Below are 57,671 nucleotides of genomic sequence, written 5' to 3'. Positions count from 1 at the left end.
CATCGGCCGAAATAGGGGGAGTTGTCCCCAGCGAACGCAGAATGCGGCTGTGGTTGGCAATCAATGTGAGGACCTTCCATGGCTGTCGTGCTACGCTTCCCGACTTGCGATAGCGGAGCGGATGACATTGGATCGATCTGGCGGACCGGGCGGAGTAAGTCGACCGCCAGCGCAGATCGGTGCACGCGAAAGCCATACTGGCGAACAGCTCGGCTCTTTGGCTCACAGGAAAGTACGAGGATGTACAATTGCGATGGATGCGGTGCCGCAATTCCGCTTCGCCGACTGTCCTGTGAGATCACTCTTACAGCGAAACGCGCGGCGGTTCCGCGTCGACAGTGGCGTCCAAGCCGTTCCCGCCAGGCGATAACAAGACAAAATAGGCTTTTCCGGTTCGCCGTCTGACAGATATGCCGAGGCTTGCGATTGGAAATTTTGCCGAGTCGCAATGCGGCGTTGCTTGAACCGAATGATCTTGTGCGTGCGAGGCACGTTGCCATTGGACATCGGCAGTCAGGGATTTTTCCGTCGACGAGGCGATTGTCTCGGCTCGCGCATGCTGTTGATGCTCGATTGCGGCGTCGCACGGAGCCGACGTCGCTACCGCGATCAACATGAGAAAAATCAATCTGACCAGCAATTTCATGTCGCGTTCGATAAAGGAGAGCGTCCAGCTATCCATCCGGTTTTCTGAGAGATAGCGAAATCAAATTGTCTCTACGGGCATAAATTCGAAGATTTTAGGGCAGGAATATGTATTTTGGGACAATCCCCAACTATATTTGCCCCACGATCCAGAGGTGTTGATTAAAGCGTGGCTCGGTTGAGCTAGCCCGACGACAGTGCATGAGCGCTGAATTAGTTATATAATCGCATCGGGCAGCCGCTGCGGGAACTGCAAGAATCCGGACGGAAAAGGAACGACGGGAGTAATGGTTTTTTCGGCCCTCACGGGTTTATTTTTGATCGCATTCGCGGCAGCCACGATCTTTCCGATGCAATCGGAAGCCGCATTGGTTGGTTTGATCCTTACCCAGAAATTTTCTCTGTTCACGCTTGTGGCCGTCGCCTCTATCGGCAACACGCTCGGAAGTATCACAAATTGGTTTCTCGGTCGGGGGATCGAGCACTTCCGAGATAGGCCCTGGTTTCCTGTCAGCGCTAAGGCGCTGGATCGATCATCCCGCTGGTACCTTAAATACGGCAAATGGTCGCTTCTTCTGTCATGGATGCCGCTCTTCGGTGACGGACTGACGGTGGCTGCCGGCGTTCTGCGGGAGCCTTTGCTGCCCTTCGTCGTCCTCGTGTTTGTCGCCAAGACGGGACGCTACATTGTCCTGGTGCTCGCAACACTAGGGATTGTCGGATGACTGCCGTGTTTGCGCAAAGATCATCCGGTCTACGGTATCGTCGCGCAGGACGAGCGTGTGCCAGGCGGCGGCCGCCAGGTGGAGCCCCACCATCCCCAGGATAATCCTGGATCCGATGACGTGATAGGGAGCAATGCCGAACCAGAAATAGCTTGCCACGAATCCCATCGTCGCCTGTCCGATGATTGCGGCGTAGAAGGCGTGATGCATCACCTTGGAGAGCGCCTTAACCGGCGAAGTAGCACGTCTGTCCGGCAGGGGAGGCCACAGGAGACGGACGGCTAGCCGCGCACCCATCAGCATGCCGATGGCGATTCCGAGGTAATTGTGGAGATGGTGCTGGACGATATCCCAGGGGTCGGGCGTCATTCCCATATGAACCGCGTGGTGCGTCCGCTCGATGCTTCCACCCGTCAGGTACTGTAGCGGGATAAATACGGCGATGAGCCAATGAAGCCCAATCTGGATGCGGGAATATCCTGGTTTCATGGTTTTGTCCGGCCATGTGGTTGGGGTGGTCAGCAGATCTACCAGAAGCCAGTTAAGACATCGCTGTCGGGCCGCTGAGAATTTGAGCGATTGTTGCGGCGGGATCGGGCGGCGCCGTTGGAACAATCATGGGGGTAAATGGTTCAGGAGTGGAAGGGAAAGCCAGCCCAATGTCGCTTCGAAGAATTTTTGACTTTGTAAGGATCCTCGCGATTGTATCCGCCGTGTTCGTCGACATGACGGTGATGAAGGACGCCTTGGGCGCGGCTGGCCATAGCTGTTCGATCGAACGGCAGGGCATGCACGAACCGTGGCCGGGCAACGTACCGCAGTCCTGCTGTGGAGCGATCGGCCATTGCTGTCCGCTGCTTCTCGACTTCGTCGTTGATGGGCCGCTCGTACTCAAAACGGAGAATCTGTTCGCTAGAATTCTCACGGGTGACGCGCTTCTACTCGTCAGGCCGATAGACCCGCCCCCACGATTTTCCTTTGCTTGAGCTTCGTTCGAACTCAAACTCGAAAGGAAATCGAAATGAATATTTTAAACAGGATCACAACGATCGCGGTGACCATCGCGGCTCTTGGGCCCACAGCGGCATACGCGCAGACGGTATATCCAGAGAAATGTAGGTCTGCGGACATGCAGATGTCCTCGGGCGGAATGCAGATGCCTGGTGAGATGGCCGACTACCAGAAGGCCGCCGTGGACGGCATGAAGGAGATGGACGCCAACATGATGCAGGGCATGATGAAGAAGGACGCCGACCTGTCCTTCATCTGCGGCATGATCGCCCACCACATGGGCGCGATCTCCATGTCACAGGTCGAATTGAAGTATGGCAACAACAAATGGGCCAAGGAAAAGGCCAGCAAGATCATCGATGACCAGACGAAGGAAATCAAGGAGATGACTGGCTGGCTCGACAAGGAAGCCAAGTAAAGGAGGCATTCCAATGCATCACATTTCAGCCCAAATGAAGACGTGCATCGACAACTGTCTGGCGTGCTACGGCGAATGCCTGTCGACTGCGATGGGTCATTGTCTTGAGGCGGGCGGGGAACATACCAGGCCACCGCACTTCACGCTGATGGTGGCGTGCGCCGAAATCTGTCGAACGTCGGCGCATTTCATGTTGATCGGCAGTGATCATCATAAGCACGTTTGCCGTGAGTGTGCAGAAATCTGCCGACAGTGTGCTGCCGACTGCGAGCGGCTCGGCGATATGCAAGCCTGTGTTCTAGCTTGCCGCCGTTGTGCGGAAAGCTGCGAAAAGATGGCGGCCTGACGCAGATCGCATGGGAGGGTGTTCGCGCCCTCCCATGCGACTTTTCAATCAAAGGAAATTGGGAACCGACTGCAAGGTTCGGCAGATGAGCTCTGGGCTGGATAGCCCCCAGCGGCGGTTGCCGCCAATCAATCTCGGTCATATGTCCCGTTCATTGCGCTTACGACTATCGCGGGGCGGCTGTATTTCGCCACGTCGCCGAATATTTCGGCGTATGACAGCGCATGAATTCTAGTAAAACGGGCCTTCGGAGCAGAACGTTGGTCGTCATTGTCGATGTTGCCGTAATGAGATACGTGAAATGAAATATGCCCTCCCAATTCGCGCGGTGCTGTCCTGCCTTGCTTTCGCGTCGGCAGTTGCCGCCGCGCAGGACATTGTTGCGCTGAGACAAGCGGACATGAAGGCGATAGCCGCCGCCGCCAAGACGATTTCGGGAATGTTCAAGGAACCGACGACCTATTCGTCATTAGAGTTCAAGCAGGCAGCGGACACAATTCGCGACAAATCCGGCGAGGTCTTGATCGGTCATTTTTCAGAAATAACCGCCGATCCCCGATCTAGGGCGACCCCGGATATCGTCGAAGAGCGCGATCGCTTTGACCGTCTGGCGAACGACCTCACAGCTTATGCATCGGCGCTGAGCACCGCCGCGGTAGAGAACCCGCAGGCGATGTCCGACAGCATGCGCATGAAGCCGGGCGAGCCGATGGGCGGAGGTCCCTTGGGAATTCATGTCCGGAGCGAAGCGACGTTGTCCTCCATTCCCGCCGAGCACGTCTTCCACTTGATGCTTCAGACCTGCGCGACTTGCCATTCTCGCTTCCGGATGGATTAAACCGACCCGGCCAGAAGCCAGACAGCTTCTCGACACTTGCGTTTCGCGGGTGGCGCTACCGTGTGCTATACTCGCTTCTCATGCCGTTTATCCCAAACGGCGCGCTGACCGCAGGGAGATGACTTGCCGCATCGGGATTGGCAAACTCCTCGATGATCGGGCAGTCCGGCCGTTCGTCACCATGGCAATGTTTGGCGAGATGCTTCAACGTTTCCGTCATCGCCTGGATTGCAGCGGCTTTGCGTTCAAGTTCTACGATATGCTCCAGGGCGATGCTTTTGACGTCGGCGCTTGCGCGCGAACGATCGCGCCAGAGTGCAAGTAGCGTCTTCATCTGTTCGACCGAAAAACCGAGATCGCGTGCGCGGCGTATGAAGCGAAGCGTATGGATGTCGTTCTCATTATAGGTTCGATAGCTCGACTCGGTGCGATGAGCCGGGGTGATCAGTTTGATCTGCTCATAGTACCGGATCATTTTCGCCGAAACGCCGCTTGCCTTGCCTGCTTGTCCAATATTCATCGATTTCTTCCTTCTATGCGGAGAGGCGCGCCGTATCGGTCCAGCGCACCTCAACAATTAGTTGGTCTCGAAATGCCGCAGACGAAGTGCGTTTCCCAGAACAAAAACACTGGACATCGCCATAGCGCCCGCTGCAAAGACGGGCGACAGCATGGTACCGTTGATGGGATACAAGACACCGGCTGCGATCGGCACCAGGCTGACATTGTAGGCGAAGGCCCAGAACAGGTTTTGCTTGATGTTCTTAATGGTGGCCCTGCTCAAGGCGATGGCACGAGCCACACCGGTCAGATCGCCAGACATAAGGACGACATCAGCGCTTTCGATAGCAATGTCGCTGCCAGTGCCGACGGCTAGGCCGACATCTGCTTCCGCCAGGGCGGGAGCATCGTTGATGCCATCACCGATGAAGGCAACCTTCTGTCCGTGCTTGCGGAGCTGCTTCACAGCCTCGACCTTGCCATCGGGAAGCACCTCCGCCACGACGTGATCGATGCCAAGCCGCACAGCGATTGCTTCCGCTGTCCTTCGATTGTCGCCTGTAATCATCGCGATCTTCAAGCCTTGGGCATGAAGCGCCTTGATTGCGGCAGGCGTCGTTTCTTTTATTGGATCAGCCACCGCGATGATCGCCGCCAGCCGTCCATCAATGGCTGCATAAAGCGGCGACTTGCCTTCTCGGCCAAGATCAGCCGCGTGAGTGGCGAAGTCTGTGACGTCGATACCTTCCCGAGTCAAAGCGCGATCGGCGCCAACCAGAATCCGGTGCCCGGCGACTGTACCCTTCACGCCAAAGCCTGGCGAAGCTTCAAAGTTTGAGGCCGGCAGTATAGGAAGGCCGTTCTCGCGTGCCCCGGACACGATTGCCTCGGCAATCGGGTGCTCGGACAGAGTTTCAAGGCTGGCGATCCAGGTCAGCACGTCGTTGCGATCAAAGCCGGGTGGCACCTGGAAGTCCGTGAGCTCCGGCTTGCCCTTGGTAAGGGTGCCGGTCTTGTCGATGGCAATGATTTCGGTGTCCCTGAGGCTTTGCAAGGCCTCTCCTTTCCGGAACAGGATTCCAAGCTCGGCGGCACGTCCGGTGCCGACCATGATGGACGTCGGCGTTGCCAGGCCCATTGCACAGGGGCAAGCGATGATCAGCACTGCGACAGCATTCACCAGGGCAAAGCTCAGTGCAGGCGATGGTCCGAAGAGCATCCAGGCACCGAACGTGAGGGCGGCGGCAAGGATAACGGCCGGGACGAACCAGCCGGTCACCTTGTCGACAAGGGCCTGGATCGGTAGCTTCGAACCCTGGGCGGCTTCAACCATCTTGATGATCTGGGCCAGCAATGTGTCGCTTCCGATCTTGGTTGCCCGGAACGTGAACGAACCCGTCTTGTTGATCGTGCCGCCGACGACTTCGCTGTCCGCCGATTTGAGGACCGGTATCGGTTCGCCCGTGATCATCGCCTCGTCGACATAGGATTCGCCCGAGACGACGATACCGTCGACCGGCACCTTTTCGCCCGGGCGGATTCTGACGACGTCACAGACGATCACATCGCTGATCTGAACTTCCACGAAATCGTCGCCGCGATCGACGAAGGCCGTCTTCGGCTGAAGTCCGAGCAGTCTCTTGATCGCCTGACTCGTCTTTCCTTTCGCGCGGGCCTCCAGGAAACGGCCGAGAAGGATCAGCGTTACAATGACGGCCGCGGCCTCATAATAGACGTTGATGGTTCCGGCGGGCAGGGCAGTCGGCGCGAAGGTTGCGACGACTGAATAAGCCCACGCAGCTGTGGTACCGAGAACCACCAAGCTGTTCATGTCGGGTGTCCGGCGGAGCAGATTCGGCACGCCTTTGCGGAAAAATGTGAAACCCGGCCCGAAGAGGACGACGGTTGCCAGTATGAACTGGAGATAAAGACTTTCACGCATCCCCAAAGTGTTCATAACGAACTCGTGGACGCCAGGGATGAAATGCGATCCCATCTCCACAATGAACAGCGGTAACGTCAGGACGACCGACAGTGTCAGCTTTATAGCGAGCGAACGGATTTCGACATCGCGCCGATCTTCCTGTTCCGCCGGCTCGACATTGGCGGAAGCCTTTGTTTCGTATCCAGCGTTTCGGATTGCGGAAGACAACGCTGCGGCTGTCGTCGCGCCCGAGACATAGCGGACCGTTGCCTTCTCCGTGGCGAGATTGACCGTGGCATCTGTAACACCGGAACCAGCCTTGAGCGCACGCTCGACACGCGACACGCACGATGCGCAGGTCATGCCTTCGACGAGCAATTCGTGCGTATCGATCTTTGCCTCATATCCCGCCCCTTCGATGGCATGCAGGACGGCCGCAGTATTGACCGCATCCCTGAAAGTGACGGTTGCTCGCTCAGTTGCAAGATTGACCGACGCAGACTCAACTCCGGCGACCGCCTTGATGGCCTTCTCGACGCGAACGACGCACGATGCACATGACATGCCCTCGATTCCGAACTCGGTCGGAATAGGTAAAGCCGTGGTCTTTTCGATTTGGGGTAATGCACTCATGGGATAACGCCTCGTTGAACTGCATAAATAGATAATCCTTCCCATCATGGGAAGGTAAAGGGGTGTTCGAGTTTAATAGTTGAGATGCCGCGCCCCGGTTAGGACGCGTGATCCGAAATCGCTGGATCCGGCTTGACAGAGATCAAACTCCGATAAAGAAAACGTGATTACTGATGTTCCGCGTCCTATATAGGATGGTGACATGTCGATGAATTGGAACGAAGCTTGGGCGCGATTGCTTGTGATGGTCATATTGACCGTCGCCGTTGCCCTTATGCCGCTTTCGGCATCTCATGCCTCGTCGATCACCTGTAGCAACGTTTCGAGCGCTCGTCACATAGCGTCTGTTGGCCATGGCGACGCGGAGGCAAGCCACGACCATTCAGCTTTGCCCCGTCTGGCGGTTGGCTTATGTTGCTTGTCGACATGCTCGACCTGTGCGGCAAACCCTCTTCCACACCTATCCGCCATTCGGCTCCATTTCCGATTTGTGAGCTACATCGCCAGCTCGACCATCCTGACCGGTCTATCGGTTCCGCCCGCACTCGATCCACCACGTCTTTCCGTCTGATGTTTCTTACCGGCGTTTCCCGCCCAGCCCATGTAACCGGCTTCATGCCGACCTAGAAACAGGACTACATAGATGTATCGTCGCGAATTCCTTATCCGAATGATGACCGGCGCCGCCGCATTTGGCGCTCTCGCAACAATCGATCCCAAGCTGACGCACGCGGCCACAAATGCCTCTGCGCATGCCGCGGGCTCTCCGCAAAAGCTCAACATCGTCAAACGAACGATTGAGGTGAATGGTAGGTCCGCGAGCGTTCTTGGGCTGACGCGTCCCGATGGCCAGCCCGGTCTCATCCTCGACGCAGACACTCCTTTTGATGTCGAGCTGGCGAGCCAGATCGACGCGCCAACGCTCATCCATTGGCATGGGCTGACCCCGCCCTGGGAAATGGACGGCGTTCCCGACAACCCGGCAGCACCGATCAAACCGGGCGAGATGCGCCGGTATAATTTTCAGCTTGGAGCGGGCGGGACGCATTGGATGCATGCACATACGCTGCAGGAGCAAAGCCTCCTGGCCGCTCCCTTGATCGTTCATACCGCAGAAGACCGGCAGCGCGACGAACAGGAAGTGGTCGTCCTGCTGCATGATTTCTCGTTCAAGTCGCCCGAGGAACTGCTGGCTAGCCTGAAGAAAAGCAACGGCGGCGATGGCATGTCCGGCCACGATATGGGCGGCATGAAAATGGATATGAGCGGCGGTTCCATGAAGATGGACATGAACAGCGGCACGTCCATGCAGCAAGGGATGTCGATGGCTGGTATGGACATCAACGATATCGACTACGACGCTTACCTTGCGAACGACCGCACGCTTGATGATCCGGAGGTCTTCAAGGTCGAGAAGGGCGGACGCGTCCGCTTACGGCTGATCAACGGCGCGACGGCAACCGCGTTCACCGTCGATACGGGCAAGATCGAAGCTTCGTTGATCGCCGTAGACGGCCAGGACATCGAGCTGGTGAAAGGCACGAGGTTCCCGGTTTCCATGGGGCAACGTCTCGATCTCAGACTGGAAATTCCAAAGGGCGGCGGGGTATTCCCTATACTCGCCCTTCGCGAGGGTGCGGCGCAGCGGACTGGGATCGTCCTTGCCACCGAGGGCGCGGCAATCTCAAAAATCGCAGCGGTCGGCGATGCTGATGGTCCTGTGCTAAGGCTTGATCTCGAACAGCGGCTGCGTCCGCTGAAGCAAAGCGCGGATCGATTCGTCGACAAAGCTTTCAAAGTGACTCTTTCCGGCGATATGGCTACCTATAGCTGGCGCATCGATGGCGATCCGCTCAACGTGTTCCCCGGGGATCATGTTGAGATCGCCATCAACAACATGTCGATGATGTCCCATCCGATGCACTTGCACGGGCATCATTTCCAGGTGGTTGCTATCAACGGCCAGAAGATCGACGGAGCATTTCGAGACACCGTGCTGCTTCCCATGATGTCGCAGGTGACGATCGCCTTCGACGCGCATAACCCAGGTCACTGGCCGTTCCATTGCCATCATCTCTACCATATGGCGAGCGGAATGATGACTTACGTAGGCTACGAAGCCTGATGGGCGGAGATGTGTCTCGTTTATTCTTCGAGGCGCATCTGCCGCGTCCGGCGATTAGCGAGTCAACGAACTCGCGATCGCTCGGATCGCTTTGAGACCCGAGCCAAAGCGTGCGATCGGTTCGCGGTTCTTTTCCAATTCGCTGTACGGCAGATAAGAGATGTCGAGATCGGAAATGCGACTGAAAGCCGGGCGGCGAAGCTGTGCTCGCACATCGGCCTCCCGAGCGTCGGGAGCCACAAGGAAGAGGCCGGCTGTCGTATGGAGGTCGCCCGTGGACAAGGCCAGATCAAGCATTCGGACAACGCCGGAGTAGATCGAGGTCGAATGCTCGACTTCAAACGCGGCCGTCACCTTGTCCTGATCCCTCTCCAACCAAAGCACATCGATAAGCCGGATCGATTCCGAACCTGCGGCGGTGTTGAGAGAGGAGGGTAATGTTTCCAGACATCCTCTTCCCAAGGCAGCTCCTTTGTACAATCGGCCACGGTCGTTTGCCGCGATCCAGACGTCATAGCCAAGTGCATTCCCAAGATCCCGCAGCCACGCCTGGATTTCCGTGTGCGTGCGGTCGCTTTCGTTCTGGGCGGCCGCTGTTTTGTTCAGCTCCTGGGCTTCTGTGCGGGCCGTCTCCAAACGAACGGACCATTCGCTGACGGCGGTATCATTTTCCTCCAGGGGAGGCGCGGGATAGCGCCCTGAACCGATATCGAAAAGCAAGCCGCCTATCGCGCCCAGATCATTTGATAGCAGTTCCCGATACCGTTCGTTCAGCTCGAGGATGCCGGTCCGCATGGCCAGGAAGTTCTCCCACGATCCCAATTTGACATTGGAGCCGGTCAGCTCGTTATAGCCTCTTACGATTGCGGTATTGAAAGGCGGCACATGTGTGGGATGCAAAAAATAGAGGAGGTTTGCCACAGCCGGGCCGAGACCTTTGATTTTCCGCCTGTCGATGGCATGGATATGGCCGATGATTTCGCCGGCGGTGTTGCAGCATGAACAGTTGTGAAGCAACTGCGCGAAGGCACGCTGGTTCTCGGGATTCTCATAGATGTCCGGGATGCGCAGCTTCGGCTTCCAGAGAAATGCATGGTCGGCACCTTTAAATATCTGCCGTTGCTCCGCTACGGAATGGACTACCGTTTCGAGAGATGATCCGCGATACGCGGCGCCAAATTTGCCCGCGTCGATCTCGGCGACGACCTGCCCTATGCCTCGACGGATCGAACGGAAGTTTTTGATACGCTCCTCCCACAAAAACCATGAGCGATATGTGCCCGACGGATCATCCCGCCAGCGTTCGATCAGGCTTCTGACAAGCTGAATACGGGATGGTGATTCGATAGTGGCGGAATTGGCGTGATCCATCGAGTGATTCCCAGCAACGGCGGCTTCATCAGCTTTAGAAGAATTTTGGCTGGAAGCAATCGGCTGGGTTGCCAATCACAACGGAAGATTGCGCAGTGGGTTTTCGTTGCTGTCTTGCTGAGTTGCCGCGTATCACATCGAAATGCTTACGACAGAATTGCAAACGTGCCTTGTCGCGGCTGCAGATTACAAAACGATCTTGTGCGTATCGCAAGGATGGCTGCGAGCTCGAAAGGGTGTCGGGTCCTATGATGTCGAAGGCACTCAGCGAACCAGACAAAGGGATGGCCCGCACTTGGTACGCACTCCAAGGCAGGTAGGCGCAGGGCCTGAGCCAAGCTCTGGAAAGTGTCCGTATCGGTGGGTTTGCTGATCCTCGACGCACCAGATGGATAAGCCGTCCTGTTTGATCGAATATTCAGGGTCTCAGACGGAGCGCCCTGAGGCGCTCCGTCACGCCATTCAAATTTGCTTGAAGCTGGAGGGGTAGCCGGCATTCTCGATTGCGGCATTGATCGTCGCTGGATCGACCCGGGTCTCGACCTTCGCGGTTTTGGCGCCGAGATCAATCGTGGCTGAGGCGTCCGGGTCGGCGGCTTTGATCGCCTTTTCGACCGTGCTTGCGCAGTGACCGCAGGTCATGTTCTGGATGTCGAATTTGTACATGATAGTCTCCTTAATTCGTGACTATTCCTATGTGGGGCTTCCTACGATGGGAAGGTCAAGAGGGCGATCGAACCAGTCGAGTGGAACAGATCCGAAACCATCACTTTGCTTCGCGTGCACCTGCGTCTGCCGCAAAGCAAACGGGAGGCGGAGCTCCAAGATGATGCCGACCATGTCCTCGATGGCACCGAGAACAAGTTTTGCCGCCCGCGTCGTTTCGTTCCGGTCACCATCCGTGCTGCCATTTGTCCCTGGCTTTGTCTCTTATGTCTGCAGTTGCTCACTGAGAGACTCCCGGACACGAGGTATTTGATCGGGATTGTCGCAGCAAATGGCTTCTGGTCTTCTTCGGAGGCGCCCATTGTACTGACATTTGCCCGATCAGCCTTGGCAAAATCGCCGAAAGCCATGACGAGCTTGGACCGCTCGCCGACAGATTTAGTCGCTCTTCACTACACCTGAAATTCCCGACCGAGAGGGAGCGCAATTTGCCCCTTTCGATTTCTGCCTGCACTTCTGACATTGGTGCCTCACTGATTCCCAAATCAATCTTGACAACTCTGGGAGCAGTCGAGGCGGAACGATCAACGTCTCCTGTTAGAGATATTTATGTTCGGCCGAACCCGATTAACGTTTTTTTGAGCATGTTCGTTAATAAAGGAAGCCTGTTTCAACGTGTTCCGTCGCGCCGATTTCCAAGGAGTTGCTGCGCCGGGGATCGGGATGCCCCTTGAAAACCAAGTCAGCCATCAAAGCAGCTCGGCCCGCGACTATTTCATTCAACTGTTTCGCACCATTGGCCCTGCGCTTCTGCCTCGTGCTGGGCTGCGTAGCGCCGGCCTGGGGCTTATCTGCGGCAAGCGCAGATGCTGAAGACCGATCTCTAAAACTGTATTTCGGCCACACTGGCGAGCGAGCGGTCATCACCTTTAAGAAAGATGGCGCCTACGATCAGAAAGGGTTGAACGAACTCAATTACTTTCTGCGCGACTGGCGTCGGAACGAGACTATCAAGATGGACCCGCTCCTTTTTGACATTGTCTGGGAGATGTATAGGCGGAGCGGAGCCACGGCTTATATTGACGTCGTCTCCGGATATCGTTCTCCAAACACAAATGCGATGCTACGCTCCCGGTCCTCCGGCGTCGCCAAGGAAAGTCAGCATACACGCGGGAAGGCTATCGACTTCTTCATTCCAGGCGTGAATCTGGCAACGCTACGGGGCGTCGGGATGCAGATGCAGGGCGGGGGCGTAGGATACTACCCAACGTCAGGCTCCCCTTTCGTGCACATCGATGTCGGTCGCGTTCGCGCGTGGCCGCGTATGAGCCGCCAAGAACTTGTTCGGCTTTTCCCAAACGGCCGGACACTGCATATTCCCAGTGACGGCAGACCTCTGCCAGGATACGAGTTCGCCGTCGCCGAGCATAAGCGTCGCGGTTCAGTATCAACTGTTGAGGTTGCTAGCGCCTCTCAGTCTGTGAGAAAATCGAAAGGAAGCTTGTTAGGCAACCTGTTCAAGAGCGGCGATCGGGAAGAGGATGACGATGTAGCTGAAGGTATCCTGACGTCAGCTAAAGCGCCACCTTCGGCTGGGGTGAAGGCGGATGAGACTGTCATGACGGCCTCAGTAAGCAAATTGACTGGGATCAGCGCTCCAATCCCGGCCAAACGTCCTGCCGATAGCGCCCTGCTGACGAGTCTCTTGCCGACAGAAACTCATCCAGCGTATCAGGCGCTGGAGGCCTTGGCGTCCAATGACACGGCCAACACGAATGGAGACGTTTCACCTTCGCAAGGAGCGGTCGCCGACAAAATCCCTCTGCCCACGTTCGCTCCTCGCAGTGCGATCAGCGAGCAAACGGATGAGTTTTACACCGCATCGATCAACCCACTGCCAGAGGCAATCGCCGCGTTGTCGGAGGTTCCGTCGCCTCTGGCAAGCGGAGAAGCTGCTCTGCTCACGCCGGCCGGTTCGACAGATCACCAGCCGTCAACTAGCTTCAACGTGAATTACAAAGCGAAGACTTTCTGGACCGCGAGCTTCACCCCCACCGCGATATTCAATAGCCACCGTTATGGTGACGACCCTTGTCCACCGATGACGGCATCGAAATTGACGGTGGCCAAAGATCAGCCCTGCTAATCTGTTCAGGCGACCGCTAGCTCTGGCCCGACCGCCGCCAGCTGACGCTCTTCATCTTCGTGAAAGGGCTCAATTCCATGGAGTAGGTGCAACCGCCAGGTGGCGTCTCTTGAAGCGCCTCTGGTAAATCTGACCTATCTCGCAGATTTGATGAGCACAAATCCCACCCTGGAGGCGATCGTGTCATCGCTGCTGAAAGCGCGGATACATTGGCAAGCGAGTTCACGGGCGTTGATGGCGGGCTCCGTTCAATGGTGCGGCAGAATGTCGAGGGCGGCGATTTATGAGTACACTTGGCGTCGGCGTGCTTGTGGTGATCACCTTCGTCGCGGCCGTTGATGCTCCTGAGCGAGCGATGCTGGTCTTGACGAGATGTTGGCCCGCATTTCAGACTAACATCGACGAAGTATCAATCCGGGGAAACCTGCGCCGTTGTCGACGACCACCCGACGGCGCCCTTAAACTCATCGCTTCCATGCGCCGCGAAAGGTTCGATGGCAGTCAATCCATCGCGGCAGGTGCAGGGCTATATTCCGCCGGAGCAAGAGTGTCCGGCACCACAAATCCAGGTCCCGGCTGGCTCCTCGCCTCCGTGCAAGCCTTGTCGGACACGATGCCCCAGCGGTTCAACAGAGAGCGACTGCAATCATAATGGTTCGCCGTAGCTGAGGTTCGGCCTTTCCCTGCAAAGCTTTCTGCTACTATTCTCAGCTTCTCATCCCCATAAAACGCTGGCCGCACTCGGTTTTGATCACCTCAAGCCGGTTGATCTGCGGGAAAGTCTCCGTCAACAACGTCCACGTCCGTTCCTGTCTTTATGCCTGGGAGTAAGGGCAGTTCTGTATCACCCGGATACACCTTTAAAAGGTAGCTCTCAGCGTATGGATACGATATAGGTCATTCGATTTTGGACAGGGGTTAATGATCAGGTTTTTCGCCAGCGTCATTCTGTCGATGCTGCTTGTGTTCGGCGGACATGTTGTCTGCCCGGACGAGGCGGAGCATTCGCGGGAGACGGCTTTGGCCTGGATGCAAGCGAAAGCCCCCAATCAACAAGATTCTCAAACGACAAAATCGGACGAGCATTGCGTGTCTATTCGTCTCCAGGCTGACACGCCGGCGTTGACTATGACGCGCCTTGAGCATCCGGCTACCTACTCGCCATTTGAGCAGATAAGCCTCGGCATCGATACGCTGCCGCTGCAGCGGCCGCCGATCCATCAAGCCTGATCTCAAGTACCCAATCGTAATCTTACGCCGAGCGCTGTGACAGCAGCTCGGATGGGCAGGCTATCATGATGACCTACTTTCTGTGCTCGACGCGCTATGCGTTCGAGAAACACACCTTTAGCTGCGCAAGGGGAGGATGAGATGACCTTGCTCTCCCAACTCATTGCCCGCAAACGCAAAGTTCATTTCCGCGCGAGCGTTCTCCCTGGCAATCTTGTCTTACGAGCAGACAAAGGCGGCGGGCAGCAACGCCGCCAGGCGAGAAGCCGCACCCGGATCATAATTGGCGTCTTTCTGGTACTTTACGCCATCATCGGCGGTCGTTTGGTGCAGTATGCCCTAAGCCGCAACGAAGCGGTCTCGGCCATCCTTCAGTCGGACCGGTTGATGGCTTCGAGGCCTGACATCGTCGATAGGAATGGCGAGCTTCTTGCTACCGACATCAACACGGTGTCTCTCTTCGCCGAGCCCAATCGCATCATCGATCCGGATGAGGCAATCGAGAAACTGGCAACGGTCATTCCGGATCTTGATCGGCGGGACACATATCACAAACTTTCCGCAAAAGGTGGGCGTTTCGCGTGGCTGCGTCGCCAATTAACGCCACGTCAGCAGAGTGATATCCTGGCACTCGGGGTTCCTGGTATCGGGTTTCGACCGGAGAAGAAGCGCTTCTATCCAGGCGGCCCCACTGCGTCTCATATCCTAGGTTACGTCGACATCGACAATCGTGGCGTTTCTGGTATGGAACGCTACATCGACGAGCAGGGCTTCGCTGATCTGAAATCGGCGGGCCTCACGAACAACCAGCCGTTGGAGTCTCTGAAGCTTTCTATCGACAATCGTGTTCAGAACATTGTTCGCGACGTCGTCGTGAATGCTGTTGCCAACTATCAGGCAAAGGCTGCCGGAGCTGTGATCCTCGATGTGAACACGGGAGAGGTGCTTGCCATGGCGTCTGCCCCCGACTTCGATCCGAACAATCCGCTGGGCGGCGCGAAAGACGGTTGGCTGAACCGCATGTCGAACGGCACCTTCGAGATGGGATCGACGTTCAAGACGTTCTCGCTCGCACTTGCGCTCGATACCGGCAAGGTCAAGTTGACCGATAGCTTCGATGCGACGCAGCCTTTGCGGATCGGCGGCTTCACCATCAACGACTTCCACGGTCAACGGCGCTGGCTGACGCTTCCCGAGGTGTTCGAGTTTTCGTCGAATATCGGGACCGCGAGGATCGTTGACGTCGTCGGCATGGAAACGCAGCGGAAGTACATGACCGATTTCGGGTTGCTGACCAGGCTTCAGACGGAGCTTCCCGAGGTGAAATCGCCGTCTCAGCCGAAGGAATGGAAGAAGATCAATTCAATCACAATCTCCTTTGGGCATGGCGTGGCAACCACGCCATTGCAAACAGCCGTTGCAGGTGCTGCGCTCGTCAACGGCGGCAGGTTAATGAATCCAACATTCTTGCTGCACCGCCGCGAGCAAGCCGCCGCGGCTAGGTTAGTCGTTAAGCCATCGACGAGCGACGATGTCCGATACCTGTTTAAGTTGAATGGTGTCAAAGGTTCTGGCCGCAATGCCGATGTCGCGGGGTTCAATGTCGGCGGCAAGACCGGCACCGCCGACAAGGTCGTCAACGGGCGCTATGCCAACAACCTGAACTTCAACGCTTTTCTTGCGGCCTTTCCCATTGAGAAGCCGCAATTCGTCGTCTTAACCTTTTGCGATGAGCCAAAGAATGGCGAGCAAGGCCAAAACATCGCTGCCTATACGGCAGCACCGATGGTGCGGGATATCGTCAGCAGAGCCGCCCCCTTGCTCGGTGTCGAACCTAGCTTCGGAGAGGGAGGCGCAGCGATGCTGCAATCCTATTGATCGGGTGATCCGGAAACCACGGCAAGCCTCCAGCAAGTCGTGGCTTCCGGATCGCGCGTTCGCCCGCGTCCCTTGCCGGCCAACGAAGCCCTCCCCATTTCGCACCTGACCTTGATGAAATGTGAAATGGACGACCGAATACTTGCATTCCGCGCTTCGCTATCGATCACTAGAGGAATTTGAAACCCAACTTGCCCAGCGGGCGGCTTAGTTTGAAGCGTTGTGATGGGTCTAGCCCGAGGGGTTTACACCAACGTGGGGTCAGTGTTCGCCGCGGATTCACAGCCGGCTCTTAGATAAGCCGATGGACTTCCTGAAGAAAGTCATTCGGCGGCCCCGTCATCGACTGTTAAATAGTGGCGGCTCCATTCGGCCTTCGGAATCTCGGCTCCTACCGTAAACTCGAATGCTGCGACCCTCTTTAAATCGACTGTGGTGTCGCATTTGAATTTGATCCCATACCAGCGCTTCTTTGCACGAAACGCTCCGCCATCCGCTGTGATGCCGTGCGTCGACACCTTTGGATCAGCCAATGCATAGGCAACCAAATTGTCAGGCTGGAGGCTGGCTTTCCATTTATGAACCTGCGCCATCGCCTCGATATTGCAGAGTTGGATGATACGTTCATCGGGAGCGAGGTGCGCAAGTGCTGTCCTGACGCCTTTGCTACGTGGATTGGCAAGGACGTTGTCCGAAAAGAATTGCGTTGCGTGAATGGTCAGGTCGCCTGGCTGGACCGGGTCCGCTGCAACGGGCGTGGGAACGGCTGCCGTTTCGCTTTTGAGGGGAACAGCGGCTACTTGCACCGGTACTGATGGTACCGTCTTCTCCACGTTTGTGGACTCGACCGGATGCGCAGGTGGTGGCATCGTTACAATCTCAACGGCCACTGATTCTTCTGGTGGGGAGGGCGGTAAACTTACAGCAGGTGCCCAAAGCAGCGCCGCGACAAGGACAATGTGAAATACGAGGGAGGCCGCCAGGCCCCACTGCGTAATTCGGTTCTGTGAATTCCGAGCGGCTTGCATCGGCTAAAGGCAACCAAACGAGATGTTCTGCTGTGGTTGGTACAATGGGTCCATCAGTTTATTATTACATCGCTTGCGGCAAGATGTGATATTTCGGATACCGAAGTTGATGTCATTGTCGCTGCTGCTACCTCCCGCCACAATCAAACCGCCTTTCGTTGCGCTGGTGCTTTGTCTAAGGCGCGGAGTCATAATGAAACTGCTTTTAATTCTTTAGCTGATATCGCCAGCAGCCGCCGACCGATACGATGGAATATATCGTCGCCTTGTGCTCGCATCCTATCGCCATATGGAGGCGGCCTATAGATGTCGTAGGTTGATCGGCGTGTCTCGCTATCGGGATGCCCGAGTGACGACTGAAAATAACTTGTGGCTGAGTGGCATGCCAACCGATATCGCTCTTCTTGCTGTCGCGAAAATGGTCGTGAGGATGCAAAAGGTTTGGCCTGAGCGATCAGAAACTCCCTCTTTTCGGAGTGCCTAACGAAGATGCGGCTCACACAATTTAAACTCAGGCAGTGGCGGATCAAGCTTCGATCATATTGGCGATAGCATTGCTTTGGCCCGGCAACACGAATGAAAGCAAATGCAGCGGAGAACGCCGCCAGTTTTGTAGAAACCGGGAACACAGCCGTCGCCGTCGTCCGGTGATGAGGATAACCTTGCGCCGCGCTTGTATCGACAAAGAGCTTGAACCCGCCGCTTGACCAGACATCAGACCATGGACTACGAAAAGATATGACCGAATCCGACGATGGCCACACCATCCATCATCATCATGAAGCAATCGCCAAGCGATTGAAGCGCGCCGAGGGACACCTTCGGAGCGTCGTGCAGATGATTGAAAACGGTCGGGATTGTGTCGATATCGCCCAGCAGCTTTCTGCGGTCGAAAAGGCCATTACGCAGGCCAAGAAGACGCTCATCCAGGATCATCTCGATCACTGCCTCGAGGATGTCGTTGGTTCTCTTTCTCGCAAAGAGCGCCAGTCGATCGACGAGTTCAAGGCGATCACCAAATACCTTTAGTCTCCCATTTGCATTTTTTGGAGAGCGGTGATGCGTGGACGCTACGCCGATCATTCTTGGTTCTTTTGTATGCATGATTATCCTATCCATGAGGATAGGTTTTATTCCGGTTTGTCGCCGGCATAGTTTGAACCGCCGTCAGTCGGCACAACCTCGAAAGGGAAGCATGAGATGTCCGAACAGCCTTCCATCCATATGGGCCACGGCCAAATGGTCGATATAGTTGGCAAGACCTCTGAAAAATGGGAGATCATCTTCAGTGAGGCGGGCGTAACCGACTACCAAGCGCCGCCGCCGAACGAGATCGAGGCGGATGCCATCGACGTTTCCGGCAAGATCCATCCGCTTGCGATCGCGGCTGGTGCGAGTGGATCCACGGTCGTCGCAAGCGGTCAGGTCGATGGTGCCTATCGCGTCCGCGTCCGTGTCTGGCATGGGACCCATTTCCATACCTGCGAAGCATCCTGCCTGGCGCGGCTCCGATCGAAGCCGTTATGGGGCCGAACGGCGGATCCCTTGCGGCTTTCGACGGGAGCCTGCAAGTGGAGATCAAGCCTGTCGACGCCACCACTTGGGAACTCTTCTTTTTGAAGAACGCGACACCGATCGAACCGCTCGCCGTCGAAGCTGTTGTCGTGCAAGCCATCGGTCCGAAGGCGGAAGATTATCAGATCCGCAATCTCAAGACTGAAAACCCTGGCAACGGGAAAACCTTGATCGTCGAAGGTAAGATCAAGGATGCGGTCTATGCCCGTATTTCGATCGCAAAGGATGGCGGCGAAGTCGTTCGCAGTATCCCGATTTTCCTGGCGAATTGAAAAATCGATCGGGCGTCAATTTAGCGTCCATCTTTCCGTAGCAAGGCCGGGGTCGCGATCCGAGTGGTCGCAATCCCGGTGCTTCTTTGATTGCCTGCCGGATGCGACCAGGGATCTGGATGCCAGAGGACATTCCGGATTCAGTGTGCTCCGCCTCTCGGGCTTGTCGTATTGTTGGCGCGATCCTGCTGCGGCCTCAGCTCGGTGCGAGGAAGCGTGCGACGATAGGAGCTACCCTGTCGGGAAATTCCTCGTGAATGGATAGCTTGCCGAACTCCAGCCGCTCCGATTCCACATTAGGCAGATCAGCCAAAGCCTCCATTTCGGCGCGTGACCTGCGAGGGGTCTCAGCTCCGTAGATCATGAGGATCGGACAGGAAATGGCGCGAATATCCTCAAGGAAGGCCTCGCGATCGGGGAAACGATCAAGCGCGCCTGTCACGAACCGCACGGAGGCGTGTCGGGCTCCCTTGCCGCGTGCAACTGCCATCTTCTCGCGAAGTCGCTCATCAGAAAGCCACGACGCATCACTGTAGACATGCTCACGCACCATTCTCTTGACCACGAACGAGCTCACATTGGCGGCATAGAGCATCGGGCCCATGATCGGACTGTCCACCGCGGCTCTGATGCGCCCGAACCAGGCTCTTTGACCTCCCATCATGGTCGGCAACGGTCCCCGCCATGTCGGCGCGATAAGCACTAAGCCCTGCAAAGCTTCCTGATGGCGGGCAAGGTGGTAGACCGCATAGCTGGCGGCATGCCCTGCAGCGACGACCACCTGTGGCCGCAGTTCGTTCATGATCCTGCCGAAGAAAGCCGACAAAATATCGGATGTCCATTCGGCGCGCGGCCGAGGAACCGTTCCAAAACCAGGCCAATCCACGGTGTGGACACGGAAGTCCTGCGCCAGGTGCTGCGCCAGGCCCGCCATTTCTTCGCGAGTCGAAATCGAACTGAGCGCCGGCAGCAGCAGGATTGATGGTCCAGAGCCTGTGACGGTCATGGCCACGTCAACTGAAAGCCCATCATGGGTGAAGCGGATGATGTTTTGACCGGTCATGGCGTTCTCGCTACTTCAGATAGGCGCGCACGACGTCGATCAGTTCGGCAGCCCCTTCGCCACGTTCCTTATGGCCCAGCTCAGCATCTGCGACGTGGTGGAGGATGTGGTCTTCGATGACCTCGGACATGAGGCCGTTGATTGCGCCACGAACCCCGGCGATGAGCTGCAGGACTTCGGCGCAGCTTTTTTCGTCCTCCAGCATCCGCTCAACGCCCTCAATCTGGCCGCGGATCCGGCGGACTCGATTGATCAATTTGGTCTTCTCGCGAGTGGTGTGCGACATCTGGTCTCCCTATCGATCGAGATCATGCTGCAAGGAACCGATCATAGCCGCTCGGGCACTTATAGAATAGGCGGGTAGGGTATTTAATGTGCCTTCAGTTCGTAGCGGCGCTTGACTATATCCCCTCCTGGGGGATAGGGAAGGCATCGCCTTTCCCCGCGCCACCGTACGTTGGTGGCCGCAAAACACGCCAGCGAGGACTTCATGTTCGCGACTATCAAGGAATGGTTCGGTTTCGGAACCACCGATCAGGGCCATGGTCACGGTTCGCATGGGCACTCGCACGACGAAGCGGGCGGCCACGGCCATACGCACGGCGTCGTCGACCCGAGCATCGCCTCGTCCGAGCGCGGGATCTGGGCCATCAAGTGGTCCTTCGTTATCCTGGCGATCACCGCGATCCTGCAGTTGATCGTGGTTTTCACGTCCGGCTCAGTGGCATTGCTGGCCGACACTATACACAATGTCGGCGATGCCACCACGGCGATACCGCTCTGGATCGCCTTCGTATTGGTGCGGCGTCCAGCGACCAAGGTGTTCCACTACGGTCTCGGCCGGGTCGAAGATCTCGCGGGCATGCTGATTGTTCTGATCATCCTCTTTAGCGCGATCATCGCCGGCTATGAAGCGATCAATCGCCTGATCCACCCGCAGCCGATCACGCAGCTCGGCTGGGTAACGGCGGCGGGCATCATCGGCTTCATCGGCAACGAGGTAGTCGCCGTCTTCCGCATCAAGGTTGGTCGCGAGATGAACAGCGCGGCGCTGATCGCCGACGGCTATCATGCCCGCACCGACGGCCTGACGAGCTTGGCGGTTGTCCTCGGCGCGTTCGGCGTTTGGTTGGGTTTCCCGCTCGCCGACCCGATCATCGGTCTGCTGATCACCATCACCATCTTCGGCATCGTCTGGCAGTCGGCGCGTGCCGTAATCACGCGCAGCCTCGACGGCATCGAGCCGAGCGTCACAGACGAAATCCATCACGCCGCCGAACATGTCTCCGGCATCGAGCGGATCACCGACGTCAAGGCCCGCTGGCTCGGCCACAGGCTGCATGCCGATGTTACGATCGCCGTCGACAGCGGCAAGTCGGTCGCCGAGGCAAACGGCATCGCGCTCGCTCTCAGAAACGAATTGCATGCTCATCTTGCACCACTCGGAACTGCGACCATCCAGTTCGACACTGCCGGCGCGTCGCCTGCTGAAGCTACAAACCATGGTGGGCAAGGACATCACCACGCTCCCGATCCATTCACGGTGAACTCTCCGCTGGCGACCGGCCGCTGGAGATCGTCGATACCGCCGACGGCGAACGGATGCGGCTGACGATCTCGAGCCATGCCCATGACCTTCAGGCCGTGGTCAGTATCAAGCGACCTGGCAACGTAATCGAAACGCTTCGGCTGCTTCCGTCTGCGACTGACCACCACGCGATGCAAAGCGCAGAAGCTCCGGCCGAACCGCATGAATTCGACGCCGAACTGAGACTGACGGCAGGTGATAAACAGGATGTCCTGCCGTTCCGCATGGAAGAGCCCGAAGGACATCACCACTGAATCCTGGCCTGCCGAAAGCCAGGCCCGAGCTCGCAGGAAAATCCCGGTCGCTGACGGGGATTTTCCGTCTTCGAGTTCTGGCGGTCGAACGCATGGGACTGTCCGGTTATGGTCAAGATAGCTATTTCTTAACCATTGTGCGTTCGGCGAAGGCTGTGCTCAGGCCCGCAGAGTTTGTTCAGCATCGTGAACTGGCATCACTTGCCCCGTGAGGAGACGATGGTGCTCGGCGTGCCGCGTGGCCCGCGAACCGGCATTCGTATGTCCCCTGAAACCGTCAGTGATGTTATCGAACCGGAAGGCTTTCGAATGGTGCGGATCATCGACTTTCCTCCGTGTCAATATGGGATCGTATTCTCGGCACGCATTCGACGCGGATGATTTGCTGAGCAAGGTATCGGTGTCGGGTCGCCCTGGGAGGAGTAAGCTGCATGCCTGGGCCAAGCATGATGTGCCGAAAATGTGAACTCGGCTGTCTTTTCCCGCAACGCACAATATGCCATGTCTATCGGCCATGAGACTGTTGCCCCTCATTTCTCGTCTGCTCTCGATCCTGGCGATCTTGGGCCTTGTGACCGCTCCGATGGCAACTCCATCGGCAGGCGAGGCAATGGTGGCTGAGCCAATGGCGGCGATGACGGATATTGGCGCAATGGCGGTCGGCATGTCTTGCTGTCCTGATCAGAAACAGTCTCTGCCGGATTGCCAGAAATCCTGCCCGCTTGCGACCATCTGCATGGCCAAGTGCGTTCCAGGCGTCGCACAGCGGGTATTCGCTTTGTTTCATCTCGATAGGCTTGTTATTGTCGGCCTTATTGACGATCAAATGCGGAATCCAACAACCGGCCCACCGCCAGACCGGCCTCCGAGAACCTGAATTCATCGCGGCCTTTCCAGGCCTTTTGAGCCGTTCGGCTAGCGTCGGGCGGTGAATGCGTGGCTTTGCGCCATAGCCATTCCGTGCATCCGCACGAACCAATGATGAATACAGGAAAACAACAATGACGCTTTTCGCTCTGAAGCGCGCGGCTGCCGCGGCGCTGATCGGCCTGACCTTCACGGGCCTCTCCTCCAATGCCTGGGCCGGGATCCAGGACTACGAATTCCAACTCGTTCAAAACGAGATCAGGCAAAGCGGTGATGGGATAATTGCCGTCCGCCTTTTCGACAAACGCTCCAGCAAGGTCGTGCCAGACGCTGTGATCATAGCGCAGCGCGTCGACATGGCGCCTGACGGCATGGAGATGATGGCAGCGCCGATCGAGACCCTGCCTTCGGTTGAGCCCGGCATCTACCGCTTCAAGGCACAGATTTCCGCGGCTGGTGGCTGGCGTCTGTCGCTCGGCGCCAAGCTCCAGGGCGAGCCAGACACGCTGGAAAGCAAGCTCGTGTTCAAGGCTGTTCCATGAAAAACGGGGGTCGAACCGGCCTCACCCTCGCCGCCCTTGTGGCGGTGGGGGCTGGAGGCCTTTGGGCCGGCCAACGTGGTGTCGCGCTGTCTGACCTACCATGGCTCCGCTCCATTATTGGTGTTGAAAGCGTAGCGGCAGCTACCGTAGCCGTCAGCGCCTCGGGATCCGGGCCGATCATTTACTATCGGGATCCCAATGGCCGTCCGGCTTATTCGGCGGGACCGAGGAGGACGGCGGACGGTCGCGATTTCCTGGCCGTGCATGCGAGCGAGGATGTGAGTTTTGACGCCGCCGCGCCAAAGCCGGTCGAAACGACAACGACCGCAGCGTCGTCCGACCCCGCGCCGGCGAAAGGAAAACTGCTCTACTACCGCAACCCAATGGGCCTACCGGACACCTCCAAGGCGCCGAAGAAGGACTCGATGGGCATGGACTACATTCCGGTCTTCGAGGGCGATCAAAGCGATGCCTCGACGGTCAAGGTCTCGCTCGGGAAACTGCAGCGGACGGGCGTCAAGACCGCCACCGCGGAGATGGCCAGCATAAGCCGGAAAATCCAGGTGCCCGGCACCGTTACCCTCGATGAGCGCCTCGTCAGCGTCATCGCGATGCGGACGGATTCTTTCGTCGACGACGTTGCCAACGTCACGACGGGTGACCGCATCAACAAAGGCGAGAAGCTCTTCAGCTTCTACTCGAAAGACATCGCCAGCGCTGCTTCCGAATACGCAGCTGGGAGAAACGATGGCCGCGGGAACGGAGACGCAGGCTCCGCTCTGCGCCTGAAAAATCTCGGCGTTCCGCCAGAAGCGATCGATGCGATAGCGCGTACCCGTCAGGTGCCGACGAGCATCGGTTATGTCGCGCCGCGCGACGGCATCATCCTTGAGCGCGCGGCGACCACAGGCATGATGGCCAAACCCGGTGATATCCTCTTCCGCATCGCCGATATCTCCAACGTCTGGGTGATGGCCGACGTGCCGGAATACAATCTTGGTTCGGTACGCAGCGGAGCCGAGGTCAAGGTAACCGTTCGGAGCCTTCCCGGCAAGACGTTCAAGGGCGTCGTGGATCTGATCTATCCGCAGGTCGATATGCAGACGCGCACGACGAAAGTGCGTATCGAGCTTCCTAATCCTGATGGCGTGCTGTTGGCTAATATGTACGCCGACGTGGAGATCGAGGCCGCGCGCCGAAGCCCGTGGTCGCCGTGCCTAACAGTGCCGTGATCGACACCGGCGACCGCCAAGTCGTGTTCCTCGACAAGGGCGACGGACAGTTCGAGCCGAAGGATGTCAAGCTCGGCGTTCGGGGCGAGGACCAGACGGAGATCACCAAAGGCGTCGCCGCCGGCGACAAGGTGGTGGTTGCCGCCAACTTCCTCCTCGACGCCGAAAGCAATCTGAACTCGGCGCTCAGCGCCATGACATCAGAGGAGGCTAAGCCATGATCTCTCGCGTCATCTCGTGGTCCGCCCACAATCTCGTCCTGATCTTCGTCGGCGCGGCGCTTGCCGTCGCAGGCGGGGTTTACGCGCTGCGGTCCCTGCCGCTCGACGCCATTCCCGATCTCTCCGACATCCAGGTGATCGTCTACACCGAATATCCGGGCCAGGCCCCGCAAGTCGTTGAGGACCAGGTCACCTATCCGCTGACGACCTCGATGCTGACGGTGCCGAAGTCGAAGGTCGTGCGCGGCTTCTCGTTCTTTGGCGTCTCCTTCGTCTACGTGATCTTCGACGATGGCACCGATCCCTATTGGGCGCGCAGCCGGGTGCTGGAATATCTGAATGCCGCCCAGAGCCGCCTGCCGCAGGGCGTCACGCCGACGCTCGGTCCTGATGCCACAGGTGTCGGCTGGGTCTATCAGTACGCGGTTGTCGCCAAGCAATTGTCGCTCGCCGAGTTGCGATCCCTACAGGATTGGGTGGTGCGCTTCGCTGTCTCGAAGTCCGAAGGCGTATCCGAGGTCGCGAGTGTCGGTGGCTTCGTCAAGCAGTATTCCATCGTCGTCGATCCGGCTCGACTGAAGGCGCAGGGCGTCACACTCAATGACGTCGCCAATGCGGTGCGCGCCAGCAATACCGACGTCGGCGGCCGCACGGTCGAACTCTCCGAATTCGAGTTCATGGTGCGCGGGCGCGGCTATCTCAAAGGCATCCCCGACATTGAGAGTATCGTCCTGAAGAGCCAGAACGGTGTTCCGCTCAAGCTCAGCGACGTCGCCAGAGTAGAACTTGTGCCCGATGAACGGCGCGGCATCACTGAATTGAATGGCGAAGGGGAGGTCGCAAGCGGCATCGTGCTGCAACGGTTCGGGGCCAACGCACTGACGGTCATCGACAATGCGAAGAAGAGCCTCGACGCCATCAAAGGCAGCCTTCCGGCAGGCACCGAGGTCGTCCCAGTCTATGATCGTTCGACGCTGATTGAATCCGCTATCGAGACCCTGAAAGGCACGCTAGTCGAGGAATCCATCGTCGTCGCCCTGGTGACGATTGCCTTCCTACTCCATGTCCGCAGCGCTCTTGTCGCCATTATCATGCTCCCCGTCGGCATCCTGATGGCCTTCATCGCCATGAAGCTCTTGGGCATTGGCGCAAATATCATGAGCCTCGGCGGTATCGCCATCGCCATCGGCGCGATGATCGACGCTGCCATCGTCATGATCGAGAATGCTCACAAACATCTCGAACGCGCTCCACCGGACAAACCCCGGATCGACATCTTGGTCGAGGCCGCCAGCGAGGTTGGCCCCGCTCTCTTCTTCAGCCTGCTGATCATCACGGTGTCATTCCTGCCGATCTTCACGCTGGAATCGCAAGAAGGCCGTCTGTTTGGCCCACTCGCCTTCACCAAAACCTTCTCGATGGCGGCCGCCGCTCTGCTGTCGGTAACGCTGGTGCCTGCGCTGATGATCCTCTTCGTTCGGGGGTACATTGTTCCCGAACACAAGAATCCGTTGAACCGATTTCTGATCTGGGTCTATCGCCCGGTCATATCCGGCGTCCTGAAGGCGAAGTCACTGACGATCCTGGCCGCCATCGCGATCCTCGGCGTCACGGTCTGGCCCGTCCAACATATCGGCAGCGAGTTCATGCCCAATCTCGACGAGGGCACGCTGATGTACATGCCGACCACCTTGCCCGGCATATCCATCACCAAGGCCGCCGAACTGATGCAGACGCAGGACCGCATCATCAAATCTTTCCCCGAGGTCCAGAGCGTCTTCGGCAAAGCCGGGCGCGCGCTCACCGCCACCGATCCTGCTCCAACGGAAATGTTCGAGACGATCATCACGTTGAAGCCGAAATCGGAATGGCGGCCAGGGGTGACGACCGACAGTTTGAAACAGGAAATGGACGCGGCCCTTCAGTTCCCCGGTGTCTCCAATGCCTGGACCATGCCGATCCGCGCCCGCATCGACATGCTGTCGACCGGCATCAGGACGCCCGTCGGCGTCAAGGTCTACGGCACCGATCTCGGCGAGATGGAGAAGATCGCTCGCCAGATCGAGACCGTGCTGAAGACGGTTCCCGGAACGTCGAGCGCCTATGCGGAACGGGTGATCGGCGGCTATTATCTCGATATCGTTCCGGATCGGACGGCGCTCGGGCGTTATGGTCTTACCATCAATGACGTCCAGGATGTCGTCGGCATGGCGCTCGGCTCCGAGGTCGTCACCTCGACGGTCGAAGGCCGGGAACGTTATGGTGTGGCGATTAGGTACCCAAGAGCCTCGAGGAGCGATCCGCAATCGATCGCCAGGGAGGTACAGATCTCGCTGCCGGGCGGTGGAACGGTACCTCTCGGCGAGGTGGCGGACGTCAAGCTGACCCGCGGCGCCACCACGATCCGCACAGAGAACGGCCAGCTCGCCGTCTACATCTATGTCGACATCGCCAACCGCGATCTCGGCGGTTACGTTGCGGAAGCACAGCAGGCGGTGGCAAAGAGCGTGATGATGCCACCTGGCTATTCCGTCGCCTGGAGCGGCCAGTTCGAATATCTCGAACGGGCCGAGGCGCGGCTCGCCGTCGTCATCCCCTTGACGCTGGCGCTGATCTTCCTGCTGCTCTACCTCAACTTCAAGGCGCTGACAGAGACGATGATCGTCATGCTGTCACTACCATTCGCGTTGGTCGGCGGCATCTGGCTGATGTGGTGGATGGGCTTCAACGCCTCGGTTGCCGTCGCCGTCGGCTTCATCGCACTCGCGGGTGTCGCGGCTGAGACCGGGGTGATCATGCTGATCTACCTCGACCATGCTTTGAAGGAACAGCGCGAAGTCTGTGAAAAGGAAGGCCGTTCCTTCTCGATGCTGGATCTCAGCAGGGCGATCATGGTCGGCGCGGTCGAGCGCGTCCGCCCGAAGATGATGACGGTCGTCGCCATCATGGCGGGTCTCGTTCCGATCCTCTGGAGGACGGGCACCGGGTCGGAGATCATGCAGCGTATCGCCGTGCCAATGATCGGCGGCATGGTGTCGTCGACACTGCTGACGCTGATTGTCATTCCGGCGGTCTATGGGCTGGTCAAGGGATGGCGGTTGCAGGCCGCGTCCCTGTCCGATCAATCCAGCGAAGAGAGTGAAGGCAGGCTCGAGGCAGCGGAATGACACCGGAGCGGGCTTCGAGACGAAGCCCGCTCTCCCCCGGATGATGGCGTTGATCGGCGCAACATCAACAGATGAGAAAAGCTTCTATATTCAACGTCGCTGATGAACAATGGGAGACCGCACTTGATGAACGGCATGATGGGCAGCGGCATGATGTGGGGCATGGGTCTCGCGGGTCTTCTCGGGCTGGTCCTGGTCGTCCTCGTGATCGCCGCCCTCATCAAATACATTTTCTACCGATGAGGTCTGTGGATCGTCCGAAATCACCGTCATCGACCTGGAGATGGTCAGTTCGGTTCGCGCGGCAAGCATTCGAGCGAAGTTGTGACCTCGAAAACAACAGGGAGGTTTTGCACATGAAGAAGATCATTCGTCTTGTGGGTCTTGTCGCCCTGATATCGGCGGCACCGCCGGCGCTTGCCGCGCCGATCCACGCGGTTCTCTACAAGAATCCGCAATGCAGTTGCTGCGAGGCCTATGCCGCCTATTTGCAGAAAAATGGCTTTGACATCGACTTCAAACCCACCGATGACCTGACGCGGATCAGTGCGAAAGCCGGTGTTCCGCCCGATCTCGAAGGCTGCCACACCATGTTCGTCGATGGTTACGTGGTCGATGGGCTCGTTCCAGTGGAGATCGTCAAGAAGCTGCTGTCCGAGCATCCCGCCATCGTCGGCATCGCGCTTCCCGGAATGCCGCAGGGTGCTCCCGGCATGAGCGGCAATAAAGCGGGACCGCTGAAGGGGAGGCAATATTGAGGAGGGGTCAATGTTCGGGTCTGATTGCCGTCTTCGTGGTGTCGGCGTCATCGAGAGTGAGAGGTCGGACCGGATTTTCATGACGGGTTAAGGGCTGGGAGAGAGGCTTCCGGCGCCCGTCATGGAGACATCTCATGACCGATATGAAAGCCCTGGACCCCGGTTGCGATCTCGTTGGCGGCTACAAGGTGGATGTGAACCGCGGCAAAAGAATTAGTCGTGTATCTTCGGAGTGGTTCTCACGGCCAGCGGACGAGCGTTACCTATCCCTGTCCGACCTCTACGCCGCTGTGCGCGGCCGGACCGAGCGCAGCCGGACCCGGACGGTGGAAAGCGCGGCGATCCGCGTGGAGGCCAGCCGCGATGACGCGGAGCGCCTTGGCGCTGGTACTGCCTGGCACCAATGCGCTGATCGCGCCGACACATTGGAGCTTCGGCCAGCTCGCGAGCCTAGTCGGGGCACCGGCCGCCTACCTCCGCCAGCTCCCGCCGCCGCTCGCCGGCATCAATCTCCAGTACGGCCTGAGCTCGCATCGAGCCGAACAGGTGAAGACGCTGGAGACAGAAGACGGCCGGGTTGAGCTGCGCGCCGTCACCGGCCCCGACTATGGCCGCATCTTCGACCATGAGCTGGTCGTCGGCGGTGCAGCGCATCGCCGGCAACGGCACGGGCGACACGCGCTGGAAGCTGCCGGGCGTGCTCGACTGGTCGACGGGCATCTACAACCCACGCGTCGACATCACCCAGGACACGACGACGCTCTACGCCTCCGATCGGGACGTCTTCCTCTTCCTGGTCGACGACCTCAACCCGATCGAGGCCGGCCGGCTGCTCGACGGCTCGCCCGACCTCTATTTCCGGGGCTTCTACTGCTGGAACTCCGAGGTCGGGGCTAAAACGCTCGGCATGGCGAGCTTCTATCTCCGTGCCGTGTGCCAGAACCGCAATCTCTGGGGCGTCGAGGATTTCGAGGAAATCACCATCCGCCACTCAAAATACGCAGCCTCTCGCTTTGCGCATGAAGCGGCGCCGGCACTGACCCGCTTCGCCAACTCCTCACCCATGCCCTTCGTCAACGGCATCAAGGCAGCGCAGAAGAAGATCGTTGCCCGCACCGACGACGATCGCAGCGAATTCCTTCGCAAGCGCGGCTTCTCCAAGACCGAGACCACGAAGATCATCGAGACGGTGCTGGCCGAGGAAGGCCGCAAGCCCGAGAGCGTCTTCGATTTCGTGCAGGGCATCACGGCGGTCGCGCGGGACAAGACCCATCAGGACGCGCGTCTCGACCTCGAGGCGCGGGCGAAGAAGCTGCTCGATCGGGCAGCCTGACTCCCGGGAAGCCGGAGACGCGGATCGGCGCGTCTCCGGCTGCGTGCCTTTCCGTCTTTCCTGATCGTCGGGTTTGCGGCGCTGCCCTCCAGAGTGAGAGGGCGGCGCTCTTGCTTCGTGACGGGTTGGAGGCCGAGAGAGAGGCTTTCGGCCGCCCGTCGCGGAGTATATCCCTATGGCTATTGCCAGGAAGAAGATCACCCTGTCGCCCTCGCGCGACATTCCGTTCAATCAACTGGTGCTCAGCCAATCGAATGTCCGGCGCGTCAAGGCCGGCGTTTCGGTTGAAGAGCTTGCCGAGGACATCGCCCGTCGCGGCCTGCTGCAGGGCCTCAGCGTCCGGCCCATCATCGACCAGACCGGCGTCGAGACCGGCATGTTCGAGATCCCGGCCGGCGGCCGACGCTACCGGGCACTGGAATTGCTGGTAAAGCAGAAGAGTCTTGCCAAGACGGCTCCGGTTCCTTGCGTCGTACGCGAGGGCGGCATCGCGGAGGAGGACTCGCTTGCTGAGAACGTCCAGCGCGCGCCTCTCCATCCACTCGATCAGTTCCGGGCTTTCCTGGCGCTACGCGAGAAAGGTCAGTCCGAGGAAGAAATCGCCGCCGCCTTCTTCGTCTCAGTCAACGTGGTGAAGCAGCGGCTGAAGCTTGCCTCGGTCTCGCCGCCGCTGCTCGACGTTTATGCCGAGGATGGCATGACCCTTGATCAGCTCATGGCCTTTACCGTCTCCGGTGACCATGAGCGGCAGGAGCAGGTCTTCGACCGGTTGAAGTCATCCTACGACAAGCAGCCTTACACCATCCGCCGCATGCTGACCGAAGGTGCCGTCCGCGCCTCCGACAAGCGGGCGCAGTTCATCGGCACCGACGCCTATGTGGCTGCAGGCGGCATGGTGCTGCGTGATCTGTTCCAAGGCGATGACGGTGGCTGGCTGCAGGATGTGGCGCTGGTCGATCAGATGGTAGCCGAAAAGCTGAAGGCTGAATCCGAGGCTGTCGCTGCAGAGGGCTGGAGGTGGATCGAGGTCGCGGCCGACTTCGCCTATGGCCACGCCTTAGGTTTTCGTCAGCTTCGCGGCGAGACCATGCCGCTCACGGCAGAACAAGAAGCGACCCGCGCCACCTTTCAGGCCGAGTTCGATCGCTTGTCCGAGGAATACCGGGAGGGCGACGAAATGCCGGATGCGGTCGATGAGCGCCTGTCGGAGCTTGAAACGGCGCTGGAGGGCTTCGAAACGCGGCCGGTCGTCTTCGATCCGGCCGACATCGTACGCGCCGGTGCCTTCATCAGTATCACCCATGACGGCCGCCTGCGCGTTGAGCGCGGCTATGTGCGGCCGGAGGACGAGCGACCTGCGGAGCCGGAGATCGATGCGGCCGATGATGAACAGGCCATCTGCGCCCTGGCAGCCCGCGACGACGTTGGTGGCAATGTCATGATCGCAGGCGAACCCATCTCAGAACCCGAGGAGGACAACGGCCTGTCGCCGATATCCGATCGGCTGATGACTGAGCTGACGTCGCATCGCACGCTCGGCATTCGTCAAGCACTCGGCGAGCGGCCCGATATCGCCTTCCTCTCGGCGCTGCATGTCCTGACACTCAAGACATTCTACCACTATGGATCGGATAGCTGCCTGGAGCTCGATGTGAAGAGCATCGGCTTCAGCGCCCAGGCGCCGGGTCTGAATGACAGCACGTCTGCCGAAGCGATTCGTGTGCGCCACGAGAGCTGGGCGAAACGGCTTCCAAAGGAATCCGCTGATCTTTGGGATGTGCTGCAGGACTTCGATGGACAGGGTCAGGCCGACCTCTTCGCCCATGTCGTCAGCCTGTCGGTCAACGCCGTGTACGAAGCCTGGAGCCGGCGCCCGCGGGCGTTTGCCCATGCTGACCAGCTCGCCCAGGCAGTCAACCTCGATATGGCAGCCACCGGATGGAAGCCGACCGTGGATAATTTCTTCGGTCGGGTGACCAAGGCCCGCATCCTTCAGGCCGTTGCGGAAGTGAAGGGTCAGCGTGCCGCCGACCGGATCGAGCACCTGAAGAAGGGCGACATGGCAGCGGAAGCGGAAACGTTGCTCTCTGACAGCGGTTGGCTGCCCGAGCCCCTCCGCACACCGCGCAATGGATCGGCCGAAGCTTTAGAGGCCGACGCCATGCCGGCCAGCGCGGCCACCGAGCAAACGACCGCAGAAGACGGCAAAACGGCTATGGGCGATCAGACCACATCGGGTGACAATGGTGCGGCCGACGACGTTCCCCAGGTGATCGCGGCCGAATAAACCGTCAACCGACCTGCGGAGCTTGGCCCGCCAGCGACGGCGGGCCTTTTTACATGGGGACACTGTCATGACCCAGAATTCACATGATCTCGCTCGCCGACTTGCCGATCGCGTTGAAGCGGTGTGCCGCCACTACCTCTCCAGTGGACGCCGCGAGGGCCACTACTGGCTGGTAGGCGATGTGCACAATATGCCCGGCCGCTCCATGTACGTCCGGCTGAAGGACTCGTCGAAGGGCCTTGCGGGCAAATGGACCGACGCGGCGACCGGCGAGCATGGCGATCTCCTCGACGTGATCCGTGAAAGCTGCGGCCTGGTCGACTTCAAGGACGTTACTGAAGAGGCCCGGGCCTTCCTCAACATGCCGCCACCCGAGCCCAAACATCGCCAGCAGCAGCAGCAGAGCCCGGCGCCGCATGGCTCTCCCGAGGCGGCCCGACGTCTGGTTCGCATGTCGCAGCCGATCTACGGCACGCTCGTACAGGCGTACTTATGGGAACGCGGCATTGCGGATTTACGCGGAACCGGAAGCCTGCATTACCACCCGCGCTACTACTATCGCCCCGACGAGCATTCGCTGACCGAGACATGGCCGGCGATGATCGCCGCCGTCACCGACCTCGACGGCAAGATCACCGGGGCGCATCGCACCTGGCTCGATCCACGCCGCCGCGACAAGGCGCCGATCGACACACCGAGGCGCGCAATCGGCGACCTTCTCGGCAACGCAGTCCGTTTCGGAACGGCAAGCGATGTGATGGCGGCCGGCGAAGGCATCGAGACCGTCTTGTCGCTCCGACAAGTTATTCCCGACATGCCTATGCTGGCGGCGCTCTCCGCGGCTCATCTCGCCGCTTGTCAGTTCCCCGACACGCTGCGGCGGCTCTACATCGTCCGCGACAACGATCCGGCCGGTGACGGCGCGCGCGATACCCTGATCGAACGGGCGAATGCGGCCGGGATCGAGGCGATCGTGATCTCGCCGGGCTTAAGCGACTTCAACGAGGATCTCCGCACCCTCGGCCTGGACGCGTTGCGGACAGAAGCCCGGTTGCAGGTCGCACCGCAGGACGTGGCCCGCTTCATGGCTTTGGCATAGCCGGTAAAGAGAACGAGGTGGCGGGCCGCGCCGTGCTCGCTGGATGCACCAATCATCGGAGAGGACCGCGCCTCGGCCTTCGAGAGGGCGATCGGCCCACAAGCCGGCCAGCCGGGCAATGGCGGCGGCCGACTATTTTCCGGCGGCGCCTGCCGCGCCTTTCCATCGCGAGACAAAATAGCCGGCCTTTGCCATCGAGCCCTCCGCCCGCGCTCCGGGTGCCCGGCCGTCCGGCCCGTGGGCTTCGTTTGCCCAAGAAGGCCGCGACGGTCGCGGTCCAACCGACGGAGCATCCCATGAGCGAGTACGACGACTACAACGCTACCCAAGCCTCTTCACCGACCGACCATCTCCTCAACGAACTCCAGCTCAACGGCTACCGCTCCTTCGCTGACGAGCCCGACCAGCGGCTTCTGCCCGACGGCAACCAGGTCGCGGGCGCCGTCGCCGACATCTTCGACGCCCTGATCGGCACCCTGGAGGACACGCGCCTCGAGCCCGACCTCGACGATCTCCTGTGGTCGACCGTCAACGTCTTCCACCGCGCCACAGAACGGATCGGCAGAGAACTGGACGACAACGAGCGAGCACAGAAGCGCGCGCAGCGGGAACAGGACGGCAGCGAGGTGAAGTCGGTCGAACTGGAGCGCCTGATCGCCGAGGGCATAACGCTGATCGAGCGACAGAACGCCTTCGAGCTGATGCGCGACCAGGCCGTCGAACACTACGAACGCCACGTCGGCAAGCCCTGGCTCCCGCGCAGCGGATCGAAGGTCAACCATCGCAATCTGACCTCGGCGATGATCGACAGCCGCGACTTCCTCATGGCGAAGAAGCGAGCCGATCAGGAGGTCCTCCTCCCTCCCGGTCCGAAGGTCGTCATCACCGGCGGGCTCGACTACAACGATCACCGGCTGATCTGGGCCAAGCTCGACCAGGTCCACGAGAAGCACCCGGACATGGTCCTCGTCCACGGCAAGTCGCCGAAGGGCGCCGAGAAGATCGCCTCACTCTGGGCGAAGAACCGCAACGTGCCGCAGATCGGCTTCGCGCCGGACTGGACGAAGCACGGCCGGGCAGCCCCGTTCAAACGCAATGATGCTATGCTGGAAATCGTGCCGAAGGGCGTGATGCATTTCCCGGGCACCGGCATCAACGACAACCTCGCCGACAAGGCCAAGAAGCTCGGCATCCCGGTCTGGAAGTTCGGCAGCGCGTGAGCGCTGCACGACTTCAAACGACTGATCGAAATCTGGTATTGTCGGAAGAAACATTGAGTTCTCGCCGACAGGAGGCACATCTGCACCTTGATCACATTCAACTCACCGCGCGCGATGCGCCCCTGATCATGCCATGGCCATCGCCCGGGCTCCCCGGAGGAATGATCCAGTTCAACGAACCCGACGAATGGCGACGGTTCATCGTCGGCCTTGGCATCGACGCTCGCATACCCGCCATCGTCCAGCTTAAATTCAGGCGCGCGCAGGCGCTCTATCTTCTCGGCTGGATCGATCTCGACGTGCTGAAGGCCGGCGAGCTCGCCGCGCTCATCGCCCTGGAACTGACGGTGATGGACCGATATGGCGACCGGATTCCGAAGAAGAAGCGCTCCTTCGCCACGCTGTTGAAACATATGGTCGATGTCGACGGCCTCGACGACGCGCACATCCCGATGATCGTCCGCACCGGCGGCACGGCGATCGGCTTCGTCACCGGCGCCTCGGAGCCGAGCCTCAGTCAGCGTCGCAACGGCATGGCCCATGGCGATCCGTTCGACGGTCTGCCGGTCGGCGGGCTGCTCGAGCTGGTGCGCGACCTCATCGACTATGCCTACAGGGACTTCATCGCCAATGCTCCGCCTGGCTCCGTTTGGCTCCGTTTGGCTCACCTTGGCTGATCGGAAACTCGAACGGCTTTCGTCGCCGAGCACCACTCCCGCTTTTCTGCGCTGATCCTTGGTCAGACTGATCGCTTGACGCCATCAACCCGTAAAGGGTCGGCTATGCGAGCATGCCGCGGCTGCGGCTTCGCCTTCGCGGTGATTGCAGCGCTCAATCCGACACCTCGGGCGCCTGTCAGCGGGGGATGGTCCTCCGCTCGAACCAGGAGCCGGATCGATGTCCCTCAACGACGCCCAAGCCTTCGCCTTCAGCCTCGCCATCACGCTGATGGCGGCCATCATCATCTTCCGGGCCGGCGACGGCACGCTGTCGGTCACGCCCGCCAGTGAATATGACGGCGACACCGCCGCCATCGTCCATCAGATCGATCCCTTCGCCCCTTGACCGGGGCGATCCGGCCGCACGTGCGGAAATTGCCGCCGATTTCTGCTCCCGGCGCCGTCCCTCTTGCGCTATACTTCGTGCGCGCCGTGGTGGTGGTGGTGGAAGGCGCGACCGTCAGACCTTGTCCACACGGAGGCCACCACCATGATTATCCTCGCAATACTTGCATCCCTCGCGGCGATCGGCCTGCTTTGCTGGCTGCTGTTCACGCTGGCCGTCTTCGCGCTGCCGGCGTTCATCGGCGTGACCGCGGGCGCCTGGGCGCACGGCACAGGCGCCGGCATTCCTGGCGCCATACTGATCGGCGCCGTCGCGGCCGCCATCACGCTCGCCGCCGGCCATTTGCTCATCACCTTCGTTCGGACCATGTGGCTGAAACTGGTCGTGGTGGCTGCCTTCGTCGCGCCGGCCGCGATCGCCGGCTTCCATGCGGCCCGTGGCATCGTGAAGCACCTGATGCCGTCCGACGCGTGGCAGATCGCATTCTCCGTTTTCGGCGCGGTCGCGGTTGGCATCACTGCCTTCGTGCGGGTAGCGGGAATGGCAGCAGCCCCGGGGCCGTCCGGCCGGGATCTTGCGCAGGCCTGATCGTCGTCATCGCCGTCAGGAGGATCAGGCAGCAGTGGGCGTGGTCGCCCCCGTCGTCTCATGTCGGAGCGATGGGCGTGTGCGGCGCGGATCAATGCTGGGCCCAGAGAAGCGGTCCTCTGGCGCGCTTTAGGGGCAGAGCCATGTCTCGACGGGCACCGGACATCCGGGGCGGCGATCTCCCTGAGGGCCGGTGGACGGTCAGATGCAGCAGCGTAGGCCTGCCGGGAGGAAACGAAGCCGGCGAGCATGCCGCGACGCCGGTTTGCCGATGCGGGATGGCCGCCATCTTCTCCGTCATCTGACCGTACCTCGATCGCTCCAAACGGCCTCTTCAATGGCCTGATCTGGCCGAAGGCCGGCTGCGCCTCGATCGCCTATAACGCAACAGCCGCGTCAAACTTTCTTCCCCTGCCGGCTGCGCCGCCATTCCTCGCGAGACAAGAAAGTCCTCCTTAGCTGTCAGGCCCCTGCGGCGTGCGCCGTCGATCACCTCCGGCCAACCGATCGCCATCGAGATCCTATGAGTAATGGCGGCGATCTGTTCTGATCTGGTTGACGTCAACGCCGTTGCGGAAAGGAGCAGGACGATGTCGCAAGATAATGCTCATGCAGCAGGTACTCCTCAAGGGGAACTAGGGGCAATCTTCGCCTCGATCGAATTGAGTAAAAAGACGTGGTTGCTAACCACGATGTCACCGGGCGCCGGTGACAAGATGTCCCGCCACATTATCTCCGGAGGCGACATTGGCACTCTCCTTGCCCAGTTCACGGCCCTGAAGCGGAAGGTTTACGACCGAACCGGACGTCCATATCCATTCGTTATCATCCAGGAGGCCGGCCTCGACGGCTTCTGGGTTCACCGCGCGCTGACAGCCGAGGGTTATGAGAGCCATGTCGTTGATGCAGCCTCGATTGCCACGTCACGCCGCAAACGGCGGGTGAAGACCGACAGGTTAGACGGGGAGAGTTTGATCCGGGCTTTGCTTGCGTTCAAGCGCGGAGAGCCGCGGGTGTGCTCGATGTTGCGAGTTCCGAATCCGGATGAAGAAGATCGTCGGCGCATCGTGCGGGAGCGGAAAGTTCTGATGGAAGAGCGTATCCGACATAGTAACCGTATCAAAGGTCTGCTCTTCTCGCAGGGCGTCACCGGTTACGATCCCTTGCGTCGCGATCGACGAGAGCAGTTGGAGATGCTTCGTACGGGCGACGGGCGACCTTTGCCCCCAAACATGAAGCGGCAGGTCTTGCGAGAGTTTGCCCGCATGGAGCTGCTGATCGATCAGATCAAGGAGGTCGAGGCAGAGCGTGACGACATGCTTATCGAAGAACGACAATCTGCGCGAGAGGTGGCTTTGCTGTCTAAGGTCGTTGGCATCGGGCCCGAGTTCGCCGCTGAGCTGTGGGGCGAGGGTCTATTCCGGCACTTCGACAACCGGCGACAGGTTGCTGCGTATGCGGGTTTAGCACCAACGCCTTGGCAGAGTGGTTCGATTGATCGGGAACAGGGGATCGGCAAGTCCGGGATCCTCGGCTCCGATCAACCTTGCTGGAGATGGCCTGGCTTTGGCTGAGGCACCAGCCATCATCAACGCTCAGTCGTTGGTTCAATGAGCGGGTCGCGCAAAACGGCGGCCGCTTCAAGAAGGTGATGATCACGGCGCTGGCGCGTAAGCTAGTGGTGGCACTTTGGAAGTACGCAAGCGCGGGCGTCTTGATCGAGGGCGCGGTAATCAGGCCATGACCACGTAAGCGCATAACAGTTCGGCACAGGCCTGATCAGCCTCGCCGGAACCAGGTGGACGACCGAATTGCGGCCTGGCTTCAAACGCCGTCATCGAGAATGGTCTCGTCCTCCTGAGCCCTCGCCGCCGCAGGCGGGATTATGGTGCGGCCGTTGGAACGGCGACCGGATATGAGGTTGATACGTGCGTGGCGCGGATCAGAAACGGGCTCAGACCAAGGTTCACCGGGCGAACTCAGATCTGCCAGCAGTGCCGGCTTAAAATTGGAAGTCCGTTGCCAGCATCGTTCTCGCGAGACCGGTGTCCGGGAAGCCGCCCCTTGCGACCTCTCTTCAGGCGGGTCTGACGCCAATCTGACCTGATCCTGCAACGGCTTCGCCGAACTTCTTCCCCTGCAGCTTTGCTGCATTCCTCGCGGGACAACAAGTCCGGCTTTCGCCGTCCTGCGCTAGCGCTGCGGTCCCTTTGGGATGCAGTCGGTCGGATCGGCGCCTCACGACCGCTATCGAGGTCGCAAGGGGCGGCTTCGGCAACTCAGTAAGGAGAACGACAATGGCTACCATCGGAACCTTCCAGCAATCCGGCAACGACTTCAGCGGCGAGATCGTCACCCTTTCCCTCCAGACCAAGAACGTCCGCATCGTTTCCGATACGCGCTCCAGCGGCGACAACGCTCCCAGCCACCGCGTCTTCGTCGGCCGCATCGAAATCGGAGCCGCTTGGTCCAAGCAGTCCAACGAGGGCCGCAACTATCTCGGTCTCAAGCTCGACGACCCGAGCTTCACCGCTCCGCTCTACGCCAATCTGGTCGAAGACGAAGATGGCAAGGCCTTCAGCCTCATCTGGTCGCGGCCGAACCGCCGCTCCGGTGACTGATCTCTCCCAGTGTGACGCCCTGTACCGGGGCGTCACGAAAAACCCCAACCCGCCGCTCGAACAGCAACTTGACGAGTGGCTCCTCATATAAGGCCGCAATGGCGCGGGCTCGGAAACAGAGATCAAGGAGAACTACCATGGCGACTATCGGCACCTTCAAGAAGACCGGCTCGAACGAGTTCGCCGGCGAAATCGTCACCCTCTCGCTCCAGGCCAAGAACGTTCGCATCGTCCCAGACCAGCGCGCCACCGGCGAAAACGCCCCCAGCCACCGGGTTTTGGTCGGCCGCGCCGAGATTGGCGCCGCCTGGTCCAAGCGCTCCAACGAGGATCGCCTCTACCTGGGCCTCAAGCTTGACGATCCGAGCTTTAACGCCCCGATCTACGCCAACCTCTTCGACGACGAGGATGGCGAGAACTACTCGTTGATCTGGTCGCGCCCGAACGGGCGGCGCGGCGACTAAACTCCGGGCAAGAGGCCCCGGCTTAACAAGTCGGGGCCATCGAATCCTCGACTGACGCGTGTGAGCAGACGGCGATACATCACGAGGCCAGTAGCTCCGGTGATAGAGTATATATCCCTCATTTATCTGCGGTGCGTGATGCGGAATCCGCATCGCCTGATGCCTCATCTCAGCCTCCGTTTAGATGGTGGTTTTGCTATAATCTACGCTTCGCTCCCGATTGGACATGAGATGCGGGCAAGGCTGTGATTGAACCGTTCGACGATATCGCCCCGGTAAGTGATCAACTTACCGACTATGATCGGGCACATATCAAACTCTATATGCGTCTGCTCGATGCCGTAGCTGATGGTGCCGATTGGCGGGAAGCCGCGCATGTGTTGTTCGGTATCGATCCCCGCCTGGAGGCGGAGCGTGCCCGGCGCGTTCATGACAGCCATTTGGAGCGCGCGCGTTGGATAATCCAAGCTGGCTATAGGCACCTCTTGCGTAAACCCACGTCCGGTTCCGAGGATCCGCTCGGAGGCGGTGATGCGCTTGTTGCATCACCCGATGCACGACACCGGCCTTCCCGTATGAGCAGATCGCCGGAATCAATTTCGCTCGACTTATGTTGCGTCTGCGAGGAGTTGAGTGATGAAGCCAGATACGTCGCGCTGGCACGATAGCGATGCTTATGACTTCTTCGATACGCTGCCGATCGAAGGCTTGGCCTGGGAGTGCCTTCGGCGTCACGAACCCTATCAGCAACATTATCGCACGCTGGTGAGGACGAAGCAGGAGTCGGTCGCGTTCTCGCCGGCTGTCCAGCGTCGCTGGGGGTTGCGATTTCCCGGCGCGACCCGATTTGTCGGCGCTCGCACAAGAGGTGCTCTGGTCTCCCCTGGCTGATCCGGCCATCCTCATTCTCACCCAATCGCCCGAATTCCTGCCGTCTGCCTCTACGATGGAAAGTGCGGGATCTCTGGCTTGTCGCCACAGCGACGAGGGGGTCCATACCGTCCATCCAGGCGATGGCGCCATGCAGCTTCTTTTTCTTGCAGACAAGGTTGAGAACAAACCCTTAGCGGCCTTGATACCCTTGGACACCGACATTCTTGGTCGCCTTGAAGCGCTGAGCCGTTTTTGGCGCGCCCTGCAAGGAGGATCGATGCCTCAAGACACACGTATGACGGTGCAACAGCGGCGGCGCCTGCGCCTGATGATGCGGGCCGCCGATGGGCGGGCGAATGGCGCCAGCTATCGCGACATCGCGATTGCTCTTTACGGACGCGAGCGCGTCGCCTCCGACCCTTGGAAAACATCGGCGTTGCGCGACGCGGCGATCGGGCTGGTTGAAGGCGGACTTGCCCTGATCGGTGGTGGCTACCTCAAGCTCCTGCGGCATCGGCGCAGAGCCTAGAGACCTCGGTCGAGGCCGGGATGGAGATTTTGACCAGGTTAACTTCCCCATCCCCGGCGAAGCCAATTCTTCCCCACAGTGGTCGCCAACCGCCGCTTAAAGCCGGCGGTCGCTCTCAAAACCAAGGAGACACGATCATGCGACCTGATCTCGCCGTTCTGCCGCCACGCTTCCTGCGCACCAAGGAAGCCGCCGAGTTTCTCAGCCTGTCGGCCCGTACCCTCGAAAAACACCGCACCTACGGAACCGGCCCCGCCTATCGCAAACTGGGTGGCCGCGTCGTCTATTCCGTCGATGAACTGCAAGCCTGGGCGGCCCGAGGGGCTGTCGTCTCGACCTCCGATCCGCGCGGCGACGTGCTGCCGGCCAAGCGCCAAACCACAACTATGGCCCGGACGCCTGGCCACTATTCACGCTGATCGAAGGTGTCTTTCAATGGCAGTACCGAATCCGCCGCTATCTGAATTCCAACGTGGACAGCTCGAAATATTTCGAGCCTTGCCCGGTGATTTCGCAGTGCGCGACGCGCAGGATCTGATGGCCTATCCATTCTTCTCCCTGTCCAAGACGCACCGCGTCAAGCCGATCGATTATAGCGTCGGCAATATCACGATCCGTGTTGAAGCTGTGCCGGATCACGGAATGGCGACAATCTGGGACGCCGACATCCTGATCTGGGTGGCAAGCCAGATCGTCGAGGCGCGAGACGCTGGCCGTCGTACGTCGCGGCTGATGGCGGCGACACCATACGAAATCCTCACCTTCGTCGGGCGACGCACGTCACTGCGTGACTATCAACGCCTCAAGGCCGCACTCGACCGGTTGCAATCGACCACGGTCTCGACGTCGATCCGCGAGCCGATCGAACGTCGGCGGCATCGCTTCTCATGGATCAACGAATGGCAGGAGCGTACCGATCGCAACGGCAAGGCTGACGGTATCGAGTTGATCGTGCCAGACTGGTTCTATCGCGCCGTTCTCGATGATGCACTCATCCTGACCATCGACCGCGCCTATTTCGATCTGACCGGCGGTCTTGATCGCTGGCTCTATCGGCTGGTGCGCAAGCATGGCGGCCGCCAGCGAGATGGCTGGCGCTTCGATTTCCGCCATCTCTATCTCAAGTCCGGAAGCCTTTCGCCCTTCAAGCGCTTCGCCTTCGAGCTTCGCGACACTATCCGCCGCCAGCCTCTGCCGGGTTACACGCTGTTTCTCGAGGCGGAATTCGGCGGACGGATACTGCTCGCCTTCGAGCCGCTTTCCGCCTGTGGACGACCTGTGGACGGCCTCGTGCTATCGGGAACCCGGACCCTCGTGCCATCGGGAACTGGGCTCACGTGCTATCGGGAACCGGGAGAAGACCTAACGCGCGGATCCGCAAAGCGAATTCGCACTTCTAACATAGACTCTAACCAAGATTCTAACTTTGAAGGACGTGCGCGCGATGGCGAAACTCTCGCCGTGGGACCGCGTGATCGTCGTGAATTAACGTTGCGAAGGACCGAAAAGGCGTCACTTGTCCGTAAGTGCCTGATGCCGGCTCCCGATGCTGTCGGTGCACCACAGCTTCCCCTCGAAGATCGGCCTAAAGGTGCACGATGATGAAGGCGCTGACGCAATCTCAGGGACAAGTCTGCCCGCGGGCCACAGTGAGCGACCTCATTCAACAGCAACAGGCAGAGCCAAGTGGGATTTTCCACGGGCCTGGTCCGAATGCTTGTGCGCTGTCTGAGCGATGCCACCGGTCGTTTGTTACGTCCATTCCAAATCAGTGGAGATCCCCCCATGACTGATAGTGCTGCGTCCCGCGGCCACGGCGATCCGATGCCGTACGTCAACAATGCGGACAATCTCACCCATGTCGAGCTGATCTGGGTTGCGAAGAAGATCGAATATTGGATCAGGTTCGGTCGTGAGGTTCACGAACAGGTGCTCGACCGCAGCCGATCCGTTCTTGCCTTTCGGCCGGATAGCATCTTTGCCTTCGTGCGCTGGGCGGCCAACGATTTCGGCACCGTCATCTCGCGCATCGACATTGTCCGCGCGGTCGCACCGGGTGAACCATATCAGACGCTGCCGTTCGTGCGCCCCGGCGGCGACATTCTCTTGAAAATCGAGGGCTGGGCCAAGGTCGAACGCGTGCTGCGCCATATCGACGCGATAGAGGCGGTCGGCATTGAAGCCTGCGATGTCGCTCCCGATCACTGGCGCCATGTCGCCAACCGGATGCTCGCCCACCAGGAGCCGCTTGCCTATACATCCGCTCGCCATAATGCCTGGCTGAAGAGACGGGAGATCGAAGGATGACCCGCTTCGCTTCTGTCATGCTCCTATCTTCTGCGGCGATCGGTGTGGCGGCTTGCCTGCTCCCTCAAAGCTCGACCTTATTCATCTGGAACGCGTCGGCGAGCGTTCCGATCGGCCTCTATCGCGTCACGTCCGAACGGCGGTTTTCTGTTGCCGACCTGGTGGCGATGATGCCGCCGGCTCCGCTCGCAGACTTCATGGTGCAGCACGGCTATATCGCACGCGGCGTGCCGCTGCTGAAGCGCATCGCGGCTCTGCCCGGTCAGCAGGTCTGCCGGATCGGAAGTGCCGTCACGGTCGACGGCACGCCGCTTGGCGACGCGCTCGACCGTGATCGGCGCGGTCGCCAGTTGCCGGTCTGGCATGGCTGCCGGCGGGTCGCAGACGACGAAATCTTCCTGATGAACTGCAGTGTCCAAGACAGCTTCGACGGTCGCTACTTTGGGCCGGTCGCAGCGCAATCCGTCGTCGGCCGAGCGACTCCGATCTACACGGATGAGAACGGCAATGGTCGCTTTGTCTGGGCGTTCGGAGGCGCCCCGATTGCCGACTGATGGCCGGAACCACGTACGTTGACCTTCTCTCACGCCAACCACAAGGAGGCATTCATGCCACAGATCGGCACGTTTTCACGCGATGCGACAGGCTTTGCCGGCCGTATCCATACCTTTACGTTTAATCGAGACATTACCATCGTGCGACTTGAGCCCACCGACATCGAAAATGCGCCGGACTATCGCATCTATCAGGGCGAAGACGGACCACAGATCGGCGTGGGCTGGAACCGTACTGGCGAGCGTGCCGGCGAATATATTGCTCTTCTCATTGACGATCCCTTGCTGCCGCAACCCATTCGCGCCACCCTGTTTCGCGACGATGATTGCGGTGCGTCCTGGTCGCTGCATTGGAGCCGGCGTCACAAGCGCAGCGGGGGCAATTGATCCCATGCGCGGCTTTTCCTGGCGCTTTACCTTCCTTCTCCTTTCCGGTCTTTCGGCCAACGCATGTGCGACGACCGCATCGATGGCGCGGGACGATTCTTACACGGTGCACCTCGTCGAAGCGTCGCGACGTTTTGGTATGCCCGTCCACTGGATCAGGGCGATAATGCGAGCCGAAAGTGCAGACAATCCGCGTGCGATCTCCTCTGCCGGGGCTATAGGCTTGATGCAGGTCATGCCTGACACATGGACCGAATTGCGTGCCCGCTATGGTCTCGGAGGGGATCCATTTGATCCGCACGACAACATTCTAGCGGGCGCAGCCTATTTAAGGGAGCTGTACAATCGCTACGGAACGCCGGGCTTTCTTGCTGCCTACAATGCTGGCCCCAAGCGCTATGAAGCCTCGCTGAACGGCCGTCCGCTACCGGCTGAGACGCGTGCCTATGTCGCCACACTCGGCCCGATCATCGATAGCAAAATAAGCGCAAGCGCCATCATTGTGGCGGCAGCGGATGCACCGACCTCGGGGCGGGCATCGCATTTTATCCGACAGCCGGATAATGGTTCTGGCCCCACCTTCCTGCCGGCAGGCCGTCTGTCGAACGACGCTCCGACGATCTCGAAAGTGCACGATCTCTCAGCCATCGTGCCGCAGTCAAGTGAGTTGTTCGTGGAGCGAACAGCCGAAAGGCCGGTCCCATGACTGCCTCACCTCCCGTTCGCAGCCTGTCGGGCTCTTGCGCGGCATGGAGGGCACAGGGGCTGGGACTGGGCACCACGACCGAAAGAGGGCAGGATAAAAGGGCGCACATTGCGCGGCGGTCGGGGGTTTGTTTTTGTTTGGGTTTCTGCGCCGTTGCGAACATTTCCCAGCTTTGCCGCAATGTTCGTAAGCGGTCCAGCACCCTGTTTCTGCGCGATCTTTTGAACATTGCGGGGCTGTGCCATGGCCGATGAGCGCGAGTTCCGCGTCCGTCCGGGGCGCATCCGGTCCAGCCGGGCACAATCGGCGCGGCCCTTCATCGCGCAGGCGCTCGCCGCGGCGAAGAAGGCTGGCGGCGGCGTATCGTGCTCCGGCCGCGTGGTCGCCGGCAATCGCTCGCGCTTCGGTCACGGCCAGCGCGCCAGCATCCAGGCCAATCGACTGATTTCGTCGCGCTCGCGCGGCGCCGTCGTCAAGGCGCGTGTCGTGCGTCATTCGGCACGCACTGCGCCGCTCGGCACCCATCTCAATTATCTGCGCCGAGAGGGCGTGACCCGTGACGGGGAAAAGGCCCGCCTGTTTGGGCCGGACACTGAGAATGCTGACGCCAGCGCCTTTGCCGGGCGAAGCCAGGATGACCGTCATCATTTCCGGTTCATCGTCTCGCCGGACCACGCTGTGGAAATGTCGGATCTCAAATCTTTTACCCGTGATCTCGTCGGGCAGATGGAGAAGGACCTCGGCACCCGGCTCGAGTGGGTGGCCGTCGATCACTGGAACACCGAGCATCCCCATGTCCACCTGATCGTGCGCGGCGTCCGCGACGACGGCCAGGATCTCGTCATTTCGCGCGACTACATCAAGGAGGGGATGCGCGACCGGGCGCGAGATCTCATCACCCAGGAGCTGGGGCCGCGCACCGACCTCGACATCCGCCGCACGCTGGAGCGCCAGATTGAAGCGGAGCGATGGACCCAGCTCGACCGTCAGCTTGTCCGGGATGCACGAGAAACCGGCATCATCGATCTTGCGCCGCAACCGGATCGCCAGCCAGACGAGTTTCATGCCCTGAAGGTCGGACGGCTGCGCAAGCTGGAAGTCCTTGGCCTGGCTGGACAGGTTGGCCACTCGCAATGGTCCATCAAGCCGGAAGCCGAAGCGGTGCTGCGCGAACTCGGCGAGCGCGGCGACATTATCAAGCGCATGCACAAGGCGCTGACGGACTGCGGCATCGAACGCGGCTCGGCCAGCTATGTGCTGGCCGGTGAGAGCCTCGATGAGCCGATCATCGGCCGCCTGGTCGATCGCGGTCTCGACGACGAGCTGAAGGGCTCGGCCTATGCTGTCGTCGACGGCGTCGATGGCCGCACCCATCACATCAAGCTGCCCGATCTCGATGCGGCCGGCGACAGCGCTCCCGGCTCGATTGTCGAGCTGCGCAAGTTCGATGACGCGCGCGGTGAGCGCCGTACCGCGCTCGCCGTTCGCTCCGATCTCGACATCGAGCGACAGGTCACCGTATCGGGCGCGACTTGGCTCGACCGGCAGGCGGTGGCAAGAGAGCCATTGTCGCTCTCCGATGGCGGCTTCGGCGCCGAGGTGCAGCAGGCCATGGACCGCCGTGCTGACCATCTTGTCGAGCTAGGTCTTGCCGACCGTCAGGGACGTAGCGTGGTATTCGCCCGCCGGCTGGTCGACACCTTGCGCCGCCGCGAACTCGATGCGCTTGGCGAGAAGCTCGCCACCGAGAGGGGGCAGCCATTCAACCGCGCTGGCAGTGGCGAATATGTCGCCGGTACCTATCGCCAGCGCTTTACGCTCGCCTCCGGCCGCTTCGTCATGATCGACGACGGCCTCGGCTTCCAGCTCGTTCCCTGGAGTCCGTCCCTCGAAAAGCAGCTTGGCCGCCACGTCTCCGGTGTCGCCCGCAATGACGGCGGCATCGACTGGAGTTTTGGCCGCAAACGGGGATTGGGATTGTAAAACCAATAACCCGTTCTTGTTGGGGGTTCTCAAATACGACGCTCTGAACACTAAATCCCAAGAGCGATTCGATGTTTACTAAAGAATTCGATGAAATTTCTTTGACCGATCTCCAAGCTCTCGTCGACGAGGGAATTCCCGAAGGACGCCAACTTGAGTTCAAGCGCGATCACTATGGGCGCAAGGATGACGACAGACGGGAGTTTGCCGCGGATGTCTCGGCAATGGCCAATGCACTCGGCGGATACCTGCTCATCGGCATTGATGAACAAAATGGGATTGCATCAGACGTTTGCGGTGTAACCGAACGGGATCCTGACGGGTTGGTTCGGGCGGTTTCTGAAGCCATTCGTTCGTTGTTCGAACCACCGCTCCTTGATCTCCGGATCAAGTGGATTGCCTTGGGAGCCGAACGGGGCGCTCTGGTGATCAAGGTCGCGCGGAGCTGGAGCGCGCCCCATCGTGTGACCGTCGCCAAAGACCACCGTTTCTTCATCCGCGACGAAAATGGAAAACATCCGATGTCTGTAGAGGAATTGCGTAGAGCTTTCCTGTTTGCTTCCGAGGTTGAAGAGAGGATTAGACGTTTCCGCGCCGAGCGGCTTGAAGTCCTGACGAACAACGAGGGACCTCTTGCAGTTGGTAAGGAGGGTGACGGACGGCTGATCCTGCAAGTCGTGCCACGGGCATCTTTCACGGACGGCGTTCAACTGTCTTTCGATGAACGGGGCGGGACCATGTGGCCATGGCCTCTTGGAGCAAGCGGTGCAAATCCGATGTACTCGCTTGACGGCCTGGTCAGTTATTCAGGACCCGAGGAGCGAGTTGAAACCGTCCGCGCATTTTCGACGCTCTTTCGCAATGGTATCGCGGAGGCGGTGGCAAAGATACACATTGGCGGGAAGGACGGCCAGCGCAATGTCTCCCTGACAGGCGTTGAGGAAGATGTAATCTCGGGTCTGCGCCAGATTTTCGGCGAATACAAAAGACGATCCATACCTGCGCCCTATGCGGTGCTGGTAAGCCTTCTTGGTGTACGCGGTGTATCGGCTCCGATCGACGAATGGCGTGGTGGAATTGCTTATCCGCATAGAGCCGACCGGATTATTCTGCCGGAGCTGACACTTGACGCCGCCGGGGCCGTGGAGGAGCCGGCAACTTCGCTCAAGCCTTTGTTCGATCTCATGTGGAACGCCTTTGGTCAACGTGGCTCGCCGAACTACGACCAGTCGGGGCGATATGTACAGCGCTGAACTCCGCCGTTTGCCTGTATTTTTATCCGGCGCTTGTACGATACTTTGAAATTGCTTGCGTTTTGCCGCTTAGAAGTCGGAGTTGACGGACACCATCCATCGAGGGAATGGCCGTGTCCGCGACGAAAATCCTCTGGGGCCAGATCCTCACCGTCCTTCTGATCGTGCTGATGACGACCTGGGGCGCGACACAGTGGACGGCCTGGCAGCTCGGTTTCCAGCCGCAGCTCGGTCACCCTTGGTTCCAGATCGTCGGCTGGCCGGTCTATTACCCGCCGGCCTTCTTCTGGTGGTGGTACTTCTACGATGCCTATGCGCCGCCGATCTTCGTCGAAGGTGGCATGATCGCGGCGTCTGGCGGCTTCATCGCCATCGCGGTTGCGATCGGCATGTCGGTCTGGCGGGCGCGCGAGGCCAAGAATGTTGCGACCTATGGCTCGGCGCGCTGGGCCGAGCCGGAGGAAGTGAAGGCCGCCGGTCTGCTCGGCCCCGACGGCGTTGTTCTCGGCAGACTCGATCGGGCCTATCTGCGGCATGATGGCCCGGAGCATGTCCTATGTTTTGCGCCTACGAGATCGGGCAAGGGCGTCGGCCTGGTCGTGCCTTCGCTGCTCACCTGGCCGGGTTCGGCCATCGTCCACGACATCAAGGGTGAGAACTGGATGCTCACCGCCGGCTTCCGATCCCGGCACGGCCGCGTGCTGCTGTTCGACCCGACCAATGCACGATCGGCCGCCTACAATCCGCTGCTCGAGGTGCGGCGGGGTGAATGGGAGGTCCGCGACGTCCAGAACATTGCCGACATCCTGGTCGATCCGGAAGGGTCGCTGGACAAAAGGAACCATTGGGAGAAGACCAGCCACGCGCTGCTGGTCGGCGCGATCCTGCATGTCCTTTATGCCGAGCAGGACAAGACGCTGGCCGGCGTCGCGGCATTTCTGTCCGATCCGAAACGGCCGATCGAATCGACGCTCGCAGCCATGATGAAGACCGCGCATCTCGATGAAGGAGGTCCGCACCCGGTCATCGCGTCGGCGGCGCGTGAGCTGCTGAACAAATCCGACAACGAGCGATCCGGCGTGCTGTCGACCGCAATGTCGTTTCTGGGCCTGTACCGCGATCCTGTCGTCGCCGAGTTGACGCGGCACTGCGACTGGCGCATTACCGACATCGTCGGTGGCAAACGCCCGACGACGCTCTACCTCGTCGTTCCGCCGTCCGACATCAATCGCACCAAGCCGCTGATCCGCTTGATCCTCAACCAGATTGGCCGCCGCCTGACCGAGGATCTGCAGGCGAAGGGCGGCCGCCACCGGCTGCTGCTGATGCTGGACGAGTTTCCTGCATTGGGCAGGCTGGATTTCTTCGAGAGCGCCTTGGCCTTCATGGCGGGCTATGGCCTCAAATCATTCCTGATCGCCCAGTCGCTGAACCAGATCGAGAAAGCCTATGGGCCGAACAATTCGATCCTCGACAACTGCCATGTGAGGGTGTCGTTCGCCACGAATGACGAGAGGACTGCGAAGAGGGTGAGCGACGCGCTCGGCACCGCCACCGAGATGAAGGCGATGAAGAACTATGCCGGGCATCGGCTGTCGCCCTGGCTCGGGCATTTGATGGTCTCGCGCTCGGAAACCGCGCGGCCGCTGCTTACGCCTGGCGAGATCATGCAGCTTCCGCCGTTTGACGAAATCGTCATGGTCGCGGGAACACCGCCGATCCGGGCCAAGAAGGCGCGATACTTCGAGGATGTCAGGTTTCAGGAGCGCATAATGCCGCCGCCGAAACTGGTCCGCACCAGCGAGCCGCATCCGGACGACTGGAGCCGCCTGCCGATCCCGAACCGTGCCCCGTTTGACGAAGCTGTGGCGGGCTCCGCCGAGGAGGATGAGGACCCGACCGAATCCGAGCGCCGCCGGCAGCCAGAATTGGGCCGCGTGAAACCCGTCGAGAAGAGGGAGCCCATCGAGAACGAGTTCGAGATCGATCCCCCAGACGAGATGGAGGAGGAAGCCACCCGGAACCGTCGGATGACCCGTCTCATGCAAGGCGTGGCACGGCAGGTCTCGCTTGATCCGAATGACGGGATGGAGCTGTGAGCACCATGACCGGCCGAAAGAAGAAAGCGCAGATCTCCGTTTATCTCGAACCTGACGTCATGACGATGCTCTCGGATTATGCGGCTCGCCGGGAGCAGCCGATGTCTTTGATTGTGGAGGCGGCCGTCGCCTCGTTTCTGTCACCGGATGACGTGGAACGGCGGGAGGCACTGATTGCCAAGCGCCTCGATCAGATCGACCGCCGCATGACGCGGTTGGAGCGCGATCTTGGCATCTCGGTCGAAACGCTGGCCGTATTCGTCCGTTTCTGGCTTACGACCACGCCAGCCTTGCCCGAACCGGCGGCGCAAGCGGCACGCGCCAAAGCTACTGAACGCTATGAAGCGTTCGTGACCGCGCTCGGCCGACGGCTGGCCCAAGGGCCGAAGCTGCGGCAGGAGATTTCCGAGGATGTCACCGCACGATCGGACGAGCCGACATCATGATCGTTCAGGTTTCACGAAGTCCGATTGCTCTTCTTGCATCAAGTTTCACTCAGTCCGTCATTATCAGGGGCATCATCATCGGTTTCTACCGCCAGTTCAAGCGACGCATACAATGAGGCAAGCTCTTCTTTTGAAGGCGGTTCCCACGGTTTCAGATTGCTCAACATATCCGTGAAACCGTCGATCTCCTCCTGCGTAAGGGCGGCCGGCTCGGGAGCTTTCAGCTCTGTTGTCTTTCTAAATTCCTCTATTGCATTTTTCAGAGTGTCGATCTCGGCTCGTTTATAGACTGCTCCTTCCTGCGAAAGCAGGTCAGCAATGGAGATCTCCATTTGATCGAGAGCATGCGATAGCCATATCTTCCGGCGATTGTATTTTTGTCGCGCCGATAACTTGGGGTTCTTTGGTCCCTTCGATGCTGCGTTTTTGGACTGTAGCTGACTGAAAATGTCTTCTGGATTGCTGCTCAATTCATACTCCAACAGCTCGAAATCGAATCATCGGCACAATGCGATTTGTTATCGCATTGAGGTTGCGAGCTTAAGATCGAATATGTTTAGGACAAAGCTCAACCGCCGTTTTCCTGTATTTGCTCTCTATACTACTACGACGCTAATTCCTTGTTGAAACGCCGGAATTTCCGGCTCTTTTAATTATCCCCGTCCGGGGACCGTCTGACTTCCCGGGCGAGAAACGGGGATCGGATGGCAGTCTCACATCGAAATTCGGAAGGCTTTGCGCGTAGCGCACGGATGCTGCGCACCGCGCTGGGTGCTGCCATCGCCCGATTTCTGGAAGATCCCAGCGTCGTCGAGGTAATGCTGAACCCGGACGGTCGCCTGTGGATCGACCGTCTCTCGGAGGGCATGTTCGACACGGGCGAGCGCATCATGCCCGCGGACGGCGAACGCATCATCCGACTGGTTGCTCACCATGTCGGCGGGGAGGTTCATGGAGGCGCTCCGCGTGTTTCGGCCGAGCTGCCCGACAGCGGCGAACGCTTCGAAGGCCTCCTGCCTCCGATCGTCACCGGTCCGGCTTTCGCCATCCGTAAGCCCGCGATCTCGGTCTTTACTCTCGACGACTATGTTTCGGCGGGAACGATGACCGCCGATCAGGCGGCATTGCTGCGCGAGGCCGTCGCCTCGCACGCCAATATGCTGGTCGCCGGCGGCACGGGCACTGGCAAGACGACGCTCACCAACGCGCTGCTGGCCGAAGTCGCGAAGGCGCGGGACCGGCTTCTCATTATCGAGGACACGCGCGAGCTTCAAAGCCAGTCCGAGAACAAGGTGCCGATGCGCACCAAGGATTTTATCGCCAATCTGACCGATCTGGCGCGCTCGGCGATGCGCTTGCGGCCCGATCGCATCATCGTCGGCGAGGTGCGAGGCCCGGAAGCCCTCGATCTCTTGAAGCTTTGGGGAACGGGGCATCCCGGCGGCATCGGCACCATCCACGCCGGCACCAGTGTCGGTGCGCTCCTCCGGCTCGAACAGCTCGTTCAGGAAGCTGTCGTCACCGTTCCCAAGGCACTGATCGCCGAGACCATCGACATCGTGGCAGTGCTCTCCGGTCGCGGCTCCGCGCGCCACCTCTCTGAACTTGCCCGTGTCGAAGGACTCGGGCCCGACGGCGACTACCGTGTCACCCCCGCACGCTTTTTCCCCGACCGCCAACCGCTCCCGAAAGGAGAATAGCCATGCCCCTCCGATTCCCGCCTGTTCTGCGGCAGCTCTTCAGCCCGCCAATCATCCCCTCCAGCGTGCCGCTTCAGGCGAGCGCTTGCATGCCGTTTCTGCGCGGCTTGCGTCGCCACCTCATGAGCCTGGTGACCCTCACCACGATCATGGTGATGGCGGCTGCACCGGCTCATGCTTCCGGATCCTCGATGCCGTGGGAGGCGCCGCTTCAATCGATCCTCGAATCCATCGAAGGGCCGGTCGCCAAGATCGTCGCCGTGATTATCATTATCGCCACTGGCCTTGCCCTTGCTTTCGGCGATACGAGCGGCGGCTTCAGGAGACTGATCCAGATCGTCTTCGGCCTGTCGATCGCCTTCGCTGCCAGTTCCTTCTTCCTCAGCTTCTTCTCGTTCGGCGGCGGAGCGCTCGTCTGATGGCGGGCGTTCTGGAACACGTCAGCGAGGTGCCGGGCTTCACCGTCGCCGTTCACCGGGCGCTCACCGAGCAAATCCTTCTCGGTGGCGCTCCGAGAAGCATAGCCATCATGAACGGAACGCTCGCCGGGGCCGTGGGTCTCGGTCTGCGGCTCTGGTTGGTCGGCCTCGCCATCTGGGCGATCGGGCATTTCGCGGCGGTCTGGGCGGCAAAACGCGATCCGCTGTTCGTGGAAGTCGGCCGCCGTCACCTTCGTATCCCCGGACATCTGTCGGTTTGAGGGCGTGGCCATGATGAATCTTACCGAATACCGCCGCACCGCCAGCCGTCTCGCGGACTTCCTGCCCTGGGCAGCACTCGTCGGCGAGGGAGTCGTTCTCAACAAGGACGGATCGCTGCAAAGGACCGCCCGATTTCGCGGTCCCGATCTGGAATCCTCTATTGCTGCCGAACTGGTCGCCGTCGCCGCCCGGCTGAACAATGCCTTTCGCCGTCTCGGTTCCGGCTGGGCGATTTTCGTGGAAGCGCAGCGCCAGGAGGCCGCTACCTATCCCGACGATCGCTTTCCCGATCCGGCCTCGGCTCTGCTCGACGCCGAGCGCAAGGCCGATTTCGAGGAGCAGGGCAGCCATTTTAATTCCGGCTACTTCCTCACCTTCACCTATCTCTCGCCCGCCGAAGATGCGGCTCGTGCCGAGACCTTGCTCTATGAGGGGCGCGAGCGATCCGGCGTTGATCCGAACGAGATCCTGCGCGGCTTCATCGATCGTACCAATCGCGTGCTGGCACTGCTCGACGGCTTTATGCCCGAATGCCACTGGCTCGATGATGCCGAGACGCTGACCTACCTGCACTCCACCGTCTCGACCAAACGGCACCGTGTCCGCGTTCCCGAAACGCCGATGTACCTGGACGCGCTGCTGGCCGATCAATCTCTGACCGGCGGGCTGGAGCCGCGGCTAGGCGACAAGCATCTGCGCATCCTCACCATCGTCGGTTTCCCGACCGCAACCACGCCCGGCATCCTCGACGAGTTGAACAGGCTGGCCTTTCCCTATCGCTGGTCGACGCGCGCGATCCTGCTGGACAAGACAGATGCCATCAGGCTGCTCACCCGTATCCGTCGCCAGTGGTTTGCGAAACGCAAGTCGATCGCCGCCATCCTGAAAGAAGTGATGACCAACGAGGCGTCTGTCCTCGTGGATACCGACGCCGCGAACAAAGCGGCCGATGCGGATATCGCGCTTCAGGAACTCGGCGCCGACTATGCCGGCATGGCCTATGTCACGGCGACCATCGCCGTATGGGACGCCGATCCCCGCCTTGCCGACGAAAAGCTCCGGCTTGTCGAAAAAGTTGTCCAGGGTCGCGACTTCACGGCGATGCCGGAATCCATCAATGCCGTCGATGCCTGGCTTGGTTCGCTGCCGGGGCATGTTTACGCCAACGTGCGCGAACCTCCGATCTCGACGCTCAATCTCGCCCACATGATTCCCCTCAGTGCCGTGTGGGCTGGGCCGGAACGGGATGACCACCTGGGTAGCGCCCCCTTGCTCTTTGGCAAGACCGAAGGAAGCACCCCGTTCCGGCTTTCCATTCACGTCGGCGATGTCGGGCACACGCTCGTCGTCGGGCCGACCGGCTCGGGCAAGAGCGTGCTGCTCGCCTGCATGGCGCTCCAGTTCCGGCGCTATGCCCAGGCCCAGGTCTTCGCCTTCGATTTCGGCGGTTCTATCCGGGCCGCGGCCCTTGCCATGGGCGGCGATTGGCATGATCTGGGCGGCGACCTGACCGAAGGGGATGCATTTTCCGTTTCGCTCCAGCCGCTTGCGCGCATCCATGACGTGCCCGAACGTGCCTGGGCGGCCGACTGGGTCGTCGCCATCCTGACGCGCGAGAGCATCGCGATCACGCCTGACGTCAAGGAGCATATCTGGACGGCGCTGACCTCTCTCGCTTCCGCGCCGGTCGAGGAACGCACCATCACCGGCCTGACGGTGCTGCTGCAATCGAACGACCTGAAGCAGGCGCTCAGGCCGTATTGCGTCGGCGGTCCTTATGGCCGGCTGCTCGATGCCGAAACCGAGCACCTCGGCAGCGCGTCGGTGCAGGCCTTCGAGATCGAGGGGCTGGTCGGCACCGGCGCCGCTCCGGCCGTCCTGTCCTATCTGTTCCACCGCATCGGCGACCGGCTAGATGGCTCGCCCACCTTGCTCATCATCGATGAGGGCTGGCTGGCGCTCGATGATGAAGCCTTTTCCGGGCAGTTGCGGGAATGGTTGAAAACCCTGCGCAAGAAGAACGCATCAGTCATCTTCGCCACACAGTCGCTGTCCGACATCGACAATTCGGCGATCGCCCCGGCGATCATCGAAAGTTGCCCGACGCGGCTGCTTCTTCCGAATGAGCGCGCTGTCGAACCGCAGATCACCGCGATCTATCAGCGATTTGGGTTGAACGCGCGCCAGATCGAAATCCTCGCGCGGGCTACGCCGAAAAAGGACTACTACTGCCAAAGCCGCAGGGGGAACCGCCTGTTCGATCTGGGCCTGTCCGAAATAGGACTGGCGCTGACGGCCGCCTCCTCGAAATCCGACCAGTCCGCCATCGCCCGCGTTTTCGCCGATCACGGCCGGGACGGCTTCCTTGCCGCTTGGCTGCGCCTGCGCGGCGCCGATTGGGCAGCCGACCTCATTCCCGACCTCGCCAATCTCATCCCTCAGCCCGACAAGGAGGCTCAATCATGAAGACTCGCCCTTTCCGCGCGGCACTGCTTGCCGCATCCATTCTTACTCTCTCAGTACCGGCTTCGCTGGTGTTGGCGCCGCCGGCGTCCGCCGCCTGGATCGTCTACGACCCGACGAACTATTCGCAGAATCTTCTGTCCGCCGCGCGCGCCCTGGAGCAGATCAACAACCAGATCACCAGCCTGCGAAACGAAGCGCAGATGCTGATCAACCAGGCACGCAATCTCGCCAGTCTGCCGTACTCGTCGCTCCAGCAGATCCAGCAATCGGTGAGCCGCACGCAGCAGCTTCTGTCCCAGGCGCAGAACATCGCCTTCGACGTCGGCCAGATCGATCAGGCATTCCAGTCGAAATACGCCAATGTCTCGCTGTCGGCCACCGACGCGCAGCTCGTCGCCGATGCAAAGGAGCGCTGGAAGAACAGCGTCGGCGGACTTCAGGACGCCATGCGCGTGCAGGCCACCGTCGTCGGCAATATCGACACCAACCGCACCGAGATGTCGCAACTGGTCGGCCAGAGCCAGGGCGCGACCGGTGCGCTTCAGGCCGCGCAGGCGGGAAACCAGCTTCTCGCCCTTCAGTCGCAGCAGCTTTCCGACCTCACCGCACTGCTTGCCGCCAATGGCCGCTCCACCGCGCTCACCGAGGCCGAACGGGCCGCCGCGGCCGAACAGGGGCGCGTGCAGCGCCAGCGCTTCCTGACGTCAGGCTCCGGCTATCAGGCCGGCAGCGCCAAGATGTTCAACTGAGGGCGCTGGCCATGGACGGCAAGATGCTGGCCCGTCTGGGCGCCGTCGTCTTTGTCGCCGTCGCGATCACCGCGACGGCGACCGAGATGATCAGAAAGAGAGAGGCTCTCGCGCCATGGACACGATCCACAGCCGCTGTCGCATCGCCGGCAGATCCCCTCCGGCTCGGCCAGCGCCGGTGCCAGCAGCTTGGGCAGGCTGCCACCAGCGATCCCGAATGCCTGCGTGTCTGGTCGGAAACACGAGACCGCTTCCTTGGCAGGGCTTCCGCACCGGCCGCCCCACAGATCGTCGAAGGGCAGTGAATCATGGGCGGCAGCGGCGTCATCGACAATTTCCTCGGGGTCTTCACCTCCTATATCGACAGCGGGTTCGGTCTTCTCGGCGGCGAGGTCGCCTTCATCGCCACGACGCTGATCGTCATCGACGTGACACTCGCCGCCCTGTTCTGGAGCTGGGGCGCCGACGACGACATCATCGCGCGTCTGGTGAAGAAGACCCTGTTCGTCGGAGCCTTTGCATACATCATCGACAACTGGAACAATCTGGCCCGTATCATCTTCGAGAGCTTTGCCGGCCTCGGTCTCAAAGGGTCTGGTACTGGCTTTTCGACGGCGGACCTCCTGCGGCCCGGCAAGGTGGCGCAAGTCGGTCTCGACGCGGCGCGTCCTCTGCTTGAATCAATTTCCGACCTCATGGGCTGGGTCGCATTCTTCGAGAATTTCATCCAGATCGCCTGCCTGCTGTTCGCCTGGGCGCTCGTCCTGCTGGCGTTCTTCATTCTGGCCATCCAGTTGTTCGTCACGTTGATCGAATTCAAGCTGACGACCTTGGCCGGGTTCGTCCTCATCCCGTTCGGACTGTTCGGGAAGACGGCCTTCATGGCGGAAAGAGTACTTGGCAATGTCGTCTCTTCCGGCATCAAGGTGCTGGTGCTCGCCGTCATCATTGGCATCGGCTCCACCCTGTTCAGCCAGTTCACCGCCGGTTTCGGCGGCGCCACACCGACGATCGACGATGCCATGGCCGTCGTGCTGGCCGCGCTTTCATTGCTGGGCCTCGGGATATTCGGTCCTGGCATTGCCAACGGCCTCGTTTCCGGCGGCCCGCAGCTCGGCGCAAGTGCAGCCGTCGGCACCAGCCTTGCCGTTGGCGGCGCAGCGCTTGCCGCAGGCGGTGCGGCCGGTCTGGCCCTGCGGGGTGGCGCAGCTGCTTTG

General features: G+C 60.0%; 52 protein-coding genes and 5 pseudogenes (1 of these 57 running past the window's edge). 47 read left to right on the top strand and 10 right to left on the bottom strand.

All coding sequences use genetic code 11. The features are described 5' to 3' along the window. Positions 1–43: the start of a M23 family metallopeptidase gene (locus BSK43_RS02205; RefSeq protein WP_246662481.1), read on the bottom strand. 1,883 nt of this gene lie to the left of the window's left edge; only the first 43 of its 1,926 coding nucleotides appear in the window; the start codon lies at positions 41–43; its stop codon lies off the left edge, out of view. An 889-nt stretch (positions 44–932) separates the two neighbouring features. Here BSK43_RS02205 and BSK43_RS02200 point away from each other — a divergent pair. Next, entirely contained in the window at positions 933–1,370 is a 438-nt protein-coding gene (locus BSK43_RS02200; RefSeq protein WP_077470742.1) for a YqaA family protein, read from the top strand. Here the strand turns inward: BSK43_RS02200 and BSK43_RS02195 are convergent. Then, positions 1,353–1,859, bottom strand: a complete 507-nt coding sequence (locus tag BSK43_RS02195; protein ID WP_077470741.1) for a cytochrome b/b6 domain-containing protein — start codon at positions 1,857–1,859, stop codon at positions 1,353–1,355. The genes BSK43_RS02200 and BSK43_RS02195 overlap by 18 nt on opposite strands. A gap of 170 nt (positions 1,860–2,029) precedes the next feature. Between BSK43_RS02195 and BSK43_RS02190 the strand changes: the two genes are divergently transcribed. From BSK43_RS02190 to BSK43_RS02175, 4 genes are all read left to right on the top strand, one after another. Next, positions 2,030–2,356, top strand: coding sequence for a hypothetical protein (locus BSK43_RS02190; RefSeq protein ID WP_077470740.1), 327 nt, complete (start codon positions 2,030–2,032; stop codon positions 2,354–2,356). 35 nt (positions 2,357–2,391) lie between these two features. Continuing rightward, entirely contained in the window at positions 2,392–2,799 is a 408-nt protein-coding gene (locus tag BSK43_RS02185; RefSeq protein ID WP_077470739.1) for a DUF305 domain-containing protein, read from the top strand. Between the two features lie 13 nt (positions 2,800–2,812). Continuing rightward, the gene (locus tag BSK43_RS35550) at positions 2,813–3,145 is read left to right on the top strand and encodes a four-helix bundle copper-binding protein (protein ID WP_077470738.1); all 333 of its coding nucleotides are present in this window, start codon (positions 2,813–2,815) and stop codon (positions 3,143–3,145) included. Between the two features lie 301 nt (positions 3,146–3,446). After that, positions 3,447–3,983, top strand: a complete 537-nt coding sequence (locus BSK43_RS02175; protein ID WP_077470737.1) for a cytochrome c — start codon at positions 3,447–3,449, stop codon at positions 3,981–3,983. Between the two features lie 55 nt (positions 3,984–4,038). On the opposite strand, the gene cueR is transcribed toward BSK43_RS02175, so the two are convergent. Both cueR and BSK43_RS02165 read right to left on the bottom strand, forming a co-directional pair. After that, complete coding sequence (gene cueR / locus BSK43_RS02170; protein ID WP_077470736.1) at positions 4,039–4,503, bottom strand: Cu(I)-responsive transcriptional regulator; 465 nt, start codon at positions 4,501–4,503, stop codon at positions 4,039–4,041. Between the two features lie 57 nt (positions 4,504–4,560). Next, the gene (locus BSK43_RS02165) at positions 4,561–7,041 is read right to left on the bottom strand and encodes a heavy metal translocating P-type ATPase (RefSeq protein WP_077470735.1); all 2,481 of its coding nucleotides are present in this window, start codon (positions 7,039–7,041) and stop codon (positions 4,561–4,563) included. A gap of 643 nt (positions 7,042–7,684) precedes the next feature. On the opposite strand from BSK43_RS02165, the gene BSK43_RS02160 reads away from it, so the two are divergent. Beyond that, positions 7,685–9,166: a multicopper oxidase domain-containing protein gene (locus BSK43_RS02160; protein ID WP_077470734.1), complete on the top strand. Its 1,482-nt coding sequence runs from the start codon at positions 7,685–7,687 to the stop codon at positions 9,164–9,166. Between the two features lie 54 nt (positions 9,167–9,220). Here BSK43_RS02160 and BSK43_RS02155 read toward each other — a convergent pair whose 3' ends face one another. Together BSK43_RS02155 and BSK43_RS02150 are read right to left on the bottom strand one after the other, a co-directional pair. Next, positions 9,221–10,537, bottom strand: coding sequence for a type II restriction endonuclease (locus BSK43_RS02155; RefSeq protein ID WP_077470733.1), 1,317 nt, complete (start codon positions 10,535–10,537; stop codon positions 9,221–9,223). A gap of 462 nt (positions 10,538–10,999) precedes the next feature. Then, positions 11,000–11,203 carry a heavy-metal-associated domain-containing protein gene (locus BSK43_RS02150; protein ID WP_077470732.1) on the bottom strand — a complete coding sequence of 68 codons (204 nt, stop codon included), beginning with the start codon at positions 11,201–11,203 and terminating at the stop codon, positions 11,000–11,002. 817 nt (positions 11,204–12,020) lie between these two features. On the opposite strand from BSK43_RS02150, the gene BSK43_RS02140 reads away from it, so the two are divergent. From BSK43_RS02140 to BSK43_RS02125, 3 genes are all read left to right on the top strand, one after another. Continuing rightward, entirely contained in the window at positions 12,021–13,349 is a 1,329-nt protein-coding gene (locus BSK43_RS02140; RefSeq protein WP_246662479.1) for a DUF882 domain-containing protein, read from the top strand. 921 nt (positions 13,350–14,270) lie between these two features. Then, positions 14,271–14,579 carry a hypothetical protein gene (locus BSK43_RS02130; protein WP_077470729.1) on the top strand — a complete coding sequence of 103 codons (309 nt, stop codon included), beginning with the start codon at positions 14,271–14,273 and terminating at the stop codon, positions 14,577–14,579. Positions 14,580–14,720: 141 nt separating this feature from the next. Beyond that, a complete protein-coding gene (locus tag BSK43_RS02125; RefSeq protein WP_077470728.1) occupies positions 14,721–16,457 on the top strand; it encodes a penicillin-binding protein 2 in 1,737 nt (578 codons plus the stop codon). Between the two features lie 323 nt (positions 16,458–16,780). Here the strand turns inward: BSK43_RS02125 and BSK43_RS02120 are convergent, their stop codons facing one another. Further along, a complete protein-coding gene (locus BSK43_RS02120) occupies positions 16,781–17,347 on the bottom strand; it encodes a DUF930 domain-containing protein (protein WP_169055356.1) in 567 nt (188 codons plus the stop codon). Positions 17,348–18,223: 876 nt separating this feature from the next. On the opposite strand from BSK43_RS02120, the gene BSK43_RS02115 reads away from it, so the two are divergent. From BSK43_RS02115 to BSK43_RS35540, 3 genes are all read left to right on the top strand, one after another. Further along, positions 18,224–18,514: a metal-sensing transcriptional repressor gene (locus BSK43_RS02115; protein ID WP_077470726.1), complete on the top strand. Its 291-nt coding sequence runs from the start codon at positions 18,224–18,226 to the stop codon at positions 18,512–18,514. A gap of 171 nt (positions 18,515–18,685) precedes the next feature. Then, positions 18,686–19,105, top strand: a complete 420-nt coding sequence (locus BSK43_RS35545; protein WP_246662474.1) for a hypothetical protein — start codon at positions 18,686–18,688, stop codon at positions 19,103–19,105. Then, positions 19,102–19,332: a hypothetical protein gene (locus BSK43_RS35540; protein WP_246662473.1), complete on the top strand. Its 231-nt coding sequence runs from the start codon at positions 19,102–19,104 to the stop codon at positions 19,330–19,332. The genes BSK43_RS35545 and BSK43_RS35540 overlap by 4 nt, the downstream gene beginning before the upstream one ends. Positions 19,333–19,528: 196 nt before the next feature. Here the strand turns inward: BSK43_RS35540 and BSK43_RS02105 are convergent, their stop codons facing one another. Then, positions 19,529–20,395, bottom strand: coding sequence for an alpha/beta hydrolase (locus tag BSK43_RS02105; RefSeq protein ID WP_077470725.1), 867 nt, complete (start codon positions 20,393–20,395; stop codon positions 19,529–19,531). A gap of 10 nt (positions 20,396–20,405) precedes the next feature. After that, entirely contained in the window at positions 20,406–20,681 is a 276-nt protein-coding gene (locus tag BSK43_RS02100; RefSeq protein ID WP_077470724.1) for a metal/formaldehyde-sensitive transcriptional repressor, read from the bottom strand. Positions 20,682–20,885: 204 nt separating this feature from the next. Between BSK43_RS02100 and BSK43_RS02095 the strand changes: the two are divergent. The 28 genes and pseudogenes from BSK43_RS02095 to BSK43_RS01960 all read left to right on the top strand — a co-directional run bounded on the left by BSK43_RS02095 (position 20,886) and on the right by BSK43_RS01960 (position 50,838). Next, a pseudogene (locus tag BSK43_RS02095) lies at positions 20,886–22,237 on the top strand (cation diffusion facilitator family transporter). A gap of 1,001 nt (positions 22,238–23,238) precedes the next feature. Beyond that, positions 23,239–23,646 (top strand): FixH family protein, encoded by a 408-nt coding sequence (locus BSK43_RS02085; RefSeq protein ID WP_077470723.1) that lies wholly within the window; start codon positions 23,239–23,241, stop codon positions 23,644–23,646. Continuing rightward, positions 23,643–25,099 (top strand): annotated as a pseudogene (locus BSK43_RS02080) (efflux RND transporter periplasmic adaptor subunit). Before BSK43_RS02085 ends, BSK43_RS02080 begins: the two are co-directional and overlap by 4 nt. After that, on the top strand, positions 25,096–28,266 hold the full coding sequence (locus BSK43_RS02075; RefSeq protein WP_077470722.1) for a CusA/CzcA family heavy metal efflux RND transporter: 3,171 nt from the start codon (positions 25,096–25,098) through the stop codon (positions 28,264–28,266). Before BSK43_RS02080 ends, BSK43_RS02075 begins: the two are co-directional and overlap by 4 nt. Positions 28,267–28,622: 356 nt before the next feature. Then, the gene (locus BSK43_RS02070) at positions 28,623–29,024 is read left to right on the top strand and encodes a DUF411 domain-containing protein (protein WP_077470721.1); all 402 of its coding nucleotides are present in this window, start codon (positions 28,623–28,625) and stop codon (positions 29,022–29,024) included. A 134-nt stretch (positions 29,025–29,158) separates the two neighbouring features. Next, positions 29,159–30,357 (top strand): annotated as a pseudogene (locus BSK43_RS02065) (DUF932 domain-containing protein). Between the two features lie 175 nt (positions 30,358–30,532). Next, positions 30,533–32,644, top strand: coding sequence for a ParB/RepB/Spo0J family partition protein (locus BSK43_RS02060; RefSeq protein WP_077470719.1), 2,112 nt, complete (start codon positions 30,533–30,535; stop codon positions 32,642–32,644). A gap of 67 nt (positions 32,645–32,711) precedes the next feature. Continuing rightward, positions 32,712–33,743, top strand: coding sequence for a toprim domain-containing protein (locus BSK43_RS02055; protein WP_077470718.1), 1,032 nt, complete (start codon positions 32,712–32,714; stop codon positions 33,741–33,743). A 296-nt stretch (positions 33,744–34,039) separates the two neighbouring features. Next, positions 34,040–34,963, top strand: coding sequence for a DUF2493 domain-containing protein (locus tag BSK43_RS02050; protein ID WP_077470717.1), 924 nt, complete (start codon positions 34,040–34,042; stop codon positions 34,961–34,963). Between the two features lie 161 nt (positions 34,964–35,124). Further along, a complete protein-coding gene (locus BSK43_RS02045; protein ID WP_246662472.1) occupies positions 35,125–35,640 on the top strand; it encodes a hypothetical protein in 516 nt (171 codons plus the stop codon). A gap of 220 nt (positions 35,641–35,860) precedes the next feature. Next, the gene (locus BSK43_RS34985; protein ID WP_169055355.1) at positions 35,861–36,028 is read left to right on the top strand and encodes a hypothetical protein; all 168 of its coding nucleotides are present in this window, start codon (positions 35,861–35,863) and stop codon (positions 36,026–36,028) included. 144 nt (positions 36,029–36,172) lie between these two features. Next, positions 36,173–36,616: a hypothetical protein gene (locus BSK43_RS02040; protein ID WP_077470716.1), complete on the top strand. Its 444-nt coding sequence runs from the start codon at positions 36,173–36,175 to the stop codon at positions 36,614–36,616. 590 nt (positions 36,617–37,206) lie between these two features. Continuing rightward, a pseudogene (locus BSK43_RS02030) lies at positions 37,207–38,360 on the top strand (IS110 family transposase). Positions 38,361–38,913: 553 nt separating this feature from the next. Continuing rightward, a complete protein-coding gene (locus BSK43_RS02025) occupies positions 38,914–39,237 on the top strand; it encodes a DUF736 domain-containing protein (RefSeq protein ID WP_077470714.1) in 324 nt (107 codons plus the stop codon). Positions 39,238–39,374: 137 nt separating this feature from the next. Continuing rightward, positions 39,375–39,701 carry a DUF736 domain-containing protein gene (locus tag BSK43_RS02020; protein ID WP_077470713.1) on the top strand — a complete coding sequence of 109 codons (327 nt, stop codon included), beginning with the start codon at positions 39,375–39,377 and terminating at the stop codon, positions 39,699–39,701. Positions 39,702–39,946: 245 nt separating this feature from the next. Further along, positions 39,947–40,204 (top strand): annotated as a pseudogene (locus tag BSK43_RS35535) (DUF2285 domain-containing protein); the annotation flags it as partial. Between the two features lie 133 nt (positions 40,205–40,337). Beyond that, a complete protein-coding gene (locus BSK43_RS35390; protein ID WP_205910579.1) occupies positions 40,338–40,592 on the top strand; it encodes a DUF6499 domain-containing protein in 255 nt (84 codons plus the stop codon). Between the two features lie 130 nt (positions 40,593–40,722). Further along, positions 40,723–41,103: a DUF2285 domain-containing protein gene (locus BSK43_RS02010; protein ID WP_348641736.1), complete on the top strand. Its 381-nt coding sequence runs from the start codon at positions 40,723–40,725 to the stop codon at positions 41,101–41,103. 137 nt (positions 41,104–41,240) lie between these two features. Then, positions 41,241–41,522, top strand: a complete 282-nt coding sequence (locus tag BSK43_RS02005) for a helix-turn-helix domain-containing protein (protein WP_077470711.1) — start codon at positions 41,241–41,243, stop codon at positions 41,520–41,522. Positions 41,523–41,538: 16 nt separating this feature from the next. Beyond that, entirely contained in the window at positions 41,539–42,705 is a 1,167-nt protein-coding gene (locus BSK43_RS02000) for a replication initiator protein A (RefSeq protein ID WP_077470710.1), read from the top strand. A gap of 183 nt (positions 42,706–42,888) precedes the next feature. Further along, a complete protein-coding gene (locus tag BSK43_RS01995; RefSeq protein ID WP_077470709.1) occupies positions 42,889–43,410 on the top strand; it encodes a DUF2840 domain-containing protein in 522 nt (173 codons plus the stop codon). Beyond that, positions 43,407–43,964 (top strand): S26 family signal peptidase, encoded by a 558-nt coding sequence (locus BSK43_RS01990; protein ID WP_077470708.1) that lies wholly within the window; start codon positions 43,407–43,409, stop codon positions 43,962–43,964. The genes BSK43_RS01995 and BSK43_RS01990 overlap by 4 nt, the downstream gene beginning before the upstream one ends. A 54-nt stretch (positions 43,965–44,018) precedes the next feature. Continuing rightward, a complete protein-coding gene (locus tag BSK43_RS01985) occupies positions 44,019–44,351 on the top strand; it encodes a DUF736 domain-containing protein (protein ID WP_077470707.1) in 333 nt (110 codons plus the stop codon). A gap of 4 nt (positions 44,352–44,355) precedes the next feature. Beyond that, the gene (locus tag BSK43_RS01980) at positions 44,356–45,057 is read left to right on the top strand and encodes a lytic transglycosylase domain-containing protein (RefSeq protein ID WP_136686662.1); all 702 of its coding nucleotides are present in this window, start codon (positions 44,356–44,358) and stop codon (positions 45,055–45,057) included. Positions 45,058–45,300: 243 nt separating this feature from the next. Further along, a complete protein-coding gene (locus BSK43_RS01975; protein ID WP_077470705.1) occupies positions 45,301–47,040 on the top strand; it encodes a VirD2 family relaxase/mobilization nuclease in 1,740 nt (579 codons plus the stop codon). A gap of 71 nt (positions 47,041–47,111) precedes the next feature. Further along, complete coding sequence (locus tag BSK43_RS01970) at positions 47,112–48,293, top strand: ATP-binding protein (RefSeq protein WP_077470704.1); 1,182 nt, start codon at positions 47,112–47,114, stop codon at positions 48,291–48,293. A gap of 113 nt (positions 48,294–48,406) precedes the next feature. Continuing rightward, on the top strand, positions 48,407–50,392 hold the full coding sequence (locus tag BSK43_RS01965) for a conjugal transfer protein TraG (RefSeq protein ID WP_077470846.1): 1,986 nt from the start codon (positions 48,407–48,409) through the stop codon (positions 50,390–50,392). A gap of 5 nt (positions 50,393–50,397) precedes the next feature. Continuing rightward, positions 50,398–50,838, top strand: coding sequence for a CopG family transcriptional regulator (locus BSK43_RS01960; RefSeq protein ID WP_077470703.1), 441 nt, complete (start codon positions 50,398–50,400; stop codon positions 50,836–50,838). A gap of 38 nt (positions 50,839–50,876) precedes the next feature. Here BSK43_RS01960 and BSK43_RS01955 read toward each other — a convergent pair whose 3' ends face one another. After that, on the bottom strand, positions 50,877–51,308 hold the full coding sequence (locus BSK43_RS01955) for a hypothetical protein (protein WP_077470702.1): 432 nt from the start codon (positions 51,306–51,308) through the stop codon (positions 50,877–50,879). 234 nt (positions 51,309–51,542) lie between these two features. Here BSK43_RS01955 and trbB point away from each other — a divergent pair, with 234 nt between their 5' ends. The 7 genes from trbB to trbL form a co-directional block, all read left to right on the top strand. Next, positions 51,543–52,538: a P-type conjugative transfer ATPase TrbB gene (gene trbB / locus BSK43_RS01950; protein WP_077470701.1), complete on the top strand. Its 996-nt coding sequence runs from the start codon at positions 51,543–51,545 to the stop codon at positions 52,536–52,538. 122 nt (positions 52,539–52,660) lie between these two features. Beyond that, positions 52,661–52,957 carry a TrbC/VirB2 family protein gene (locus BSK43_RS01945; protein WP_246662477.1) on the top strand — a complete coding sequence of 99 codons (297 nt, stop codon included), beginning with the start codon at positions 52,661–52,663 and terminating at the stop codon, positions 52,955–52,957. After that, positions 52,957–53,238: a VirB3 family type IV secretion system protein gene (locus BSK43_RS01940; protein WP_077470700.1), complete on the top strand. Its 282-nt coding sequence runs from the start codon at positions 52,957–52,959 to the stop codon at positions 53,236–53,238. The genes BSK43_RS01945 and BSK43_RS01940 overlap by 1 nt, the downstream gene beginning before the upstream one ends. 10 nt (positions 53,239–53,248) lie before the next feature. Further along, the gene (trbE, locus tag BSK43_RS01935; protein ID WP_136686660.1) at positions 53,249–55,705 is read left to right on the top strand and encodes a conjugal transfer protein TrbE; all 2,457 of its coding nucleotides are present in this window, start codon (positions 53,249–53,251) and stop codon (positions 55,703–55,705) included. Further along, positions 55,702–56,454 carry a P-type conjugative transfer protein TrbJ gene (trbJ, locus tag BSK43_RS01930; protein ID WP_077470699.1) on the top strand — a complete coding sequence of 251 codons (753 nt, stop codon included), beginning with the start codon at positions 55,702–55,704 and terminating at the stop codon, positions 56,452–56,454. The genes trbE and trbJ overlap by 4 nt, the downstream gene beginning before the upstream one ends. A gap of 11 nt (positions 56,455–56,465) precedes the next feature. Continuing rightward, complete coding sequence (gene trbK-alt, locus BSK43_RS01925) at positions 56,466–56,759, top strand: putative entry exclusion protein TrbK-alt (RefSeq protein WP_136686658.1); 294 nt, start codon at positions 56,466–56,468, stop codon at positions 56,757–56,759. A 3-nt stretch (positions 56,760–56,762) separates the two neighbouring features. Next, positions 56,763–57,671, top strand: a 909-nt coding sequence (trbL, locus tag BSK43_RS01920; protein ID WP_077470698.1) for a P-type conjugative transfer protein TrbL, incomplete at its 3' end; no start/stop codon positions are given.

Origin of the sequence: Rhizobium sp. P44RR-XXIV (assembly GCF_001999485.2) — a bacterium.
In the GTDB taxonomy this organism is placed as follows: Bacteria; Pseudomonadota; Alphaproteobacteria; order Rhizobiales; family Rhizobiaceae; genus Rhizobium.
Note: the sequence above shows the minus strand (reverse complement) of the source record. Positions and strands in the feature narration are given on the sequence as shown.

Coding starts and splice junctions, on each gene's coding strand:
- BSK43_RS02200 (WP_077470742.1), top strand. CDS start 933: ATGGTTTTTTCGGCCCTCACGGGTTTATTTTTGATCGCATTCGCGGCA.
- BSK43_RS02195 (WP_077470741.1), bottom strand. CDS start 1,859: ATGAAACCAGGATATTCCCGCATCCAGATTGGGCTTCATTGGCTCATC.
- BSK43_RS02190 (WP_077470740.1), top strand. CDS start 2,030: ATGTCGCTTCGAAGAATTTTTGACTTTGTAAGGATCCTCGCGATTGTA.
- BSK43_RS02185 (WP_077470739.1), top strand. CDS start 2,392: ATGAATATTTTAAACAGGATCACAACGATCGCGGTGACCATCGCGGCT.
- BSK43_RS35550 (WP_077470738.1), top strand. CDS start 2,813: ATGCATCACATTTCAGCCCAAATGAAGACGTGCATCGACAACTGTCTG.
- BSK43_RS02175 (WP_077470737.1), top strand. CDS start 3,447: ATGAAATATGCCCTCCCAATTCGCGCGGTGCTGTCCTGCCTTGCTTTC.
- cueR (WP_077470736.1), bottom strand. CDS start 4,503: ATGAATATTGGACAAGCAGGCAAGGCAAGCGGCGTTTCGGCGAAAATG.
- BSK43_RS02165 (WP_077470735.1), bottom strand. CDS start 7,041: ATGAGTGCATTACCCCAAATCGAAAAGACCACGGCTTTACCTATTCCG.
- BSK43_RS02160 (WP_077470734.1), top strand. CDS start 7,685: ATGTATCGTCGCGAATTCCTTATCCGAATGATGACCGGCGCCGCCGCA.
- BSK43_RS02155 (WP_077470733.1), bottom strand. CDS start 10,537: ATGGATCACGCCAATTCCGCCACTATCGAATCACCATCCCGTATTCAG.
- BSK43_RS02150 (WP_077470732.1), bottom strand. CDS start 11,203: ATGTACAAATTCGACATCCAGAACATGACCTGCGGTCACTGCGCAAGC.
- BSK43_RS02130 (WP_077470729.1), top strand. CDS start 14,271: ATGATCAGGTTTTTCGCCAGCGTCATTCTGTCGATGCTGCTTGTGTTC.
- BSK43_RS02125 (WP_077470728.1), top strand. CDS start 14,721: ATGACCTTGCTCTCCCAACTCATTGCCCGCAAACGCAAAGTTCATTTC.
- BSK43_RS02115 (WP_077470726.1), top strand. CDS start 18,224: ATGACCGAATCCGACGATGGCCACACCATCCATCATCATCATGAAGCA.
- BSK43_RS35545 (WP_246662474.1), top strand. CDS start 18,686: ATGTCCGAACAGCCTTCCATCCATATGGGCCACGGCCAAATGGTCGAT.
- BSK43_RS02105 (WP_077470725.1), bottom strand. CDS start 20,395: ATGACCGGTCAAAACATCATCCGCTTCACCCATGATGGGCTTTCAGTT.
- BSK43_RS02100 (WP_077470724.1), bottom strand. CDS start 20,681: ATGTCGCACACCACTCGCGAGAAGACCAAATTGATCAATCGAGTCCGC.
- BSK43_RS02085 (WP_077470723.1), top strand. CDS start 23,239: ATGACGCTTTTCGCTCTGAAGCGCGCGGCTGCCGCGGCGCTGATCGGC.
- BSK43_RS02075 (WP_077470722.1), top strand. CDS start 25,096: ATGATCTCTCGCGTCATCTCGTGGTCCGCCCACAATCTCGTCCTGATC.
- BSK43_RS02070 (WP_077470721.1), top strand. CDS start 28,623: ATGAAGAAGATCATTCGTCTTGTGGGTCTTGTCGCCCTGATATCGGCG.
- BSK43_RS02060 (WP_077470719.1), top strand. CDS start 30,533: ATGGCTATTGCCAGGAAGAAGATCACCCTGTCGCCCTCGCGCGACATT.
- BSK43_RS02055 (WP_077470718.1), top strand. CDS start 32,712: ATGACCCAGAATTCACATGATCTCGCTCGCCGACTTGCCGATCGCGTT.
- BSK43_RS02050 (WP_077470717.1), top strand. CDS start 34,040: ATGAGCGAGTACGACGACTACAACGCTACCCAAGCCTCTTCACCGACC.
- BSK43_RS02045 (WP_246662472.1), top strand. CDS start 35,125: ATGATCCAGTTCAACGAACCCGACGAATGGCGACGGTTCATCGTCGGC.
- BSK43_RS34985 (WP_169055355.1), top strand. CDS start 35,861: ATGTCCCTCAACGACGCCCAAGCCTTCGCCTTCAGCCTCGCCATCACG.
- BSK43_RS02040 (WP_077470716.1), top strand. CDS start 36,173: ATGATTATCCTCGCAATACTTGCATCCCTCGCGGCGATCGGCCTGCTT.
- BSK43_RS02025 (WP_077470714.1), top strand. CDS start 38,914: ATGGCTACCATCGGAACCTTCCAGCAATCCGGCAACGACTTCAGCGGC.
- BSK43_RS02020 (WP_077470713.1), top strand. CDS start 39,375: ATGGCGACTATCGGCACCTTCAAGAAGACCGGCTCGAACGAGTTCGCC.
- BSK43_RS35390 (WP_205910579.1), top strand. CDS start 40,338: ATGAAGCCAGATACGTCGCGCTGGCACGATAGCGATGCTTATGACTTC.
- BSK43_RS02010 (WP_348641736.1), top strand. CDS start 40,723: ATGCAGCTTCTTTTTCTTGCAGACAAGGTTGAGAACAAACCCTTAGCG.
- BSK43_RS02005 (WP_077470711.1), top strand. CDS start 41,241: ATGCGACCTGATCTCGCCGTTCTGCCGCCACGCTTCCTGCGCACCAAG.
- BSK43_RS02000 (WP_077470710.1), top strand. CDS start 41,539: ATGGCAGTACCGAATCCGCCGCTATCTGAATTCCAACGTGGACAGCTC.
- BSK43_RS01995 (WP_077470709.1), top strand. CDS start 42,889: ATGACTGATAGTGCTGCGTCCCGCGGCCACGGCGATCCGATGCCGTAC.
- BSK43_RS01990 (WP_077470708.1), top strand. CDS start 43,407: ATGACCCGCTTCGCTTCTGTCATGCTCCTATCTTCTGCGGCGATCGGT.
- BSK43_RS01985 (WP_077470707.1), top strand. CDS start 44,019: ATGCCACAGATCGGCACGTTTTCACGCGATGCGACAGGCTTTGCCGGC.
- BSK43_RS01980 (WP_136686662.1), top strand. CDS start 44,356: ATGCGCGGCTTTTCCTGGCGCTTTACCTTCCTTCTCCTTTCCGGTCTT.
- BSK43_RS01975 (WP_077470705.1), top strand. CDS start 45,301: ATGGCCGATGAGCGCGAGTTCCGCGTCCGTCCGGGGCGCATCCGGTCC.
- BSK43_RS01970 (WP_077470704.1), top strand. CDS start 47,112: ATGTTTACTAAAGAATTCGATGAAATTTCTTTGACCGATCTCCAAGCT.
- BSK43_RS01960 (WP_077470703.1), top strand. CDS start 50,398: ATGACCGGCCGAAAGAAGAAAGCGCAGATCTCCGTTTATCTCGAACCT.
- trbB (WP_077470701.1), top strand. CDS start 51,543: ATGGCAGTCTCACATCGAAATTCGGAAGGCTTTGCGCGTAGCGCACGG.
- BSK43_RS01945 (WP_246662477.1), top strand. CDS start 52,661: ATGAGCCTGGTGACCCTCACCACGATCATGGTGATGGCGGCTGCACCG.
- BSK43_RS01940 (WP_077470700.1), top strand. CDS start 52,957: ATGGCGGGCGTTCTGGAACACGTCAGCGAGGTGCCGGGCTTCACCGTC.
- trbE (WP_136686660.1), top strand. CDS start 53,249: ATGATGAATCTTACCGAATACCGCCGCACCGCCAGCCGTCTCGCGGAC.
- trbJ (WP_077470699.1), top strand. CDS start 55,702: ATGAAGACTCGCCCTTTCCGCGCGGCACTGCTTGCCGCATCCATTCTT.
- trbK-alt (WP_136686658.1), top strand. CDS start 56,466: ATGGACGGCAAGATGCTGGCCCGTCTGGGCGCCGTCGTCTTTGTCGCC.